This window comes from Streptomyces sp. NPDC059875 (genome assembly GCF_042731085.1).
Taxonomy (GTDB): Bacteria; Actinomycetota; Actinomycetes; order Streptomycetales; family Streptomycetaceae; genus Streptomyces.
In genome coordinates this window covers 1-55,094 of sequence record NZ_JBHWJZ010000023.1, presented here as the reverse complement: position 1 = coordinate 55,094, position 55,094 = coordinate 1, and the positions used below count along the sequence as shown (strand labels likewise).

The window sequence follows — 55,094 nt, the reverse complement described above, 5'->3', positions numbered from 1 at the left end:
CCTGTACGGAAAGGGCCCGCCGGTCACCCGGCGGGCCCTGTTACGGGGAGGTCAGCGGCGGGGCTGGCGGCGCCACGGGCCCGTGATCGCGAGCATGATGCCCGGGTCCTGGATGTTGGCGTAGAGCGTGTCGCCGTCGGGTGAGAAGACGACGCCCGTGAACTCGCTGTCGTTCAGGTCGTTGCGGGCGATCGGGTAGGTGCGGCCGCGCTCGGTGGCGCCGAAGAGGTGCTGGATGCCCTCGCCGTCCTCGGCGATCACGAGGCCGCCGTAGGGGGAGACGGTGATGTTGTCCGGGCCGTCGTAGGCGCCGTCCTTGTCCGGGTCGGCGTTGACGCCGAGGAGGACCTGGAGGGTGAGGGTGCGGCGCTTGGGGTCGTAGAACCAGACCTGGCCGTCGTGCGGGGCGCCGGGGCTCTCCTCGCGGGCGTAGGAGGAGACGATGTAGGCGCCGCCGTCCGCCCACCACATGCCCTCCAGCTTGCGGGCGCGGGTGACCTCGTCCGGGCCGAACTGCTCGCGGACCTCGACCTCGCGGCCGTCGCGGTCGGGGACGTCCACCCAGTCGACGCCGTAGACCGTGCCGATCCGGGTGGCCCGGGAGAGGTCGTCGACGAACCGGCCGCCCGAGTCGATGCAGCGGGGCGCCTGGAGGACGCCGGCGTCGTCGGCGAGGGTGCGGAGCTTGCCGCGGCCGTGCTCGAAGCCCTTCGGCGGCACCCAACGGAAGAAGAGGCCGTTGGGCTCGGAGGCGTCCTCGGTGAGGTAGGCGTGACCGCGCTTGGGGTCGATCACGACCGCCTCGTGGTCGTAGCGGCCGAAGGCCTTGATGGGCTTGGGGTCGCGGTTGGCGCGGCGGTCGCGCGGGTCGACCTCGAAGACGTAGCCGTGGTCCTTGGTCATGCCGTTCTCGCCGGCGAGGTCGGAGTTCTCCTCGCAGGTGAGCCAGGTGCCCCAGGAGGTGCGGCCGCCGGCGCAGTTGGTGGAGGTGCCGGCGATGCCGACCCACTCGGCGACGGTGCCGTCGCGGTGCACCTCGACGACGGTGCAGCCGCCGGCCGCGGCGGGGTCGTAGACGAGGCCCTCGGTGAGCGGGACCGGGTGCTTCCACTTGGAGCGGGCGCCCTTGAGCTCGTGGTTGTTCACCAGGAGCGTGGTGCCGCGGGGGCCGGCGAAGGTTGCGGTGCCGTCGTGCTTCTGCGGGGTGAACTCGCCGGACTCCAGCGTGGTGACGCCGCTGTGGGTGATGACGCGGTACGAGAAGCCGGCCGGGAGCGCGAGGATCCCGGCGGGGTCCTCGACGAGGGGGCCGTAGCCGAGCTGGTGCCAGTGTCCGTGTCCGTGGCCCTCCCGGTCCTCGGAGGCCAGTGCCTCGGGTGCGGTGGCCAGCGCCCCGACGGCGCCGGTCAGGACGAGCCCGGCGCCGGTCGCGGCGGACTTCTTGGCGAACTCTCTGCGGTCGAGCGGCATGACGATTCGTCTCCCTGGGGTCACCCGGTGTCGGGGCACACGGTCCCGCCCACGTATAAACGGGAGTTGAACAGAGAGGCGGCCTTCCATGAACCTGCCCACCACCGGTCGGCGTGTCCTGGTCAGCGGGGCGTCCCGGGGCCTCGGTCGCGCCGTGGCCCAGGCGTTCGCCGCCAACGGCGACCGGGTCGCCGTCCACTACGGCTCCCGCGCCGACGAGGCCCGCGAGACCCTGGACTCCCTGGACGGCACCGGCCACGTCCTCACCGGCGGCGACCTCGCGGATCCGACGGGCGCGGCGGCGGTGGCGGACGCGGCGGCGGAGGCGCTCGGCGGGATCGACGTCCTGGTCAACAACGCGGCGGTCAACGAACGGCACCCGCTGCCGGAGACGCCGTACGAGGAGTGGGTGGCGATCTGGCAGCGGCACGTCGCCGTGAACCTCCTCGCCACGGCGAACCTCAGCCATCTGGCGGCCCGCCGCATGATCGACCAGGGCGGGGGCGGAAGGATCGTCAACATCGGCTCGCGGGGCGCGTTCCGGGGCGAGCCGGACCACCCGGCCTACGGTGCGACGAAGGCGGCCGTCCACGCGCTGGGCCAGTCCCTGGCGGTCTCCCTGGCGCCGTACGGCATCGGCGTGGCCTCCGTCGCCCCCGGCTTCTTCGCCACGGAGCGCGTGGCCCCCCGCCTCACGGGCCCGGAGGGCGACGCGATCCGCGCCCAGAGCCCGTTCCACCGCGTGGGGACCCCCGAGGAGATCGCGAAGGCGGTCCTCTGGCTCGCCTCCCCGGAGGCCGAATGGTCCTCGGGCACAATCCTCGACCTCAACGGCGCGTCGTACTTGCGTACGTGACACCTCGGGGGGCGAGCGCCCCGCCCGCCGCTGTCCACGGGCCGGCCACTGCCGTCCAGGGTCCAGCCACCGCCGTCCGGCGGCGGGGCTCCGGTGGCGTCGCGCCGGGGGCTGAGGCCACGGGCCGAGCCCTCCCTCAGCACCCGACAGCGACCGCAGCCGGGCGGCCGAGCCCGAGCCCGTCGGATCCTCGCGCCCCGAAGCAGGCGCGCCGACGCGGCCCGGGTGCACGCCCCCACACACCCGCGCCGCGAAGCGGGCGCGTCGGGGGCTCGGGGGCGGAGCCCCCGGTCCCGTCAGGGTTTCGGGAAGGGGTGGGGTGGGGGAATCACCCGGCGCGACGGACCCCGGGGCAGCGCCCCGACACTCACGCGCCCGCGCGCGACCTCGCCTTGAAGGCCGCCTTCCGGGCCTCCTTCGCCGCGCCCTTGTCGCGGTGGAGGCGGCCCATCGCCTCCAGGACCTCCGCCGTCGCCGGGTGCTCGACGCGCCACGCCGCGTCGAAGAAGCCGCTGTGCCGGCCCGTCAGGCCCTCGATCAGGTCCCGGAGCTCCTCCAGGTCGCCCTCCGCGTCCAGCTGCGCCGCGATCGTGTCGATCGCCAGCCAGAAGATCATCGACTCCGGCGGCGCCGGGATGTCCGCCGCGCCGCGCTCCGCCAGCCAGACCCGGGCGAGCCCGCCCAGTTCCGCGTCGTCCAGCACCTCGCGTACCGCAGGCTCCGCCGCCACGCCCACCAGCGAGAGCGCCTGCTGGCAGTGGAGGCGCCGCAGCGGCGAGCCGGCGTCGACGCCCCGCGCCGCGCCGAGCAGGTCGCGCGCGGCGGTCACCTCGTCCCGCCCGGCCAGCCAGCCCACGGTCTCGGCGCGCGCCGCGGCCTCGGGGTAGGACGCGAGCCCGTCGAGGAGCACCTCCGCGCCCTTGTCCGCCAGTTCACCGACCGCCGGCGCGTCCACGCCCGCCTCCAGCATCCGGGCCCGTACGCCGTAGAGCCCGAGCGGCGTCAGCTTGACCATCCCGTAGCGGGTGACGTCCTCGTCGTCGACCTCGTCGATCTGCGGGGCGGGCTCCTCGCCCTCCTCCGCCATCAGCGCCTCGTCGACGGGCTGGTACTCGACGAGCCCGATCGGTTCGAGCAGCCGGAACTGGTCGTCGAGGCGCATCATCGCCTCGGAGACCTGCTCCAGCACGTCGTCGGTCGGCTCCCCCATGTCGTCCGGGACGATCATCGACGCGGCGAGCGCCGGCAGCGGCACCGACCCCTCGCCCGGTCCGCCCTCGCCGACCGTCAGCAGGTACAGATTGCCGAGCACGCCCTCGAGGAACTCCGCCTCCTCCTCCGGGTTCCAGTCGAGGAGCTCGAAGTCGATCTCGCCGTCCTCGCCGATGACCTCGGCCAGGTCGTCGAGCACGGGCGCCGTGGCGTCGGCGAACACCACGTCGAGGCCGTCGAGCCAGATGCCGAGGATGTCGAGCGGCGCCCCGCCGGTGAGGACGGCGAGGTTCTCGCCCGTGGTGACCGTGCCCGAGGTGTCGTCGTCGCCGTCCTCGACGTCCACGAGTCCGGTGTCGACGGCCAGCCGCCACGCCTCGCTCGCGTACGCCGCGCCGTCCTCGTCGGCAGCGAGCCCCAACACCTCAGCCGCCGCGGGCAGTTGCTCGTCGACGAGCTCCCCGCCCGCACCGACCCGGGTCTCGGGGCCGGCCCAGCGGGCGAGTCGTGCCGCGCGGGCCAGGAGGGGGGCGGCCAGGGCGGCCCGCGCCAGCTCCGCGTCCGAGTGCAGCTGAACGGGGGGCAGGGTGGGGCGGTCCGGTGCCATCTGGGGTCTTCTCCTCGAAGGGCGCGTCGGGTCGAACGGCCTTCAGCGTAGACGCATTTCCCGGGTGGACCCCCGGTTCACGGAGCCGTCAGCCTTCGTACACCCGTCGACCCTTGACAAGTCCACCGCTCAGCCAAGAGATTGACGCGCGTAGATTCATCGACCGTTTCTCCAAGCGCTTCCGGAGTTCCCTGATGCCTTCCTCCATACCGAGATCTGCGGCCGTGGCCGCCGTCGTGTCGGCCGCCCTCGCGGCCGGACTCCTCGCGGGCTCGACCGCCTCGGCCGACACCTCGGCGGACACCGCCGCCGGCGTCCGTGTCCACGACATCCAGGGCACCACCCGTGTCTCGCCCCTCGTCGGGCAGCAGGTCACCGGCGTCACGGGCATCGTGACCGGTGTCCGGACGTACGGCTCGCGCGGATTCTGGATCCAGGACCCGCAGGCCGATGACAACCCGGCCACCAGCGAGGGTCTGTTCGTCTTCACGAGCTCCGTGCCGACCGTCGCCGTCGGCGACGCGGTCAGCGTGAACGGCACGGTCGGCGAGTACGTCCCCGGCGGCCTGAACTCCGGCAACCAGTCGCTGACGCAGATCTCCAAGCCGACCGTGACGGTGGTCTCGCAGGGCAACCCGGTCCCGGCCCCGGTGACCATCTCGGCCTGGTCCGTCCCCGACGCGTACGCCCCCGAGGGCGACCCGGCGGCCGCCGGGTCCATCAACGGGCTCACGCTGGACCCGGAGTCGTACGCCCTGGACTACTACGAGTCGCTGGAGGGCACCAACGTCCGCGTCGGCACCTCGCGCGTCGTGGGCGCCACCGACCCGTACAGCGAGCTGTGGGTCACGGTGAAGCCCTGGGAGAACCGCAACTGGCGCGGCGGCACGGTCTACGGCTCGTACACCTCGCAGAACACCGGCCGGCTCCAGATCCAGTCGCTGACCCCGATCGCCCAGCAGCCCTTCCCCAAGGCGAACGTCGGCGACGTGCTCTCCGGCACGACCGAGGGCCCGCTGGACTTCAACCAGTTCGGCGGCTACACGCTGACGGCGCGCACCCTGGGCACGGTCGTCGACCGCGGCCTGGAGCGGGAGACCACGGACAAGCAGCACAAGAACGAGCTGGCGGTCGCGACGTACAACGTCGAGAACCTCGACCCGTCCGACCCGCAGGAGAAGTTCGACGCGCTGGCCGCGGCCGTGGTGACGAACCTCGCCTCGCCCGACATCCTCGCCCTGGAGGAGATCCAGGACAACAACGGCGCCAAGAACGACGGCACGGTCGCGGCCGACCAGACGCTGAAGAAGTTCACCGACGCCATCGTGGCGGCGGGCGGCCCGGCGTACGAGTGGCGCTCGGTCGACCCGGTGAACAACAAGGACGGCGGCGAGCCCGGCGGCAACATCCGTCAGGTCTTCCTCTTCAACCCGGAGCGCGTCTCCTTCACCGACCGCGCGGGCGGCGACGCCGCCGCCGCGACGGGTGTGGTGCGCGGCGAGGACGGCGACCCGGCGCTGACGCTCTCCCCGGGCCGGATCGACCCGGCGAACACGGCGTGGGAGAACAGCCGCAAGCCTCTGGCGGGCGAGTTCACCTTCCGCGGCCGCACGGTCTTCGTGATCGCCAACCACTTCGGCTCCAAGGGCGGTGACGAGTCCCTGGTCTCGCACCACCAGCCGCCGAACCGTTCCTCCGAGGCCAAGCGCCTCCTCCAGGCGCAGGCCGTCAACGCCTTCGTCAAGGACGTCCTCGCGATCGAGAAGAACGCGGACGTCCTGGTCGTCGGTGACATCAACGACTTCGAGTTCTCGGAGACGACGACGGCACTGACGGACGGCGGGGCGCTGTACCCGGCCGTGAACTCGCTGCCGCGCAGCGAGCGCTACTCGTACGTCTTCCAGGGCAACAGCCAGGTTCTCGACCAGATCCTGACCAGCCCGGGGATCCGTCACTTCGAGTACGACAGCGTCCACATCAACGCGGAGTTCGCGGACCAGAACAGCGACCACGACCCGCAGGTGCTGCGCTTCCGCCCGTAGTGCCGCTCGCTACGCGCCCGCGCCGAGACTCAGCGCGGGCGTGTAGCGCCGCACACCGCTGCCGACCACGCCCGGGTACGTCCGCACCTTCGCCCACTGCGGGGTCGGCGAGCCGATCCCGTCCCCGGGCTGGGTGAGCGCCTCGATGTGGGCCTGCTCGCTCTCCCACTCCGCGTAGTTGAGGATCCTGGTCCCGTCGGTGGAGAGGTGGAAGTGGCCCGAGATCCCGCCGGGCGCGGGCGCCGGGTCCGTCTCCAACGCCTCGAAGACCCCGTCCACCCAGTCCCGCTGCCGGGCGGCGTCCGGCCCGTCGAACTCCACGTCGACGATGACGACACAGCCGGGAATCCTGGCGTCGGCCGGCTCGGTGGACCGGTACGGCGGGGCGTACCGGTGGAGCCCGACGCGCTCGATGCCGGGCACGGCCGCGTCGATCTCGGCGTTCCGGTCGTCGCGGAAGGTGCGGAAGAAGTCCTGGTACGCCTCCTCGCTCGTCCACTGCGAGTAGTGGAGCAGGGTGTCCCCGTCGGTGCCGATGTACACGGAGTACGAGAGCAGCCCGACGTCCGGCCAGTCCCGGCTCTCCCAGACCTTGGCGACGGCGTCGACGGCGGCCCGCTGCCGCTCGGGCGTCCCGACGCGCCATGTACTGGCGAGGACGAGTCCCACACCGGGGCGGCGCAGGTCGGGACGGGCATCGGGCCGGGCAACGGCGTTCATCAGGTGACCTCCTGTCGTCGGTGAACCCAGTCTTCGACCTCAACCTCGCTTGAGGTCAAGCCGTACGCCCGTGCGACACTTCGGCCGTGATCCTCCGCCCGGCCACCCATGCCGAACTCCCCGCCGTCCTCGCCCTCCTCTCCGACGAGGAGAAGGTCGTGGACCCCGTCTCGGTCGTCGTCACCCCGGCGTACGAGCGTGCCTTCGCGGAGATCGAGAGCGATCCGCGCAACGAGATGCTGGTGCTCGTGGACGGGGAGCTGGTCGTGGGCTGTCTGCAGGCGACGTACATCCCGGGTCTGGGCAAGGGCGGGGCCGAGCGGGCCCTGATCGAGGCGGTGCGGATCCGGGCGGACCGGCGAGGCGGCGGGCTCGGCCGGGAGCTGATGGCGCGGGCGGTGGAGCGGGCCCGCGAGCGCGGCTGCGCGCTCGTCCAGTTGACCAGCAACAAGCAGCGGACGGATGCCCACCGCTTCTACGCCTCCCTGGGCTTCGCGCGCAGCCACGACGGGTTCAAGCTCGCGCTCTGAGCGGCGGCTAGCCGAGGAGGTGGCCTCCGCCGTCGACGAGCAGCACCTCGCCGGTGATGTACGAGGCGTTGGTGAGATCGAAGACGGCCCGGGCGATGTCCTCCGGCCGCCCCACCCGCCGCAGCGGAACCGCGCCCGCCACATGGGCCTTGGCGTCGTCCGCGCCCTCCACGCCGTCGAACCAGGGGGTGTCGACGAAGCCGGGCGCGACGGCGTTGACCCGGACGTCCGGGCCGAGGGTCTTGGCGAGCAGCTTCGTCATGTGGTTGACGGCCGCCTTGGAGACGGCGTACGGGATGGAGCTGCCGCCGGGGCGGACGCCGGCCTGCGAGGAGATGTTCACGACGCAGCCGGCGCCTTTCGCGCGCAGGTGCGGGACGGCGGCGGTGATGGTCTGCCAGACCCCGATGACGTTGACGTCGTAGAGGTGCCGCCAGACGTCGGGCGAGGCCGCGTCGAGGTCGTCGTGCGGGATGAACCGGGTGGTGCCCGCGCAGTTGACGAGGATGTCGAGCCGGCCGTACGCCTCCACGGCGGAGGCGACGAGCCCGGCGGCCTGGGCCTCGTCGGAGACGTCGGCCTGTACATAGACGGCGTCCGGCAGTTCGGCGGCGAGGGCCTTGCCCGCCTCGACGGACCGCGCGGAGTTGACGACGACCCGGATCCCCGCGTCGGCGAGGCGGCGGGCGACGGCGGCACCGATGCCCGAGGACGAGCCTGTGACCAGGGCGACACGTTGTTCGCTCATGCTGTTCTCTCTCCATGTCCTCCTGTCGCGCAGGGAGATCATGCCAGAACGCGCTTCTCGGCGACTTCGTACGGGAATCGCTGCAGCCCGCCGACCTGGAGACGGTCGACGGGCTGCGGGCGGCGTACGAGGATCCGGTTCAGTCGAACACGTAGGTGGTGCCGAGCACCGCCGCGTGTTCGAGGACGTCCTCCAGCGGGTCGTCGATCTGACCGGTGTGGAGGCTGAGGCTCGGTCCGTTCGAGACATGAGGGCCGTTGTACGTCTGCGTGTGCGTCTCGTCGGCCGACGCCGCCCCGGCGGGCAGCAGTACGGCGGCTGCCACGGCCAGCGCCCCGACAACGGTGGGCCTCGTCCTCATGTCGACTCCTCGCCTTGTCTGTTCGTGTGACTCAACGTCGTACCGTTAACGCAGAGTCACACGAGCAGGTCACGCGCGGGATGCGCTCAGTTGTGGCTGTGGAGGATCTCGTTGAGTCCGCCCCACACCGCGTTGTTCGGGCGGGCCTCGACGGCGCCGGTCACCGAGTTGCGGCGGAAGAGGATGTTGTCGCCCCCGGAGAGGTCGCGGGCCTTGACGATCTCGCCGTCGGGCATCGTGACGCGCGTACCGGCGGTGACGTACAGACCGGCCTCGACGACGCACTCGTCGCCGAGCGCGATGCCGACGCCCGCCTCGGCGCCGATGAGGCAGCGCTCGCCGATGGAGATGATCACGTTGCCGCCACCGGAGAGGGTGCCCATGGTGGAGGCGCCGCCGCCGATGTCGGAGCCGTCGCCGACGACGACGCCGGCGGAGATGCGGCCCTCGACCATCGAGGTGCCGAGGGTGCCGGCGTTGAAGTTGACGAAGCCCTCGTGCATGACGGTCGTACCGGCGGCGAGGTGCGCGCCGAGCCGGACGCGGTCGGCGTCGGCGATCCGGACGCCGGCGGGGGCGACGTAGTCGGTCATCCGGGGGAACTTGTCGATCGAGGTCACCTGGAGGTGCAGGCCCTCGGCGCGCGCGTTGAGGCGGACCTTCTCGATGTCGTCGACGGCGACCGGGCCGAGCGAGGTCCAGGCGACGTTGGCGAGCAGGCCGAAGAGGCCGTCGAGGCTCTGGCCGTGCGGCTTGACCAGCCGGTGGCTGAGCAGGTGCAGGCGCAGGTACGCGTCGTGGGCGTCGAGCGGCTTGTCGTCGAGCGAGGAGATGACGGTGCGGACGGCGACCACCTCGACGCCACGGCGGGCGTCCACGCCGAGGGCCTTGGCGGCGCCCTCACCGAGGGCGTTGACGGCGGCGTCGGGGGTGAGCCGCTCGGTTCCGGCGGGCCCGGGCGTGTCGGTCAGCTCGGGGGCGGGGAACCAGGTGTCGAGAACGGTGCCGTCACCGGCGATGGTGGCGAGGCCGGCGGCGACGGCGCCGGTGGTGCGAGGAGCAGTGGTCATGCGGAAAACCTAACGTTCGGGGCCCCGCCCGGGCCAACCGGTCTCAGGTGTCGGTCGAGCCGCTTGGCGGAATCGACAAGGCCCGCACCGCGGCGCTCGTCGGATCGCCCGGCCCCGTCGGAGGCCACGCGCCGCCGGCTAGCCGGACCCCTCGGCGGGTTCGCCGAGTGCGGCGGACGGCCCCGGGCGTACAGCGAGCAGGCGCGCCAGCATCTCGCGCGCGTACTCCTCGTCGTACTCCGCGTCGGTCAGCAGCACCTGCAGACAGATCCCGTCCATGAGCGCGACCAGCGCGCGGGCGGTCACGGGGTCGGTGCGCCGGGACAGCACCTCGGTCACGGCGTCCGTCCATTCCGCGGCGACCGGCCGCAGCGGGGGGCGGCGCAGGGCGGCGAGGTAGAGCTCGTACTCCAGCTCCACCCCGGTCCGTTCCCCGCCGATCCACTCCCCCATGTGCCGGGCGAGTTCCGCCGCCAGGTCCGCCTCGGGGTCGGCGAGCGCGCCGCTCTCGCGCAGTTCCCGCCCGAACCCCTCATTGGCCTCGCGGAGCGCGGCGACGAGCAGTTCGTCGAGGGAGGCGAAGTGGTAGGTCGTGGAGCCGAGCGGCACGTCGGCCTCCGCGGCGACCGTACGGTGGCTCAGCCCGGCGATGCCCCGGGCGCCGACCACCCGCAGCGCGGCGTCAACGATCCGTTGCCGCCGCTCGGGGTCGTAGCGGCGGGCGCGGGCCATCAGTGCGCTCCGCCCATGTTGAGCACGAGGACGCCCGCGATGATCAGGAGCACCCCGGCGACCTTGGCGACGCTGAGGGTCTCGTTCATGAAGAAGATCCCGATGACGGCGACGGCGGCGGTGCCCACGCCGGACCAGATCGCGTACGCGGTGCCGACCTGGAGGGTCTTGAGCGCCTGGGCGAGCAGCGCGAAGGCGATCACATAGCCCGCACCCGTGACGACGGAAGGCCAGAGCCTCGAGAAGCCCTCGCTGTACTTCATGGAGACCGTGGCGATGATCTCCGCGGTGATGGCTCCCGCCAGCAGTCCGTATCCCATGCGTACGAGTGTACACAACGATATGTACGGGCGTACGCAACGCCGGACGCTACGGTGTGCGCATGACACATCCCTCGGGGCCCTACGGCTACGGCTACGCTCCCCCGCCCCCACCGCCGAAGCCCGGCGTGATACCTCTGGCGCCGCTGGGTCTCAGCCAGATCCTGTCCGGCGCCTTCGCCACCATCGGCCGCTACTGGAAGCAGCTGCTCGGCGTCGCCGCGGCCGCCTACGGCGCGGCGTTGCTGCTGGTCGCGGCGGCCTTCGGCATCGCGTACGCCGCGGTCGCCGACCATCTGCCCGGGGTCTTCGACCTGCCGAGGGGTCAGGACCCCAGCTGGGAGGACGGCCGGCCGCTGCTGATCGCCTTCGGCTGTGTGTGGCTGATCGCCATGGTCGGGATGCTGGTCGCGAGCGCCGTCGTGTACGCGGCGTGCCCCGCCGTCGTCCAGGAGGCGGTCCTCGGCCGTCGCACGACGTTCGGGGCGGTCTGGCGCCGCGCCTGGTCGCGGATGTCCTCGGTCCTGGGCACCGCCCTCCTGACGCTGCTGCTGACCGTGCCGGTCCCGCTCATCGTGTTCGTGGCCACGTTCGCCGGTCTGCTGGTGGCCCTCTCGGGGTCGGGCCCGGTGGCGCTGGTGGTCCTGTCGTTCGGGGGTGCCGTGCTGGCCACCCTGCTGACCGCCCCACTCGCCGCCTGGCTCTGGGTGAAGTTCAGCCTGGCTGCGCCGGCGGCGGTGTTCGAGGGTCAGGGGGCCGTGGCCTCGATGCGCCGCTCCAGCCGGCTGGTCCAGGGCTCGTGGTGGCGGATCTTCGGTGCACTGCTCGTCGCGGGCATCATGGCCGCGACGGCGAACTGGCTGGTCCAGCAGGTCCTCAGCCTGCTGCTCTCGTTCCCCGCCTCCTTCACGGACCCGTCCGGCGCGGACTCCGCGGGCGAGGCGCTGATCGCCTTCGTACCGCTCCTCGTCGTCGCCGTCATCGGCTCGATGGTGGCGCAGGCCGTCTGCTCGGTCTTCCCGCCCCTGGTCAGCGGTCTCGTCTACGTCGACCAGCGCATCCGCAAGGAGAACCTCGCCCCGGCCCTCGCCGAGGCGGCGGCCGTGGCGCCCCCGTTCAGTCGGTGAGGGACCGCTTCGGCCTCAGCACGCAGAACTCGTTGCCCTCGGGGTCGGCGAGGACGACCCAGGTCGCGTCCTCGCCCTGACCGACGTCCACCCGCCGGGCGCCGAGCCCGATGATCCGCTCGACCTCCGCGTCCCGATCGTCGGGCGTGAGGTCGATGTGGAGCCGGTTCTTGACGGTCTTCGACTCGGGCACCGGCAGGAAGCACATCCCGGGCAGGGCGTGCTCGTCGGCTCCGATGACGATCTCGTCCTCCGCCTCGAAGAGGATCTTCCAGTCCAGGACCGCCGCCCAGAACCGGGCCTGGGCAGGAAGGTCGTGGGAGTCGACGACGAGGTGGTACATGCGAACGGCCATGCCCTCCAGTCTGACTGGAGGGCATGGCCGTTCACCGGATTTCCGCGGAGAATCCTCAGACGTTGAAGCCGAGCGCGCGCAGCTGCTCGCGGCCGTCGTCCGTGATCTTGTCCGGACCCCACGGCGGCATCCAGACCCAGTTGATCTTCAGCTCGTTGGCGATGCCGTCGGTGGCGGCCTTCGCCTGGTCCTCGATCACATCGGTCAGCGGACAGGCCGCCGACGTCAGGGTCATGTCCAGCGTGACGACGTTGGAGTCGTCGATGTGGATGCCGTAGATCAGGCCGAGGTTGACGACATCGATGCCCAGCTCGGGGTCGACGACGTCGTACAGCGCCTCGCGGATCTCTTCTTCGGAGGCCGGCTTCATCGTGGCCTCGGCGTTCTCGGTCATGCCGACTTCCTCTCCGCATCACCCAGAGCCTGGGCCGTCGCGTCCTTCCACGCCATCCAGCTGAGCAGCGCGCACTTCACCCGGGCCGGGTACTTCGAGACACCGGCGAACGCGACCGCGTCCTCCAGGATCTCCTCCATCGCGTCGTCCGGCTCGATCTGGCCCTTGGACTGCATCAGCTCCAGGAACGTGCCCTGGATCTTCTGCGCCTCGGCCAGCTCCTTGCCGACGAGCAGCTCGTTCAGGACCGAGGCCGAAGCCTGGCTGATCGAGCAGCCCTGACCCTCGTACGAGACGTCCTCGATCCGCGAGCCGTCGTACTTCACGCGGAGCGTGATCTCGTCGCCGCACGTCGGGTTGACGTGGTGCACCTCGGCGTCGCCGTCCCGAAGACCGCGCCCGTGCGGGTGCTTGTAATGGTCCAGGATGACGTCCTGGTACATCGAATCCAGCTTCACGAGATCCCCTAGCCGAAGAAGTTCCGTACGTGCTCCAGACCCTCGACCAGGGCGTCGACCTCGGCCGGGGTGGAGTACAGATAGAACGACGCTCGCGTGGTCGCAGGAATTCCGTACCGCAGGCAGACCGGCCGCGCGCAGTGGTGGCCGACCCGGACCGCGATGCCCTGCTCGTCGAGGACCTGGCCCACGTCGTGCGGGTGGATGTCGCCGAGCACGAAGGAGATCGCCGCGCCGCGGTCCTCGGCAGTGGTGGGGCCGATGATCCGCAGGTCCGGCACCTCCTGGAGGCGGCGGACGGCGTACTCGGTGATCGCGTGCTCGTGGCGCGCGATGTTCTCCATGCCGATCGCCGACAGGTAGTCCACGGCCGCGCCGAGGCCGACGGCCTGGGCGATCGGGGGCGTACCCGCCTCGAACTTGTGCGGAGCCGGCGCGTACGTCGAGGAGTGCATCGAGACGGTCTCGATCATCTCGCCGCCGCCGAGGAACGGAGGCAGGTCCTCCAGGAGCTCCTGCCGTCCCCACAGCACGCCGATGCCGGTCGGACCGACCATCTTGTGGCCGGTGAAGGCCACGAAGTCGGCCTGCAGCGCCTGGACGTCGAGCACCATGTGCGGGGCCGCCTGCGAGGCGTCGATGCAGACCAGCGCACCGACCTCCTGCGCACGCCGGATGATCGTCTCGACCGGGTTGATCGTGCCCAGCAGGTTCGAGACCAGCGTGAACGAGACGATCTTGGTCTTCTCGGTGATGACCTCTTCGATGTTCGAGAGGTCGAGACGGCCGTCGTCGGTGAGGCCGAACCACTTCAGCTTCGCGCCCGTGCGCTGCGAGAGCAGCTGCCACGGCACGATGTTGGAGTGGTGCTCCATCTCCGTGATGGCGATCTCGGTCTCGTGGTCCACGCGGTAGGGCTCGTCGGCCCAGCCCAGCATGTTGGCCACGAGGTTGAGCGACTCCGAGGCGTTCTTGGTGAAGATCACCTCGTCGCGGCTCGGCGCGTTGATGAAGGCGGCGACCTTGTCGCGGGCGCCTTCGTACAGCGCCGTGGCCTCCTCGGCGACCGTGTACACACCGCGGTGCACGTTGGCGTTGTGCCGCTCGTAGTAGGCGTTCAGCGCGTCTAGGACCTGGCGCGGCTTCTGCGAGGTCGCAGCGCTGTCCAGGTAGACGATCTTCTTCCCGTCGTGGACCACACGATCCAGCAGGGGGAAGTCCTTGCGGATCGCCTCGGTGTCGAGGAGGCCAGGCAGCTGTGTCACGCCGTAGCGCCACCCTTCACGTAGGACTCGTAGCCCTCGGCCTCGAGCTTGTCGGCGAGCTCGGCGCCGCCGGACTCGGCGATGCGGCCGTTCGCGAACACGTGCACGAAGTCGGGCTTGATGTAGCGGAGGATCCGCGTGTAGTGCGTGATCAGCAGGGTGCCGACCTCGCCGGTCTCGCGGACGCGGTTGACGCCCTCGGAGACGATGCGGAGCGCGTCGACGTCGAGGCCGGAGTCGGTCTCGTCGAGGATCGCGATCTTCGGCTTGAGGAGCTCCAGCTGGAGGATCTCGTGGCGCTTCTTCTCACCGCCGGAGAAGCCCTCGTTGACGTTGCGCTCGGCGAAGGCCGGGTCCATCTGGAGCTTCTCCATGGCCTCCTTGACCTCCTTCACCCAGGTACGCAGCTTGGGGGCCTCGCCGCGGACGGCGGTGGCGGAGGTGCGCAGGAAGTTGGAGACCGAGACACCGGGGACCTCGACCGGGTACTGCATGGCCAGGAAGACGCCGGCGCGGGCGCGCTCGTCGACCGACATCTCCAGGACGTCCTCGCCGTCCAGGGTCACGCTGCCACCGGTGATCGTGTACTTCGGGTGGCCGGCGAGGGAGTACGCCAGGGTCGACTTGCCGGAGCCGTTGGGGCCCATGATGGCGTGGGTCTCGCCCTGCTTCACGGTCAGGTCGACGCCCTTGAGGATCTCACGGGGGCCGTTCTCGGCCTCGACGGAGACGTGCAGGTCGCGGATTTCAAGCGTTGCCATGGGTGACTCAGGACTCCTGGGTGACGGAGACGAGCACATCGTCCCCTTCGATCTTTACGGGGTATACGGGGACGGGGCGCGTCGCGGGAAGGCCGGACGGCTTGCCCGTGCGGAGGTCGAACGCGGAGCCGTGCAGCCAGCACTCGATCTGGCAGTCCTCCACTTCGCCCTCCGAGAGGGAGACGTTGGCGTGCGAGCAGATGTCGTTGATCGCGAACACCTCGCCCTCGGTGTGCACGACCGACACCGGCGTGCCGGCGACCTCGACCCGCTTCGGGGTGTCGGCCTCCAGCTCGCTCAGCGCGCAGACTCGGACGAAGTCGGCCATCAGACGGACGCCTCCAGCTCGGCCTCGATCTTGGCGATGAGGCGCTCCTCGACGTCCGGCAGACCGATCTGCTGGACGAGCTCGGCGAAGAAGCCGCGGACGACGAGACGGCGGGCCTCGGACTCCGGGATGCCGCGGGCCATCAGGTAGAAGAGCTGCTCGTCGTCGAAGCGCCCGGTGGCCGAGGCGTGACCGGCGCCGGCGATCTCGCCGGTCTCGATCTCCAGGTTCGGCACGGAGTCGACGCGGGCACCGTCCGTCAGGACCAGGTTCCGGTTGAGCTCGTACGTGTCGGTGCCCTCGGCGGCGGCCTGGATGAGGACGTCGCCGATCCAGACGGCGTGGGCGTCCTGCCCCTGGAGCGCGCCCTTGTAGGCCACGTTGGACTTGCAGTGCGGCGTGTTGTGGTCGACCAGGAGGCGGTGCTCCTGGTGCTGGCCCGCGTCGGTGAAGTACAGGCCGAAGAGCTCGGCCTCGCCACCGGTGGCCGCGTACTGCACGCGCGGGTGGATGCGGACGACGTCGCCGCCGAAGGTGACCACGACCGACTTGAAGGAGGCGTCGCGGCCGACCAGCGCGTTGTGCTGGGCGACGTGGACGGCCTTCTCGTCCCAGTCCTGGACGGAGACGACGGTGAGCTTGGCGCCGTCGCCGAGGAGGTAGTCGACGTTGGCGGCGAGCACCGCGTCGCCGGTGTGGTCGATGACCACGACGGCCTCGGCGAACGCGCCGAGCTCGATCACCTGGTGGCCGAAGGCGACGCCGCCCTGGCCGTGCACGGCGATCCGGATCGGCTCGCTGAGGACGGCCTCCTTGGCGACGGTGACGACCGAGGCCTTCTCGAAGGAGGAGTACGCCTGGGCGGCGACGCGGTCGACGGGCGTGCCGGCCCTGCCGAGCCGCTCGTCGTCACGGCCGACGGTCTCCACGGTGACGCCCTCGGGGGCCTCGATCTCGACCTTCACACCCTCGCCGTCCGCGACGGCGGTGCCGTCGTGCAGACCGCGCAGGCGCTCCAGCGGGGTGAACCGCCACTCCTCCTCGCGGCCGTGCGGGACGGGGAAGTCCGCGACGTCGAAGGACGGGGGCGCGCTCATGCGCGTGGCGACGGTGGACTCGGCGGCCACCGCGATCGAGCCGGCGGTGGTGGAGCCCGCCGGGATGTTCTGAGCCTCAGCCATGGCTGTCGTCTTGCTCTCTTCCTGCCTCGTCGTACGCGCCCGCCGCGGGTGGGCGGCCGGTCCGGCCGGGCGCCTTTCGGCGCCGGCCGGGACCCTGCCGCCGTGCGGCGGGCTCGCGGGGCTCAGCGACTGAGCCCGGGTCGTTTGCCTGGTCCGCGGGGCGCCCTAGCCCACGGCCCCCTCCATCTGCAGCTCGATCAGCCGGTTCAGCTCGAGCGCGTACTCCATCGGGAGCTCCTTGGCGATCGGCTCGACGAAGCCGCGCACGATCATCGCCATCGCCTCGAACTCGGTCATGCCGCGGCTCATCAGGTAGAAGAGCTGGTCCTCGGAGACCTTGGAGACGGTGGCCTCGTGACCCATGGAGACGTCGTCCTCGCGGACGTCCACGTAGGGGTACGTGTCCGAGCGGGAGATCGTGTCGACGAGCAGCGCGTCGCAGAGCACGTTCGACTTGGCGCCCGGGGCACCCTCGCCGATCTCGATGAGACCGCGGTAGGAGGTGCGGCCGCCGCCTCGCGCCACCGACTTGGAGACGATGTTGGAGGAGGTGTTCGGGGCCATGTGGACCATCTTGGCGCCGGCGTCCTGGTGCTGGCCCTCGCCCGCGAAGGCGATCGACAGGGTCTCGCCCTTGGCGTGCTCGCCCATCAGGTAGACGGCCGGGTACTTCATGGTGACCTTGGAGCCGATGTTGCCGTCGACCCACTCCATGGTCGCGCCCTCGTAGGCCACGGCGCGCTTGGTGACCAGGTTGTAGACGTTGTTCGACCAGTTCTGGATCGTCGTGTAGCGGCAGCGGCCGCCCTTCTTCACGATGATCTCGACGACCGCGGAGTGCAGGGAGTCGGAGGAGTAGATCGGGGCGGTGCAGCCCTCGACGTAGTGGACGTAGGCGTCCTCGTCGACGATGATCAGCGTCCGCTCGAACTGACCCATGTTCTCCGTGTTGATACGGAAGTAGGCCTGCAGCGGGATCTCGACGTGCACGCCCTTCGGCACGTAGATGAACGATCCGCCGGACCACACGGCCGTGTTCAGCGAGGCGAACTTGTTGTCGCCGACCGGGATGACCGTGCCGAAGTACTCGCGGAAGAGCTCCTCGTGCTCCTTCAGCGCGGTGTCGGTGTCGACGAAGATGACGCCCTGCTCCTCCAGGTCCTCACGGATCTGGTGGTAGACGACCTCGGACTCGTACTGGGCCGCGACACCGGCGACGAGGCGCTGCTTCTCCGCCTCCGGGATGCCGAGCTTGTCGTACGTGTTCTTGATGTCCTCCGGCAGGTCCTCCCAGGACTCGGCCTGCTTCTCGGTGGACCGCACGAAGTACTTGATGTTGTCGAAGTCGATGCCCGACAGGTCGGAGCCCCAGCTGGGCATGGGCTTCTTGTCGAAGAGGCGCAGACCCTTCAGCCGGAGCTTCAGCATCCACTCGGGCTCGTTCTTCTTCTCCGAGATGTCGCGGACGACAGCCTCGGAAAGGCCTCGCTTGGCGGTGGCACCGGCCGCGTCGGAGTCGGCCCAGCCGTACTCGTACCGACCCAGGCCCTCGAGCTCGGGGTGGCTGATCTCGGTGGTCATGCGGGGTTCCTCCCGGCCGTGCTTGCGGATGCTTCTGATGGGGTGGTCTGTGGGGCACCGTGCGGGATGAACGTGGTGCAGACGCCGTCACCATGCGCGATGGTGGCCAGACGCTGGACGTGCGTTCCCAAGAGGCGGGAGAAGATCTCCGTCTCCGCCTCGCACAGCTGGGGGTACTGCTCGGCGACGTGGGCGACCGGGCAGTGGTGTTGGCAGAGCTGCTCGCCGACCGGCGCGTTCCGCGCAGTGGCAGCGTACCCGTCCTTGCTCAGCGCCTTGGCGAGAGCCTCGGTGCGCTGGTCGGGGTCCGCCGACTCGACGGCTTCCCGGTACGCCTCGGCCTGGTGCTCGAGACGGTCGCGGGCGAAGGCGGCGACGGCCGCCTCTCCGGCAGCCCCTCCGCCGGCGGTCTGCTCGATCCAGCGCAGTGCGTCCACGGCCAGCGAGTCGTACGACTGGTCGAAGGCGTCCCGGCCGCAGTCGGTCAGCGCGAAGACCTTGGCGGGGCGCCCGCGGGTGCGGGCCCCGTACACGCGCTTCTCGCGGGCTTCGACGACGTTCTCGGCGACGAGCGAGTCGAGATGGCGACGGACGGCCGCCTGGGTGAGGCGGAGCCGCTGCGCGAGATCGGCGACCGTCGACGGCCCGTGATCCAGGATGGACCGCGCGACCCGGTTGCGCGTGGATCGCTCACCGGTCGCGAGTTCCTCCACCGGAGCCGCGTCGACGTTTTTCACAACGCCATTGTTGCGTAATTCCTTCGGGAGTGACAAGCGCCGCCCGAATCGGTGACGGTGCCGTGCATCACTCAGGTAAGGCTTACCTGACCTGCGGAAATGATCATTCGTAGGACGAATATGCGCTGGATCCGGGCCCCGCGCCGGATCCACCCCGGAACCCTCTCTAGACTTCCCGGCATGCGAAACGAGTCCGTCGACAGTGCCGCCGTCCGGGTACGTGGCCTGGTCAAGCGGTACGGGAGCAAGACCGCCGTCGACGGCCTCGACCTCGACGTCCGGGCGGGCACCGTGACCGCCGTCCTCGGCCCCAACGGGGCCGGGAAGACCACCACGATCGAGACCTGCGAGGGTTACCGGAAGGCCGACGCCGGCACCGTCCGCGTCCTCGGTCTCGACCCGGTCGCCGACGCGGCCCGGCTGCGTCCCCGGATCGGCGTGATGCTCCAGTCCGGCGGCGTCTACTCCGGCGCCCGGGCCGACGAGATGCTCCGCCACATGGCGAAGCTGCACGCCCACCCGCTGGACGTGGACGCCCTGATCGAGCGCCTCGGGCTCGGCTCCTGCGGCCGGACCACCTACCGCCGGCTCTCCGGAGGCCAGCAGCAGCGCCTCGCGCTCGCCATGGCCGTCGTCGGCCGCCCCGAGCTGGTCTTCCTCGACGAGCCGACCGCCGGGCTCGACCCGCAGGCCCGCCACGCCACCTGGGACCTCGTCCGCGAGCTGCGCGCAGACGGCGCCACCGTCGTCCTCACCACGCACTTCATGAACGAGGCCGAGGAACTGGCGGACGACGTCGCCATCATCGACGGCGGCCGGGTCGCCGCCCAGGGCAGCCCCGAGCAGCTGTGCCGCGGCGGCGCCGAGAACACCCTGCGCTTCACCGGCCGCCCCGGGCTCGACCTCGGCTCGCTGCTCAAGGCCCTGCCCGACGGCACGGCGGCGGCGGAGCTGACCCCGGGCGCGTACCGGATCAGCGGCGAGGTGGACCCGCAGCTGCTCGCCACCGTCACCAGCTGGTGCGCCCAGCACGGCGTCATGCCGGACGGCATCTCGGTGGAGCGCCACACCCTCGAAGACGTTTTTCTGGAGCTGACGGGCAAGGAGCTGCGGTCATGATGCACGTCGACACCAAGATTTGCCGGGGGTCCGGGGGTTGTCCCCCGGGAGGACACAGCCTGGAGCTCACGGGCAAGGAGCTGCGGTCATGAGCAGCGATACGAACACGGGCACGTACGCACCGAAGCCGGGGGCCGCCCCCGTCGGCCGGATGATCGCGGCGCAGACGGCACTGGAGACGAAGATGCTGCTGCGCAACGGCGAGCAGCTGCTCCTCACGGTGATCATCCCGTCCCTGCTGCTCGTGCTGTTCTCCACCGTCGACATCGTCGACACGGGCGCGGACAAGGCCGTCGACTTCCTCGCCCCCGGCGTGCTCGCGCTCGCCGTGATGTCGACCGCCTTCACCGGCCAGGCCATCGCCACCGGCTTCGAGCGGCGCTACGGGGTGCTCAAGCGGCTCGGCGCCTCACCGCTCCCCCGCTGGGCGCTGATGACCGCCAAGACGCTGTCCGTCCTGGTCACCGAGGTCCTCCAGGTCGCGCTCCTGACCGCGATCGCGCTGGGGCTCGGCTGGTCCCCGCAGGGCGACCCCTTCTCGGTCCTGCTGCTGCTCGTCCTCGGCACGGCCGCCTTCTCGGGACTCGGTCTCCTGATGGCCGGCACGCTGCGGGCGGAGGCGACGCTGGCCGCCGCCAACCTGGTCTTCCTGCTGCTCCTGGTGGGCGGCGGGGTGATCGTGCCCCTGGACAAGTTCCCGGACGCCGCCCGCTCGGTCCTGGAGTTGCTGCCGATCTCGGCGCTCTCGGACGGGCTGCGGGACGTGCTCCAGGGCGGCGCCGCGCTGCCGTGGGGCGCCGCCGCGATCCTCGCGGTATGGGCGGTCCTCGGGCTCGGCGCGGCGGCGAAGTTCTTCCGCTGGGAGTAGCGGAGGGGTGACGTTCCGGGGTGACTTCACCCGTAACGCACCCCTCGTACCCCTCTCAATTTTCCGGGGGGAGACGGCTCCCCCCGACCCCCTCGTGAAAACACGCACAAGCCCCGTCCTACGATAGGGCGCGTGCTGACCCCCCTCGCCTACATCGCCAAGCGCTGGACCCCGTCCCCCGAGACGCTCCGGCGCGCCGCGCTCTCCGCCGTCGTGATGAGCGTCCTCATCATCGTCACGGGAGGCGCGGTCCGGCTGACCGGCTCCGGTCTCGGCTGCGACACCTGGCCCAAGTGCACGGACGACAGCCTCATCGTGACGCCCGAGCAGGGCTACCGCGGTGTGATCGAGTTCGGCAACCGGATGCTCACGTACGTCCTGTCGGCCGCGGTCGGCTGGGCGATCATCGCCGCGCGCTCCACCAAGCCGTGGCGGCGCGGTCTGACCCGGCTCGGCTGGGCGCAGTTCTGGATCGTCGCGAGCAACGCGGTCCTCGGCGGCATCACCGTGTGGATGGGCCTCAACCCCTGGACCGTCGCCGGCCACTTCATCGCCGCGAACACCCTCCTGACCGTCGCCGTGATCACCTGGCAGCGGACCCGCGAGGGCGACACGACCCCCCGGCGCCGGGTACCGAGCCCGGTGCGCAAGCTCTCCTGGGCGATCATCGCGGCGTCGGCCCTGGTGATCGTCCTCGGCACCGGCGTCACCGGCTCGGGCAAGCACGCGGGCGACAGCAGCGACGTCCCGCGGATGCCGTGGGACTGGACAGCCGCCGCCCACCTCCACGCCATTGCCGCCTGGGTCGTCTGCGCGCTCGCGCTCGCCATGTGGCTGGTGCTGCGGGTGGTGGACGCCCCCGACGACACCCGGGCGCGCGCCCGCGACCTGCTGCTCGTGCTGCTCGCGCAGGGCGGGATCGGCTACCTCCAGTACTTCACCGGGGTCCCCGAGCTCCTGGTCGGCGCCCACATGCTCGGCTCCTCACTGATGTGGATCGCCGTGCTGCGGCTCGCCCTGAGCCTGCGCGAGCGCCCGGTGGCGGCGCCCGAGATCCCGGCGCAGTCCGACTCGGCGCTGGCCACGGCGTGAGGCGGCGCGGACCGAGTCCGCGCGATTTCCGAAATCGGGCACGCGCTCAGATGAGCTTTCAGCCGAGCTTGTAGACCCGCCGCGCATTGCCCGCCGCGATCATCGTCGCGACGCGCTGCGCGTCGGTGAGGGACCAGGCGCCGTCGCCCACCCATTCGCCAAGGACGCGGCCCAGCGCGCCGCGGAACACGCTCGCCGCGACGACGTGCAGCTCGGGCAGGGCGTGGGCGCCGCTCGAGAAGAGCAGCTTGCCGAAGGGGGCCAGCTCCAGGAGTTCGGCGAGGACGGCCGCGGCGCGCGCCCCGGTCCTGCCGAGGACGGAGCCCAGGTCGGCGTACACGTGCGGGAAGACACCGGTCAGCTGGGCCGTCTGGCGGTGGTACGGGTATCCGTGCAGCAGCACGAGGTCGGTGCCGAGGCCGCTCGTGGACGCCGCGAAGTCGGCGAGCCCGGCCGGGTCCTCGCTCCCCACATGCAGCTGGAGGGGCCGCCCGGAGGCGACGGCGATCCACAGCAGATGGCGCAGCAGGACGGGGTCGGTGAGCCGGCCGCCGACCGCGCGCCCGGCCAGCCAGCGGCCCGCGGCCCCGCGGACCTCTCCGGGTCCCGGAGGTTCGGGGGCGTACGCGAGACCCCGGGAGCCCGCCACGGAGGTGAAGGCGACGGCGGTCGCGGCGGCGCCGTGCACGGCCTCCGCGAGGTTGGCCAGCAGCCCCTCGACCGTCCCCGAGGTGTCCGCGACCTGCTCGGCGAGCGGCTCCAGACGGATGATCTCGTGGGCGTCGGCGGCGCCGGCCGCGGCGATCTCGGCGGGGCCGGTCAGGTCGCCGGGAAGTCCCGTGTCCACCAGAAAGGTGGAGATGCCGGAGGCGCGCAGCAGCCTGCGGCCGGACTCCAGGACGCCCAGCTCCCGGCGGCGGGCGAGATAGCGGGCCGGCGGGCAGTGCGGTTCCAGGCCCAGCAGCGGCGGGCACCAGCGGCGTACCGCGAAACCGGTCTGGGTGTCGAAGAAGGTCGTGCCGGGCGCGGGCGGACCGCCAGTCCTGCCGAGATGTGTCTCGAAGGTGCCGAGGCCGAGCTCCTTGCGGAGCACGCCGTGGCAGTACTGGTCCACCAGGCTCGGGGTCTCGATCATTCGGGGGGCTCCCTGCGTGGACGTGCTTCCACACGTCCTAACGGGTGAGCCCCACCCGAGGTTGTTGCCTGGGCCGTTACCCGAGGGGTGTCGCCTAGCTGTTCGACGGGCCGCCGAGCTGGATGCCGGCCATGCGGGTCCACTCGTACGGGCCGGTGACGACCTTGGCGGCGAACTCGCCGTCGAACTCGTCGTGGAGGGTCAGCCCGGCCTTCTCCGCGGCCAGCTGGGCGACGGAGTGCGAGGGGGCCACCAGGTCGCCCCAGCCGCCGTCCTCGCCGACGAGGACGATGCGGGTGCCCATCTCGCCGATGTAGGCGAGCTGCCCCTCGGCGCCGCCGTGCTTCTTGGAGAACGCCTGGATCTGCTTGGCGAGCTTGGCCGCCTTGCGCTCCGCCTTGGTGTCCGCCTGCTTGGTGTCTGCCATGACCACGATGCTACCGAGCGGTAGATCCACAGGCGACGGCCGGGGCGTGTGGGCTGTCCCACGCGCACCGGCCGTTGGTTCAGGACCTGGGGGTCGAGGCGTCGCTACCGCAGGAAGGGGTCGACGGCGACCGCCACGAAGAGCAGCGAGACATAGGTGATCGACCAGTGGAAGAGGCGCATCTCCTTGAGCTTCGCGCCGGTCGCGCCGTTCTTCGCGCGGTTCAGCAGCGCGTGCGCCTCCCAGAGCCACCAGCCGCCGGTGAGCAGCGCGACGGCCGTGTAGAACCAGCCGGTGTAGCCCAGCGGCGTCAGCAGCAGCGAGACGGCGACCATCACCCAGCTGTACGCGACGATCTGCTTGGCGACGACCTTGTTCGAGGCGAGGACCGGGAGCATGGGCACGCCCGCGCGCGCGTAGTCCTCCTTCACCTTCATCGACAGCGGCCAGTAGTGCGGCGGCGTCCAGAAGAAGATGACGAGGAAGAGGATGATCGCGGCCCACGACATCGAGTTGGTGACGGCCGACCAGCCGATGAGCACCGGCAGACAGCCGGCGATGCCGCCCCAGACGATGTTCTGGGAGGTGCGCCGCTTGAGGATCATCGTGTAGATCACGACGTAGAAGAGGAGCGCGCCGAGCGAGAGGGCGGCGGAGAGCCAGTTGACCAGGAGGCCGAACCAGACCGTGGAAACCACGGCGAGGGTGAGACCGAAGACGAGGCCCTCACGCGGTGTGAGGACTCCGGTGACCAGCGGGCGCTGCGAGGTGCGGTCCATCAGGGCGTCGATGTCGCGGTCGATGTACATGTTCAGCGCGTTCGCGCCGCCCGCCGACAGGTAGCCGCCGAAGCAGGTGGCGAGTACCAGCCACAGGTTCGGCACACCCTGCTCGGCGAGGAACATCACCGGGACGGTGGTGATGAGCAGAAGCTCGATGATCCGCGGCTTCGTCAGCGCCACGAATGCCTTGACGCGGGCCCCGAACGGCCGATGGCCCCCCGGGCTGGGAGTCAAGACGACCCCTGCGGGTCGGGACTCGACGGCCGTCACGCACACCCCTGACAGAGAATTTCCCAGCAAGCTCCCCGGTGAAGACGGGGTAAAGACTTGCGCGTACCACGCCACTGTAGACGTTGCCCATACGCCGATCTTCGCGGGGGTGGGGTCGTGTTGAGGGGGCTTGTCCCAAGGCGTGGACGGCACTCGGGAGGCGAACTGACAGAGTGACCGGCACTCTTGCCGTAACTGCTCATTTGAGGGGCATGCACTCGAAAAGATGGACGTGTTGTCGGGGGTAGGCTCGACACCGCCGGTACACCCTCAGTCACCGGCTACCAGTACATGTGGAGAGGAGCCCTGACTCAGGGTGAGCACTAAGCCGACCACCACAGACCTCGAGTGGACCGAATCGGATCAGCGGGCCGTGGACACCGCCCGCATCCTGGCCGCGGACGCCGTACAGAAGGTCGGCAACGGCCATCCTGGTACGGCCATGAGCCTGGCGCCCGCCGCGTACACCCTCTTCCAGAAGGTGATGCGGCACGACCCGGCCGACCCCGAGTGGGTCGGGCGCGACCGTTTCGTGCTCTCCGCCGGCCACTCGTCCCTCACGCTCTACACCCAGCTGTACCTGGGTGGCTTCGGGCTCGAGCTGGACGACCTGAAGGCGTTCCGCACCTGGGGCTCGAAGACCCCGGGTCACCCGGAGTACGGACACACCGCCGGCGTGGAGACGACGACCGGCCCGCTGGGCCAGGGTGTCGCCAACGCGGTGGGCATGGCGATGGCCGCCCGCTACGAGCGCGGTCTGTTCGACCCGGAGGCGGCCCCCGGCACCTCCCCGTTCGACCACAACATCTACGTGATCGCCGGTGACGGCTGCCTCCAGGAGGGCATCTCCGCCGAGGCGTCCTCGCTGGCCGGTCACCAGAAGCTCGGCAACCTGATCCTGCTGTGGGACGACAACCACATCTCGATCGAGGGCGACACCGAGACCGCCGTGTCCGAGGACACGATGAAGCGGTACGAGGCGTACGGCTGGCACGTCCAGCGCGTCGAGCCGCAGGCCAACGGCGACCTGGACCCGGCCGCCCTGTTCGCGGCGATCAAGGCCGCCGAGGCCGAGACCGAGCGTCCGTCGTTCATCGCGATGCGCTCGATCATCGCCTGGCCGGCCCCGAACGCCCAGAACACCGAGGCCGCGCACGGCTCGGCGCTGGGCGACGAGGAGATCGCGGCCACCAAGCGCGTCCTCGGCTTCGACCCGGAGCAGGCCTTCGAGGTCAGCGACGAGGTCATCGGCCACACCCGCGCCCTGGGCGACCGTGGCCGTGAGGCCCGCGCCGCGTGGGAGAAGTCCCTCGCCGAGTGGCGTACGGCCAACCCGGAGCGGGCCGCGGAGTTCGACCGCATCCAGGCGAACGAGCTGCCCGAGGGCTGGGAGTCGAAGCTCCCGGTGTTCGAGGCGGGCAAGGGCATCGCCACCCGCGCCGCGTCCGGCAAGGTCCTGCAGTCGCTCGGCGCGGTCATCCCCGAGCTGTGGGGCGGCTCGGCCGACCTCGCCGGCTCGAACAACACGACGATCGACAAGACCTCGTCGTTCCTGCCCGAGGGCAACCCGCTCCCGGAGGCCGACAAGTACGGCCGCACGATCCACTTCGGCATCCGCGAGCACTCCATGGCCGCGGAGATGAACGGCATCGCGCTGCACGGCAACACCCGTATCTACGGCGGCACCTTCCTGGTGTTCTCCGACTACATGCGCAACGCGGTCCGTCTGTCGGCCCTGATGCACCTGCCGGTGACGTACGTCTGGACCCACGACTCGATCGGTCTGGGCGAGGACGGTCCGACCCACCAGCCGGTGGAGCACCTGGCGTCGCTGCGCGCGATCCCCGGTCTGAACGTCGTCCGCCCGGCGGACGCCAACGAGACCTCCATCGCCTGGCGCGAGATCGTCAGGCGGCACACCCGCGAGTTCGGGAAGGGCGCCCCGCACGGTCTTGCCCTGACCCGTCAGGGTGTCCCGACGTACGACTGGAACGAGGACGCCGCCAGGGGTGGCTACGTTCTGGCCGACGCCGAGGGCGGCGACGCGCAGGTCGTGCTGATCGGCACGGGCTCCGAGGTGCACCTGGCCGTCGAGGCCCGCGAGCAGCTCCAGGCCGCCGGCGTCCCGACCCGTGTGGTCTCGATGCCGTCCGTCGAGTGGTTCGAGGAGCAGGACCAGGCGTACAAGGACTCCGTCCTGCCGCCGTCGGTGAAGGCGCGGGTCGCCGTCGAGGCCGGTATCGGTCTCACCTGGCACAAGTACGTCGGCGACGCCGGCCGGATCGTCTCGCTGGAGCACTTCGGTGCCTCGGCCGACGCGAAGGTCCTCTTCCGCGAGTTCGGCTTCACGCCGGAGGCCATCGCCGCCGCGGCCCGGGAATCTCTCGCCGCCGCCGCGCGCTGACGCCCATAGACACGACTTTTGGAGAACCTCTCATGACAGACGCTCTCAAGCGCCTCTCCGACGAAGGCGTCGCGATCTGGCTGGACGACCTCTCGCGTCAGCGGATCACGTCCGGCAACCTGGCCGAGCTGATCGACCAGCAGCACGTGGTCGGTGTCACCACCAACCCGTCCATCTTCCAGAAGGCGATCTCGGAGGGCCACGGTTACGACCAGCAGCTCGCCGACCTCGCCGCCCGCAAGGTCACCGTGGACGAGGCCATCCGCATGATCACGACGGCGGACGTGAGGGACGCCGCCGACATCCTGCGCCCGGTCTTCGACGCGACCGACGGCCAGGACGGCCGGGTCTCCATCGAGGTGGACCCCCGTCTGGCCCACAACACGGCGGCCACGATCGCCGAGGCCAAGCAGCTGGCCTGGCTGGTGGACCGTCCCAACACGCTCATCAAGATCCCGGCCACCAAGGCGGGTCTGCCGGCGATCACCGAGGTCATCGGCCTCGGCATCAGCGTCAACGTGACGCTGATCTTCTCGCTGGAGCGCTACCGCGCGGTCATGGACGCCTACCTGGCCGGTCTGGAGAAGGCCCGCGAGCGCGGCCTGGACATCTCCCTGATCCACTCCGTGGCCTCCTTCTTCGTCTCCCGCGTGGACTCGGAGATCGACAAGCGCCTGACCGCCATCGGCACGGACGAGGCCAAGGCCCTCAAGGGCAAGGCCGCCCTCGCCAACGCCCGCCTGGCGTACGAGGCGTACGAGGAGGTCTTCTCCTCCGACCGCTGGGCCGCCCTCGACAAGGCGCAGGCCAACAAGCAGCGTCCGCTGTGGGCCTCGACCGGCGTGAAGGACCCGGCGTACAAGGACACCCTGTACGTCGTCGACCTGGTCGCGCCCGGCACGGTCAACACCATGCCGGAGGCGACTCTGGAGGCCACCGCCGACCACGGCGAGGTCACCGGTGACACCGTGCGCGGTACGTACGAGCAGTCCCGCGCCGAACTGGACGCCGTCGAGAAGCTCGGCATCTCGTACGACGACGTGGTGCAGCTGCTCGAGGACGAGGGCGTCGAGAAGTTCGAGGCGTCCTGGAACGACCTGCTCAAGTCGACCGAGGCGGAGCTTGAGCGCCTCGCACCTTCGGAGGCGTAAGCACTTTGAGCGCAGTCCACGGAGCCAACCCGCTCCGTGACGCCGCAGACCGACGGCTCCCGCGTATCGCGGGGCCGTCGGGTCTGGTGATCTTCGGCGTCACGGGCGATTTGTCCCGTAAGAAGCTGATGCCTGCCGTCTACGACCTGGCCAACCGCGGCCTGCTGCCGCCGGGCTTCTCGCTCATCGGCTTCGCCCGCCGCGAGTGGCAGGACGAGGACTTCGCGCAGGAGGTCTACGAGGCCGTCAAGCAACACGCGCGCACACCGTTCCGCGAGGAGGTGTGGCAGCAGCTGATCCAGGGGATGCGCTTCGTCCAGGGCGACTTCGACGACGACGACGCCTTCGAGAAGCTGAAGTCCACCGTCGAGGAGCTGGACAAGGCGCAGGGCACCGGCGGCAACTTCGCCTTCTACCTGTCCGTGCCGCCGAAGTTCTTCCCGCTCGTCGTCCAGCAGCTGAAGAAGCACGGCCTGGCCGACCAGAAGAACGGCTCCTGGCGCCGGGCGGTCATCGAGAAGCCCTTCGGCCACGACCTGGTCTCCGCCAAGGAGCTCAACGAGGTCGTCCACGAGGTCTTCCCGCCCGAGGCGGTCTTCCGGATCGACCACTACCTGGGCAAGGAGACCGTCCAGAACATTCTGGCGCTCCGCTTCGCCAACACCCTCTTCGAGCCGATCTGGAACCGGTCGTACGTCGACCACGTGCAGATCACCATGGCCGAGGACATCGGCATCGGCGGCCGCGCCGGCTACTACGACGGCATCGGCGCCGCCCGTGACGTCATCCAGAACCACCTCCTCCAGCTGCTCGCGCTGACCGCGATGGAGGAGCCCGCCTCCTTCGACGCGGACGCGCTCGCGGCCGAGAAGACCAAGGTGCTCGGCGCGGTGAAGCTGCCGAAGGACCTGGGTGCCTCGACCGTGCGCGGCCAGTACGCGCCGGGATGGCAGGGCGGCGCGAAGGCCGTCGGCTATCTCCAGGAGGACGGGATCGACCCCAAGTCGAAGACCGACACCTTCGCGGCCATCAAGCTGGAGATCGACAACCGCCGCTGGGCGGGCGTCCCCTTCTATCTCCGTACCGGCAAGCGGCTCGGCCGCCGCGTCACCGAGATCGCGGTGGTCTTCCAGCGCGCCCCGCACTCCCCCTTCGACAAGACGGCGACGGAGGAGCTGGGCCAGAACGCCCTGGTCATCCGCGTCCAGCCGGACGAGGGCGTGACCATGCGGTTCGGCTCCAAGGTGCCGGGCACCTCGATGGAGGTCCGGGACGTGTCGATGGACTTCGCCTACGGCGAGTCCTTCACGGAGTCCAGCCCCGAGGCGTACGAGCGGCTCATCCTCGACGTCCTCCTCGGCGACTCGAACCTCTTCCCGCGCGTCGAGGAGGTCGAGCTGTCCTGGAAGATCCTCGACCCGATCGAGCAGTACTGGGACAAGCACGGCAAGCCCGCGCAGTACCAGTCCGGGACCTGGGGTCCGGTCGAGGCGGACGAAATGCTCGCACGAGACGGACGGAGCTGGCGCCGGCCATGAAGACCGACCTGACGGACACCACGTCCAGCAAGATCAACAAGGCGCTGGTGCTCGGGCGGCGGGCCATCGGCACGCCCGCCGTCGGCATGGTGCTCACCCTCGTCATCGTCACCGACGAGGAGAACGCCTACGACGCGCTCAAGGCGGCCAACGACGCGTCCCGCGAACACCCCTCGCGGACGCTGGTGGTCATCAAGCGGGTCTCACGCTCGCCGCGTGACCGCGCGAAGGCACGGCTCGACGCCGAGGTCCGCCTCGGCGCCGACGCCAGCACCGGGGAGACGGTCGTCCTCCGGCTGTACGGCGAGGTCGTCGACCACGCCCAGTCGGTGGTCCTTCCGCTGCTCCTGCCGGACGCTCCCGTCGTCGTCTGGTGGCCGGTCAACGCCCCGGCCGACCCGGCGAACGACCCGCTGGGCGCGCTCGCCCAGCGCCGGGTGACCGACACGTACGCCGCCGAGCAGCCGATCCACGAGCTGACCGGGCGCGCGGACAACTACACCCCGGGCGACACGGATCTGGCCTGGACCCGGATCACCCCGTGGCGTTCGATGCTCGCCGCCGCGCTCGACCAGGTCGAGTGCGAGGTCACCTCCGCCGAGGTGGAGGGCGAGGAGTTCAACCCGAGCGTGGAACTGCTGGCCATGTGGCTGGCGGACCGGCTGAAGATTCCGGTCCGGCGCGCCACGTCGGCGGGCCCCGGGCTCACGTCCGTACGGATGGAGTCCACCTGCGGGCCGATCGTGCTCGACCGGCCCGACGGTTCGCTGGCGACGCTCTCCATCCAGGGGCAGCCGGACCGTGCCGTGGCGCTCAAGCGCCGCGAGACGTCCGAGCTGATCGCGGAGGAGCTGCGCCGGCTCGACCCGGACGACACCTACGCCTCGGCGCTGCGGTTCGGGCTGGACCGGCTCGACGAGGAGGCGGCGGTGACGGCCCCTTCGGACCCGGCCCCGGCTGCCACCGAGGCCAAGGCGGCGCCCGCGGCCGCTTCGGCTTCGACCTCGGCTTCGGCTTCGGCGAAGAAGGCCCCGGCCAAGAAGGCGGCGGCCAAGTGAGCGCTCCGCAGCTCGTCGTCCACCGCGACAAGGAGCTGATGGCCCAGGCCGCGGCGGCCCGGCTGATCACGCGCATCGTGGACGCCCAGGCCGCCCGCGGCTCGGCGTCCGTGGTCCTCACGGGCGGCCGCAACGGCAACGGGCTGCTCGCGGCGCTCAGTTCGGCCCCCGCGCGGGACGCGATCGACTGGTCGCGGCTCGATCTGTGGTGGGGCGACGAGCGGTTCCTGCCCGACGGCGACCCGGAGCGCAACGTCACCCAGGCCCGCGAGGCGCTGCTCGACAGCGTCCCGCTGGACCCGGCACGGGTGCACGCCATGCCGGCCTCGGACGGTCCGTACGGCGGTGACGTCGAAGCCGCGGCCGCCGCCTACGCGGCCGAACTGGCCGCGGCCGCCGGTCCGGAGGACCATGCCTCGGTGCCGAGCTTCGACGTACTGATGCTGGGCGTCGGGCCCGACACCCACGTGGCCTCGCTGTTCCCGGAGCTTCCGGCGGTCCGCGAGACCGAGCGCACGGTGGTGGGCGTGCACGGCGCGCCCAAGCCGCCGCCGACCCGGGTCACGCTGACGCTGCCGGCGATCCGTGCCGCGCGCGAGGTCTGGCTGCTCGCGGCCGGCGAGGACAAGGCGAAGGCCGCGGCCATCGCCCTGTCGGGCGCGGGCGAGGTCCAGGCCCCGGCCGCGGGCGCCTACGGGCGCTCCCGCACCCTGTGGCTGCTCGACGCGGCGGCCGCCTCGGAGCTGCCTCGCAGCCTGTATCCGCCGGCTTCGGCCTGACGGGCGGTCACCCCGGCCCGGTTCACCTTACGGTGGACCGGGCCTGCCGCGTTTCCCCTACGGGTTCCAGGAAGGGGGCGAGCAGGTCGGGCACGGCTTCGGCGGCGAAGGCCAGGCCCTCGCTCTCCCCGGCGTCGTGGATGTCGTACGCGCCCGCGCCCGCCGCGGTCGTCGCGGTCAGGGTCAGCACGCCGGCTCGGCGCTGGAAGTACGACTGCTTGACGGTCCATCCGATGACCCCGCCCCGCTGGAGGGCGACGGTGCTCCGGCGGACGGTGCCGGAGCGGGCCACCAGATAGCCGCCGGAGATGCCGTGCCCGAGATTGCGGTAGGCGTCGAGCGCGAGCAGCACGGCGAGCGGGGTCAGCACGAGGGCGCAGGCGGCCGCTATGTACAGCAGGACCGGGGTGAGTACGGCTCCGAGGACGGCGAGGACCAGCACCGGGGCGAACGCGCCCGCGAGTGCCCAGCGCACGCGGCGGGCCCGGGCGGCGCGGGGGTGAACGGTGAGCGGGGCGCTCGTGGGCGCCTCGGCCTCGCGCAGGACCTGGGCGGCGACGCGGTCGGCGACCGGGCGCGGCGCGGGCGGCAGCAGCGTCTTGTGGTCGGTGTGCTCGCCCTCGTCCTGCTCGACGAGCCCCGTCGCCACGGCGTCGACGCGGGCGGCTCGGCACATCCGCACGCCCAGCGGCTCGACCAGTTCGACGCCGCGCAATCGGCGTTCCTCGATCGAGATCGAGCGGGCGGTGAGGAGTCCGCGGCGGACCCGCAGGGTGCCGCCGGGCTCGCGCTCCAGGCGGTAGTTCCCCCACATCTCGACCCAGAGACCCAGGGCGCCGACGGTGCCGACGAGGACGGCGAGCAGGACGAGGACGAGGATCATCGACGCGATCGAGGTGTCCTGGAAGCGGTCCCCTATCCAGTCGATGACCTCGTCCTGGGCTCCGAACCACTCGCTTACCTGCATCACGGCGCCCGCCGCCGCGCCGCCGAGGAGCGGGGCGACGAAGGAGACCGGGGCGTAGCGGATCCAGCGCGGGTCGAGCGCGGCCAGGGCACCGTCGTGGGTCGTGTCCCCGGCCGTGGCGGCGGTGTGGGCGAGCAGTTCGCGGCGGAGCCGTTCGCCCTCGGCCCGGCTGACCGGGTCGAGTTCGAGGGTGGACTCGCCGCCGCCGTTGTTCTCTCCGGTGCCGATGCGGACCTTGACCAGGCCGAGGACGCGCAGCAGCGGGTTGGCCGTCAGATCGACGGTGCGGATGCGTTCACGGGCGAGCGAGCGGCGCTTGACCAGGAGCAGTCCGGTGTGGAGTTCGGCGCGCTCGGCACCGATGCGGTAGCGGGTGCGGCGCCAGCGGACGTGGTCGGCGGCCGAGCCAGCGGCGATGAGGAGGGCGGCCCCGGCGAGGATCCAGCCGAGGGCCTGCCAGGCGGAGAGGGCGTTGGTCAGTCCGAGGAAGGTGGGCAGTGCGGCGCCGCCGGCGACACCCGCGAGGACCGCGGCGGTGACCAGGACCGTACGGCGGTCGAGGCGCCGCCACTCCTCGGTCATGTCGCGTCCCCGGAGGTGGCCTGGGTGATGGCGGTCAGCCGCTCGGCGAGGTCGGCGGCGATTTCGTGGTCGAGCCCCTCGATCCGGATCGCGCCCTTGGACGAGGCGGTGGTGACGGTCACGGTGGCCAGCTTGAAGGCCTGCTCGAGCGGGCCGCGTACGGTGTCGACGGTCTGGATCCGGGACATCGGCGCGATGCGCCACTCCTGCCAGAAGGCCCCGGTGCGGACGTAGACGGCGTCCTCGGTGACCTCCCAGCGGTGCACCGTGAACCACCAGTGGGGGAAGAACGCGGTGCAGGCCATGCCCAGGGCCGCCAGGATCGCCGCGGGCAACAGCAGCCAGAACCGGGCGGGCTCGATCAGGAGACCGAGCACCACCAGGACGACCACCGGCACGGCGGTCGTCAGCAGCCACTGCGTGCGCCACCAGCCGACGGCCCGTTCGTTCAGCGTGTTGCTCGGCGGCCTCAGCCCGACCTCGCCCGTCACCGCGCCCTCCCCCGTCATTTCGTCCTTCTACCTTCCGCGCAGCGAGCGGTAGGTGGCGACGAGCCCGGCGGTCGAGCCGTCGAGCTCGTCACCGCCCTCGCCCCGCGTCAGCACCGGCTCGATCTTCTTGGCGAGGACCTTGCCGAGCTCGACGCCCCACTGGTCGAAGGAGTCGATGTTCCAGATCGCGCCCTGGACGAACACCTTGTGCTCGTAGAGCGCGATGAGCTGTCCGAGGACGGAGGGCGTGAGCTCCTTGGCCAGGATCGTGGTCGTGGGGTGGTTGCCCTGGAAGGTCTTGTGCGGGACGAGCTCCTCGGCCACGCCCTCGGCCCGTACCTCTTCGGGCGTCTTGCCGAAGGCCAGCGCCTGGGTCTGGGCGAAGAAGTTGGCCATCAGCAGGTCGTGCTGGGCGACGAGACCCGGGAGCAGATCGGCGACGGGCTCGGCGAAGCCGATGAAGTCGGCGGGGATGACCTTGGTGCCCTGGTGGATCAACTGGTAGTACGCGTGCTGCCCGTTGGTGCCGGGCGTGCCCCAGACGACCGGTCCGGTCTGCCAGTCGACGGGGTTGCCGTCCCGGTCGACGGACTTGCCGTTGGACTCCATGTCGAGCTGCTGGAGGTAGGCGGTGAACTTCGACAGGTAGTGCGAGTACGGCAGGACGGCGTGCGACTGGGCGTCGAAGAACGCGCCGTACCAGACACCGAGGAGACCGAGCAGCAGCGGCGCGTTCTCCTCGGCCGGGGCGGTGCGGAAGTGCTCGTCGACGAGGTGGAAGCCGTCGAGCATCTCGCGGAAGCGGTCCGGGCCGATGGCGATCATCAGGGAGAGGCCGATGGCGGAGTCGTAGGAGTAGCGTCCGCCGACCCAGTCCCAGAACTCGAACATGTTGGCCGTGTCGATGCCGAAGTCCTCGACCTTCTCGGCGTTGGTCGACAGGGCCACGAAGTGCCGGGCGACGGCCTCCTGGTCGGCCCGCAGGCCGGTGAGGAGCCAGTCGCGGGCGGAGGTGGCGTTGGTGATCGTCTCGATGGTGGTGAAGGTCTTCGAGGCGACGATGAAGAGCGTCTCGGCCGGGTCGAGGTCGCGGACGGCCTCGTGGAGGTCGGCGCCGTCGACGTTGGAGACGAAACGGAACGTCAGATCCCGCTGGGTGTAGGAGCGCAGGACCTCGTAGGCCATGGCGGGTCCGAGGTCGGAGCCGCCGATGCCGATGTTGACGATGTTCTTGATCGGCTTGCCGGTGTGGCCGGTCCACTCGCCGGCGCGGACCTTGTCCGCGAAGGCGGCCATCTTGTCGAGCACGGCGTGGACGCCCGGGACGACGTTCTCGCCGTCGACCTCGACGACGGCCTCGCGCGGGGCGCGCAGTGCGGTGTGCAGGACCGCGCGGTCCTCGGTGGTGTTGATCTTCTCGCCGCGGAACATGGCGTCGCGCAGCTCGGCCACACCGGTCGCCGCGGCCAGCTCGCGCAGCAGCGCCAGCGTCTCGTCGGTCACCAGGTGCTTGGAGTAGTCCAGATACAGGTCGCCGACCCGCAGCGCGTACGCGGTGCCACGCCCCGGATCGGCGGCGAACAGCTCGCGCAGGTGCGTGTCGCCCACCTGCTCACGGTGCTTCCCGAGGGCGGCCCACTCCGGCATCCGGTTGAGCCTCGTACGCCCATCCCGTCGCCCACCGCCACCCTTCTGCGGAGCGCTTCGCGCACTGCCTTGATTTGCATTCATCTCGGACATCGCCTACTTCTTCTCTTCCTGCCTGCTTGCCCCGCTGCCACTCCAACCTAATTGATCAGCGGGGCCAAGGACGCAACGGCGAGCGCGAACAGCGCCGCCGCCAGCAGGGCGGGTGTGTTCAGTCCCCAGGCGGCGGCCACCGCGCCGCCGAGCAGCGCGCCCAGCGGGGCGCCGCCGACGGCGAGGGTGCGGAAGGCGGCACTGATGCGGCCGAGCATCCCCTCGGGGCTGCGCTCCTGCATCAGCGTCACCTGGTTCACGTTCCACACCGTTCCCATGAGGCCGAACACCGCCATGGCCCCGATCGTTACCCCGAGCCCGTGGACGGCTCCCATCACGGCCAGGCAACCCGTCTGAACGGTCCCGGCGAGAAGAATCCCGCGTATCCGACCGGTCCTTCGCGAGATCCGTACGGCGAGGAGACCACCCGCGACGCTGCCCGCCGCGTACGCGGTGACGGCGGCGGCGTATCCCCCGTCGCCGGCGTCGAGCCAGCCGGTGACGTGGAGGACGAGGGTGGCGATCAGCGCCCCCATACCGATGTTGCACAGGGTCGTGGCGGTGCAGAGCCACCGCAGGAACCGGTCCTGCCACAGGGCGGCTAGCCCTTCGGCCATGTCGCCGCGGAGGGTGGCACCGGCCTTGCGGGGCGGCCGCTCGGGCGCGTCGATCCGCAGCGAGGCGACGAGCAGCGCGGCCAGGACGTAGCTGGCCGCGTCGGCGGCGTACGGGACGGCGGCTCCGGCGAGGAGCAGGGCGGGGACGAGGGGTGCGGCCAGAAGGCCGCCTGCGAGCTGCTGACCGGTCATCAGCCGGGCGTTGGCCCCGGCAAGGGTGTCGGCGGGGACCAGGGAGGGCAGCAGGGCGGTGGCCGCGTTGTCGAAGAGGGTCTGCAGGGTGGTGAGGGCGAAGGCGAGGACGAGCAGCAGGGCGAGCGAGGCGTGGCCGAGCGCGACGGCGAAGGCGAAGGCGGCCATCAGCCCGCCGCGCACCAGGTCGACGGCCCACATGGCGCGCCGCTGGTCGACCCGGTCGGCGACCGCGCCGCCGAGCAGCCCGAACAACAGCCACGGCAGATAGCCGCAGGCGGTCACGGAGGCGATGAGCAACGGGTCGTCGGTGAGGGAGGCGGCGAGCAGGGGCATGGCGGCCGCGCGCAGGGAGTCACCGAACTTGGACACGACGGCCGCCGTCCACAGCCGGCCGTACCCGCCCCGCCAGGCGGGCGCCGACCGGGTGCCCACCGTCTCCTGCGCCGTAGTCATGAACCCCTCCCCCTGACCGCGATCTTTCCCGTACGACGTTAGGGGGCGCCACTGACAGTCAGTGCCCACCGCGGTGCAACCGCCCTTCGTAGCGGGCCTCCAGGACCGCATTGCGCTCGTGGCAGCCGAGCACGTTGCCCGGACCCCCCGTCCCCTCACCGGTACGTCCCAGGCCACCGTGACCCGCTTCTGCCGGGCCCTCGGCCTCGACTCGTACCAGCAGCTGCTGCTGGCCCTCGCCCAGGAGCAAGGCGAGAACACACGGTCGCCCAAGCCGATGCCCAGGCCCTGCGCCGGACCGCCGAGCACCTGGACCTCGACGCGCTCGAGCGAGCCGCGCAGACCCTCGCCAAGGCCCGCCGCATCGACGTGTACGGCGTCGGCGCCTCCGGCGTGGTGGCCCTGGAGACCGAGGCGCGGCTCTTCAGCATCGGCTGCGACGCCCGCGGCTGGACCGAGGTGCACGCCGCGGAGACCTCGGCGGCCCTCCTGACGCCCGCCGACGCGGTCGTGGCGCTCTCGCACTCCGGGGCGACCCGCGAGGTCCTCGGCCCCCTGCGACTGGCGACCGAGCGGGGCGCGCGTACGGTCGCGGTGACGGGCGATCCCCACTCCCCCGTCGCCCGCGCCGCCACGATCCGGCTTGACCTCGACCTCGGCGGAGACCAGCTTCCGGCGCGGCGGTTTCGGGACCCGGCACTCGGTGCTGCTGATCCTTGACTGCCTCTACGCGCGCGTGGCGCAGCTGACGTACGCGCGGGCCACCGCGGCGATGGCCCTCACCGCCCATACCGCCGACAACCACCGCTGACGCTCCGGCCGGTCGATACGCGAACGGGCCCTGCCCGCGAATCGTTTCGCGGGCAGGGCCCGTTCGTCACACCGTCACACCACGCTCAGATCTCGCCGCGCAGTTTGGCGAGCGCCTCGGCGAGGATCGCCTCGCCGTCCGCGTCGCTGCGCCGCTCGCGTACGTACGCGAGGTGCGTCTTGTACGGCTCGGTGCGCGGCGGGTCCGGCGGGTTGTCCCGGTCCTGACCGGCCGGGAAGCCGCAGCGCGGGCAGTCCCACGTCTCCGGAACCTGTGCGTCACTGGCGAAGCTCGGCTGCGTCTCGTGCCCGTTCGAGCACCAGAAGGAGATGCGGAGGCGCGGTGCCGACTCGCCCCGCTCGGCCTCCCCCATCGGCCCCGCTCCGACCCGGCTTCCCCGGATCGCGTTGCCACTTGCCACGGTCGTAACTCCCTGCGTGATGGTGCTCGAAGATGCCCCAGTCTACGTAAGGCCCAACGCGCGTCCAGTGATTGGAGTTACACGTCCAACTTCATCAGAAGCGCAAGTACGACAATGCACGCGAACCACAGCAGGCCGACCACGACGGTGATGCGGTCCAGGTTGCGCTCGGCAACCGAGGAGCCACCGACGGACGACTGCATACCGCCACCGAACATGTCGGAGAGGCCGCCGCCCTTCCCCTTGTGCATCAGCACCAGCAGCATCAGCAGCGCGCTGAAGACGATCAGGGCGATCGAGAACCCCATAACCACGGCTGGACCAACTTCCTCGGACTGAAACGGACGGGGGTCGGGCAGGTCCTGCCCGACCCCCGCAAGGGTACGACGGATCGTCGCTACCGCCTACTCGCTGCTCACATCACTGGTCGCGGAAGCGGACGATCTTGACGAACTCGTCGGAGTCCAGCGCCGCGCCGCCGATCAGGGCACCGTCGACATCGGGCTGCGCCATGATCGCGGCCACGTTGCCGGCCTTGACCGAGCCGCCGTACTGGATGCGGACCTTGTCGGCCAGCTCCTGGGAGTAGAGCTCCGCGAGACGGCCGCGGATGGCCCCGCAGACCTCCTGCGCGTCCTCGGGCGTGGCGACCTCGCCGGTGCCGATGGCCCACACCGGCTCGTAGGCGATCACGATGGACTCGGCCTGCTCGGCCGGGAGGTCCTTCAGTCCACCGTCGAGCTGCGCGAGGGTGTACGCGACCTGGTTGCCCGCCTTGCGGATGTCCAGGCCCTCGCCGACGCAGAGGATCGGGGTCAGACCGTGCTTGTACGCGGCCTTCACCTTGGCGTTGCAGATCTCGTCCGTCTCGGCGTGGTACTGCCGGCGCTCGGAGTGGCCCACGGCGACGTAGGTGCACTTCAGCTTGGCCAGCATCGCGCCCGAGATCTCGCCGGTGTAGGCACCGGAGTCCTGCGCCGAGACGTCCTGGGCGCCGTACTTGATCTTGAGCTTGTCGCCGTCGACCAGGGTCTGGACGGACCGCAGGTCCGTGAAGGGCGGCAGGACCGCTACCTCGACGGCGTCGTAGTCCTTGTCGGTCAGCGCGAAGGCGAGCTTCTGGACGTGGGCGATGGCCTCGAGGTGGTTGAGGTTCATCTTCCAGTTGCCCGCCATCAGCGGGGTGCGGGTGCTGCTCACAGGTGTTCAGTCCTCCAGTGCGGCGAGGCCGGGGAGCGTCTTGCCCTCGAGGTACTCGAGGGAGGCGCCGCCGCCGGTCGAAATGTGGCCGAAGGCATTCTCGTCGAAGCCCAGCGTGCGCACGGCCGCGGCCGAGTCGCCACCGCCGACGACGGTGAAGGCGCTGCTGTCGAGGAGGGCCTGCGCGATGGCGCGGGTGCCGCCGGCGTAGTCGGGGTGCTCGAAGACGCCCACCGGGCCGTTCCAGAAGACGGTCTCGGCGTCGGCGATCTTCGAGGCGTACAGCTCGCGGGTCCTCGGACCGATGTCGAGGCCCTCCTTGTCGGAGGGGATCGCGTCGGCGTCGACCGTGACGAACTCGGCGGGCGTCTTGCCCTTGAGGTCCGGGAACTCGGCCGAGGCGAGGATGTCGACGGGGAGCACGAGCTCGACGCCGGTCTCCTCGGCGCGCTTCATGTACTCGGTCACCTTCGGGATCTGGTCCTCCTGGAGGAGGGAGATGCCGACCTCGTAGCCCTTGGCCTTGAGGAAGGTGTAGGCCATGCCGCCGCCGATGAGAAGGCGGTCGGCCTTGCCGAGCAGCTCGTCGATGACGGCGAGCTTGTCGGAGACCTTGGCGCCGCCGAGCACGACCACGTAGGGGCGCTTGACGTCGGCGGTCAGCTTCCGCAGGACGCTGACCTCCTTGGCGATGAGGTAGCCGGCGGCGTGCGGCAGCCGGGCCGGGAGGTCGAAGACCGAGGCGTGCTTGCGGTGCACGGCACCGAAGCCGTCGCTGACGTACACGTCGGCGAGCTCGGCGAGGCGGTCGGCGAAGGCGCCGCGCTCGGCGTCGTCCTTGGAGGTCTCGCCGGCGTTGAAGCGCAGGTTCTCGATGACGGCCACCTGGCCGTCGGCGAGGCCCGCGACGGTCGCCTTCGCGGACTCGCCGACCGTGTCGGTCGCGAACGCCACGTCGGTTCCGAGGAGTTCACCCAGGCGCGCGGCAGCCGGCGCGAGGGAGAACGCCGCGTCCGGGGCACCCTTGGGGCGGCCCAGGTGCGAGGCGACCACGACCCGGGCGCCGGCCAGGGCGAGCGCCTTGACCGTGGGGAGGACGGCGCGGATGCGGCCGTCGTCGGTGATGGTGGTGCCGTCCAGCGGCACGTTGAGGTCGGCGCGGACGAATACGCGCTTGCCGGCGACGCCTTCGGCGAGAAGCTCGTCGATGGTCTTCATCTTCTACTGACTCCTTGGTACGCGGTGAAGCACACGAGACAGGGCTCGTACAGCGCATCATCGCGCTGTCCGAGCCCTGTGCTCACATCGAGGTGCCGGTTCCGGAGGCTTTAGAGCTGGTTGCCGACGAAGACGGTGAGGTCGACGAGGCGGTTGGAGTAGCCCCACTCGTTGTCGTACCAGCCGAGGATCTTCACCGACTTGCCCTCCTGGACCATGGTCAGGGAGGAGTCGAAGGTGCACGACGCCGGGTCGCTGACGATGTCCGAGGAGACGATCGGGTCCTCGGTGTAGTAGAGGATGCCCTTCAGGTCGCCGTCGTCGGCGGCCTTCTTGAACGCGGCGTTGACCTCGTCCTTGGTGACCTCGCGCTGGAGCTCCACGACCAGGTCGGTGGCCGAGCCGGTCGGGACCGGGACGCGCATGGCGATGCCGTCCAGCTTGCCCTTGAGCTGCGGGAGGACCAGGGCGGTGGCCTTGGCGGCACCGGTCGTGGTCGGGATGATGTTCTCCGCGGCGGCGCGGGCGCGGCGCAGGTCGGAGTGCGGGAAGTCCAGGATGCGCTGGTCGTTGGTGTACGCGTGGACCGTCGTCATCAGGCCCTTGACGATGCCGAAGTTCTCGTCGAGAACCTTGGCCATCGGCGCCACACAGTTGGTGGTGCAGGAGGCGTTCGAGATGACGTGGTGGTTCGCCGGCTCGTACTTGTCCTGGTTGACACCCATGACGATGGTGATGTCCTCGTCCTTGGCCGGAGCCGAGATGAGGACCTTCTTCGCGCCACCGGCGATGTGCTTCTCGGCGTCGGCCTTCTTGGTGAAGATGCCGGTCGACTCGATGACGATGTCGACGCCCAGCTCACCCCAGGGGATGTCGGCCGGGTTGCGCTCGGAGAGCACCTTGATGGTGTGGCCGTCGACGGTGATGGTGTCGGCGGTGTGGGTGACCTCGGCCTTGAGGCGTCCCAGGATCGTGTCGTACTTCAGCAGGTGAGCAGTGGTCGCGGTGTCACCCAGGTCGTTGACAGCCACGATCTCGATGTCGGCACCCTGCTCAAGGAGCGCGCGGAAGTAGTTGCGACCGATGCGGCCAAAGCCGTTGATGCCTACGCGGATCGTCACGAACCGATCTCCTCGTTAGGTACGCCGGGTTTCGACGCCGGCGAGATTCTTTTAGGGATGTCCCCGACCGCTTACGACCCTACCTCTCCCATCGGCTCAGAGTGACATCCTGTGCGGCCGTAAACCCCGGGAACGCACCGTGGCCCGTTACTACCGACGGGTTCAGGCCACGGTGCGGCTTTCGTCCGGATCACTGACTGTGATCAAAGGTGCGGGCGTCCGCTCAGCCGTGCACCACGCCGAGCGCCTTGCGGATCAGTGTGGCGCGCTCGCCCGGATTCCGGACGTGCTCCAGGCCGAAACCGAGGAGCACGGTGTCCCGGGTGGCGACCGCGGCCTGGGAGTGGAAGAGCCCGGCGGAGCGGCTCCAGTCGGTGTCGTTCCCCGGGCTGCCGGCCGGCGGCCCGGGTACGGACCAGGCGCCGAGGGCGGTCTCGAAGCCCTCGCTCTGGCCCGGCGTGCCGCCGACAACGAGCGCGGTGTCGTCGACGAAGGCGCCCATCTCGCCGGTCCCGGGGTCCGAGATGTACGAGATCGACAGCTCGACCTGCTTGCCCGCGTAGGCGCTCAGGTCGACCGACGCCTGCTGCCAGCCGTTGGAGGGGCCGGTGAAGGCGTTCCAGGAGCCGGTGGTACCGGTGGTGGCGCAGCCGTCCTCGCCGACGGTCAGGTAGTGGGCGAGGAAGGGATGGCCCCGGACGTAGTAGCCCTCGCCGCAGTCGGCCGGGGCGGCGGTGGAGGTGCCGCCGTTGGCGTCGGGCAGCGTGGTCCAGTCGTCCTGCCCGACGGTGTGGGCCTCGACGACGAGGTTGTCGTAGCCGGGCTCGGTGTCGTAGCTGACCTGGAACCGCAGGCTGGGCGAGGCGGCCGCGTCGACGCCGGTGAGGTCCACGGTGCGGCTGAGCCGGGTCCAGGTGTTGTCGGAGTGGCGGGCGGCCCCGAAGTACGCGCCCTCGTAGGGCTCGAAGGGGGTGCGGACGCCCGGGTAGTCGCCGGCGGACGCGCTGCTGCCGAACTGCGGAAACTGCTCCGGCTTCAGGGTGTCCGAGGTGACGGTGTACGCGCCGGCGTTGTCGAGCGGGTTGTCCGCCGCGCCGCCGAGGCCCGCTGTGAGACCCCCGAACCGGCCGGAGCCGGCGAAGGCGGGCGGGTTCTTCAGCCCGGCGCGGTGGTAGGCGCCGAGGAAGTACTGGGCGAAGTCGTTCGACGTCGCCCGGCCGATGTCGACGAGGCCGCCGGCCTTCTCACCGGCGTTGATCAGCTTGCCGCCCTCGTTGACGTAGTCCCGCACGGCCAGCGTGACCGGCCCGGAGGGCTGCTCTGCGCCGGTGTACCAGACGACCGTACGGAAGTGACTCAGCACGCCGAGCGCGTCCGGGACCCCCTGAGTGGCGACGTCCCAGACGGCCGCCTTGCGGCCGCTGTCGGCGAGCGCCTTCACATAGGCGGCGGTGTGCTGCGCGGCGGCGGTGCCGCCCTCCTCGGCGAGGACGAGCACATCACCACGGGGCCGGTCGGCCACGGTGTACGTGAAGGGGGTCGACGAGGTCGCCCTGCCCTCACGGGTGCGGGCGGTGAACCAGACCTCGACGGTGTCGCCCGGTTCGGCGTCCTCGACCTCGGCCCGGTACTGGTCGAAGTAGAGGTTGTCCTCGCCGCCGTAGGTCTCGCCGCCGTCCCAGGCGTCGAGGCGCTCGGTGTGCGTCCGGCCGCCGTTGACCCGGTACTTGAGCTCCTTGGAGCGCAGCGACTTCCGTGCCGTGACGGAGACCTCCTGGTCGCCGCCGCGGGCGTAGGAGGTGGCGAAGGTGTGCGGGGTGAAGTCGGGGGCGTCGTGGCCGGTGACGGAGACGGGCCGGTCCGGGTGGGCGGCGGTCTCGGCGACGGCGAGCGCGAACGGGACGTTCTTGGCGAACTCCGCCTGGATCAGCTTCTCGTCGTCCGGGAAGGTGAAGACGGAGGCGCAGTCGGCGGGCAGCCAGGCGTCGTTCGGGTCGACCCGGGATGCGGTGGCGCAGGTCGACATCTCCGGGGTGAACATCTGCATCCCGTTGACGTTGGCCGCGTGTCCGTCGGCCTCGCCGTTGGTCGTGTAGAGCTCGGAGGAGACCTGCGGCCGGTAGCCGGGGACGGCGGACTTCTCCGGGGTGCCGGCGAGCGACTCGAGCGCCACGTCGTCGGGGGTGTCGGTGGCGACCTGCCAGCCGACGCCGTAGAGCAGCAGCTGGGCGGCGGAGTGGTAGTTGATGCCGTACTGGAAGCCGATGCGCTTCTGGAAGGCGTCGAGGGCCTTGGTCTCGGGCTCGGACATCGGGCCCGTGCCGCGGTACGTCTCGTCGGCCGGGTCGGGCGACGAACCCTCGTTGTCGTAGCCCCACTTGTAGGCGAAGTTGCGGTTGAGGTCGACGCCGTCGCCGGGCTCGATCCGCCCGTCGCCGTTGTTGTCGCGGAGGTTCTTGCGCCACTGCCGGTTCTCGGGGTCGGCGTGGGTGAAGTCGTAGCCGTCCGGGTTGGCGGAGAGCACGAACCACAGCTCGGTGGAGTCGACGATCTTCGTGACCCGCTCGTCCTTGCCGTAGCCGTCGAGGTAGTGGTGCATCAGCCGGCGGGTCATCTCGGGGGTGATCCACTCGCGGGCGTGCTGGTTGGACATGTACAGCGTGGCGGGCCGGGTGCCGTCCTTGGCCTTCTTGGCGCCCTTGGTGACCTTGAGGGCGAGGATGTCCTGGCCCTTCACCGTCCTGCCGATGGAGACGACCTTCGTGAGGTCCGGGTGGGCCTGGGAGGTGGCAAGGATCTCCTGCTTGAGCCCGTTCTCGCCGCCGTACGGCCGGAAGACGCCGTCCCCGGCTCCGGCGACCCGCTTCTCGGCCGGGTCGGAGAGGGTGTGCTCGGCGAGTTCGACGCCCTTGGCGCGGAGCTGTCCGGCCTGCTTGTCGGTGAGGTAGAGCTCGAGGGTGGCGGAGCCCTTGTCGGGCACCTGTTCGGTCAGTTCGTGGCCGTCGGTGCCGGCTTCGAGGAGAAGCGGCACCTGTTCCTTGCTGACCTTCGCGCGCCATACGGAGAGGGCGTCGCCGCCGTCCCCGCCGTTCGGTTCCGCTCCGGCGACGGGTGCCGCCGCCAGTCCGGCGATCAGCAGTGAAGCCGCGGCGAGGATCGATCTCGCTCTGCGTCTCATAAGCCCCCCTTGCTGTTGTCTGCCACGAAAGTGAACAGACGCCAGGCTCATGATCATTCATGATCATGTCAAGGGTGCCATGCGCGCCGAACGGGTGCTGCCGATGCCTCAGAAAGGCACCGGCAGCGGTGAGTTGGGGTGGGAGCGGATCGGGTCAGCCGACGAGACTGTCGTCCAGCTCCTCCGTGAGACCCGACTCCGTTCCGGGAATGCCCAGGTCCTGCGCCCGCTTGTCGGCCATGGCCAGCAGACGGCGGATCCGGCCCGCGACCGCGTCCTTGGTCAGCGGCGGGTCGGCAAGCGCGCCCAGCTCCTCCAGAGAGGCCTGCTTGTGCTCCATCCGCAGCCGGCCGGCGGCGGCGAGGTGCTCGGGCACCTCCTCGCCGAGGATCTCCAGGGCACGCTGAACCCGGGCGCCGGCGGCCACGGCCGCGCGCGCGGAGCGGCGCAGGTTGGCGTCGTCGAAGTTCGCCAGCCGGTTCGCGGTCGCGCGGACCTCGCGGCGCATCCGCCGCTCCTCCCAGGCAAGCACCGACTCGTGGGCGCCGAGCCGGGTCAGCAGGGCGCCGATGGCGTCCCCGTCCCGGACGACCACCCGGTCCACGCCCCGTACCTCACGGGCCTTCGCGGCGATGCTCAGCCGGCGCGCCGCACCGACCAGGGCGAGCGCGGCCTCCGGACCGGGGCAGGTCACCTCCAGGGAGGAGGAGCGCCCGGGCTCCGTCAGCGAGCCGTGCGCCAGGAACGCACCCCGCCAGGCGGCCTCGGCGTCGCAGGTCGCGCCCGAGACGACCTGCGGGGGCAGCCCGCGGATCGGACGGCCGCGGCCGTCGACCAGGCCGGTCTGCCGGGCCAGCTGGTCGCCGCCCGCCACCACCCGTACGACGAAGCGGGAGCCGCGCCGCAGACCGCCGGGGGCCATCACGATCAGTTCCGAGCTGTGCCCGAAGATCTCCAGGATGTCCCGCTTGAGTCGACGCGCCGCCATCGCGGTGTCCAGCTCCGCCTCGATCACGATCCGCCCGCTCACCAGGTGCAGGCCGCCGGCGAACCGCAGGATCGACGAGACCTCTGCCTTCCTGCAGCAGGTCCGGGTGACGGGAAGCCGGGAGATCTCGTCCTTCACCGCTGCCGTCATCGCCATGGGCCGATCCTTCCATGCATCCGAAAAATACGGTCGTACGCGGCGGCCAACAGCTCCGGATCATGCTTCGGGAGACCGTCGGCACGGGCCACCGGCGCCAGCTCGACCGCGGCGCCGAGCCGCTTGGCGGCGTCGGCGAGGGACTCGCGATCGGGCACGGCGGCCTCGTCGGCCAGCACCACGTCCAGGGCGAGTTTAGGGGCGTGTCGTCCCAAAACCTCCAAATGACGCTGCGGAGAGAACCCTTCGGTTTCTCCCGGCTGCGGCGCGAGGTTGAGGGAGAGGACCTTGCGGGCCTTGGTCTCGGTGAGCGCGTCGAGCAGCTCGGGGACCAGCAGATGCGGGATCACCGAGGAGAACCAGGAGCCGGGACCCAGCACCACCCAGTCCGCGTCGCGGACCGCGGCGACGGCCTCGGGCACGGCGGGCGGGTCGTGCGGGACGAGGTGCACCGACTGCACGTCGCCGGGCGTGAGCGCCACCGTGGCCTGGCCACGGACCGTGTCCACGTCGTCCGGGCGTGCCGGATCGTGCCCCCTGACCAGGGCCTGGAGCTCCAGCGGCACGGCGGACATCGGCAGCACCCGGCCGTGCGCGCCGAGCAGCTTGCCGACCAGGTCCAGGGCGAGGACATGGTCGCCCAGCTGCTCCCAGAGGGCGACGATCAGCAGATTGCCGACCGCGTGCTCGTGCAGGTCGCCCTTGGACTGGAAACGGTGCTGGATGACCCGGGACCAGGTCTGGCCCCAGTCGTCGTCCCCGCACAGCGCGGCGAGCGCCTTGCGCAGGTCGCCGGGGGGCAGCACGCCCAGCTCCTCCCGGAGCCGGCCGCTGGAGCCGCCGTCGTCGGCGACGGTGACCACGGCGGTCAGGTCGCCCGTGATCCGGCGCAGGGCGGCGAGGGAGGCCGACAGTCCCATGCCCCCGCCCAGCGCGACGACCTTGGGCTGGGCGCCACGCCTGCGGAGCGTGCGCACCGAGAGCGTGGACGTACGCCGACGGTACGGCTTCACTCGCGCCCCATGTCCCGGTGGACGACGACGGTCTCGACCCCTTCCGCGGCGAGACGGGCGGCGAGCTTCTCGGACGTGGCGACCGAGCGGTGCTTGCCGCCCGTGCAGCCGACGGCGATGGTCACGTACCGCTTGCCCTCGCGGCGGTAGCCCGCGGCGATCAGCTGGAGCAGCTCGGTGTAGCGGTCGAGGAACTCCTTGGCCCCGGGCTGGTTGAAGACGTACGCCGAGACCTCCTCGTTCAGCCCGGTGAAGGGCCGCAGCTCGGGGACCCAGTGCGGGTTCGGCAGGAAGCGCATGTCGACGACGAGGTCGGCGTCGACGGGCAGCCCGTACTTGAATCCGAACGACATGACGGTGGCCCGCAGCTCCGGCTCCTCGTCGCCGGCGAACTGGGCGTCCATCTTGGCGCGCAGCTCGTGGACGTTGAGGCTGGAGGTGTCGATCACCAGGTCGGCGTCGCCGCGCAGCTCGCGCAGCAGGTCCCGCTCGGCGGCGATGCCGTCGGTGATGCGGCCGTCGCCCTGGAGCGGGTGCGGCCTGCGGACCGACTCGAACCGCCTGACCAGGGCCTCGTCGGAGGACTCCAGGAAGACGATCCGCCGGGTGACCTGCTGGGCGTCGAGGGCGGCGAGGGACTCCCGCAGGGCGTCGAAGAACTGCCGGCCGCGGACGTCCACGACGACGGCGATCCGGGCCACGTTGCCCTGGGAGCGGGCGCCGAGCTCCACCATGGTGGGGATCAGCGCGGGCGGCAGATTGTCGACGACGAACCAGCCGAGGTCCTCGAGGCACTTCGCCGCGGTGGACCGGCCGGCGCCGGACATGCCGGAGATGATCACCAGCTCGGGGATGGCCGCCGCGTCGGCGGTCTCGCCGGCCTCCTTCGTGCCCGTACTCACGTGTCCTGCTCCGTCTTCTCTGTCGTGCGGTTCGTGCGGTTCGTGCTCATCGTGGCGGTCGTGCGCGGTCATGCGGTGGTGCCCCCGTCGTCTTCCATGATCTCTCCTGTTGCCGTATTCACGGCAGGTGCGGCCGGGGCCGCCTGCGCGAGGGCCACCGCCACGGCCTCGGCCGTCTTGCGGCCCATGCCGGGGACCTCGCAGATCTGCTCGATTGTCGCCTGTCGCAGCCGCTTCACCGAGCCGAAATGCTTGATCAAAGCCTGCTTCCGGGTGTCGCCGAGGCCGGGGATCGCATCCAGGGGGCTGGTCCTGACGCGCTTGTTCCGCTTCGAGCGCTGGTAGCGGATGGCGAAGTCGTGAGCCGTGTCACGCACCCGCTGAAGGAGGTACAGACCCTCGCTGGAGCGGGGCAGCACGACGGGATCGTCGTCACCGGGCAGCCAGACCTCCTCCAGGCGCTTGGCGAGGCCGCAGACGGCGATGTCGTCGATGCCGAGCTCGTCGAGGGCCCGCCGGGCGGCGGCGACCTGGGGCTGCCCGCCGTCGACGACGACGAGCTGGGGCGGGTAGGCGAAGCGCTTGGGACGACCGTCGTCGACGGGCACCTCGCCGGAGCCGGCCGGTCCGGAGCCGGAGCCGTTGGCCCGGCGGGTCCGGACGGGGGCACCGTCGAGGCCGGCGCTGTCGGCGGTGCCGGAGCCGGCGGCCGTGCCGGGGCTGACGGCTGCGCCGAGGCCGGCGACTGCGCCGGGGCCGCCCGTGCCCGGGCCGTCCTGCAGAGCGCCCACGGCGTCCGCCGCGTCCACCGCGTCGCCCTCGGCGTCCACGGCCACGCCCTCCTGGTCCCACTCCCCCGTCTTCTCCTTCTCGGCGAGGTAGCGCTTGAAGCGGCGGCTGATCACCTCGTGCATCGAGCGGACGTCGTCCTGGCCCTCGAAGCCCTTGATCTGGAAGCGGCGGTACTCGCTCTTGCGCGGCAGCCCGTCCTCGAAGACGACCATGGACGCCACGACGTCCTCGCCCTGGAGGTGCGAGATGTCGAAGCACTCGATCCGCAGCGGCGCGGAGTCCAGTTCCAGGGCCTCGGCGATCTCCTCGAGCGCCCGGGAGCGGGTCGTCAGGTCGCTGGCGCGCTTGGTCTTGTGCAGGACGAGCGCCTGCTGCGCGTTGCGCGCGACCGTCTCCATCAGGTCCTTCTTGTCGCCGCGCTGCGGGACGCGGAGGGAGACCTGGGAGCCACGGCGGCCGCTCAGCCACTGGGTGACGGCGTCGGCTTCCTCGGGCAGGGCGGGGACGAGGACCTCCTTGGGGACCGCGTCGCCGCTCTCCTCGCCGTAGAGCTGCTGGAGGGCGTGCTCGACGAGACCGGCCGTCGAGACGGCCTCGACCTTGTCCGTGACCCAGCCGCGCTGGCCGCGCACCCGCCCGCCGCGGACGTGGAAGATCTGGACGGCGGCCTCCAGCTCGTCCTCGGCGAGCGCGATCAGATCGGCGTCGGTGGCGTCGGCGAGGACGACGGCGTTCTTCTCCATCGCGCGCCGCAGCGCCTCTATGTCGTCCCGGAGCCGGGCCGCCTTCTCGTACTCCATCTCCTCGGCCGCCGCCATCATCTGCTTCTCCAGGCGGCGGATGTACGTGCCGGTGCGGCCGGCCATGAAGTCGCAGAACTCCTCGGCCAGTTCGCTGTGCTCGCCGGGGGTGACCCGGCCCACGCAGGGGGCGGAGCACTTGCCGATGTAGCCGAGGAGGCAGGGGCGTCCGGCGGAGGCGGCGTTGCGGAAGACGCCTGCGGAGCACGTACGGACGGGGAAGACGCGGAGCATCAGGTCGACGGTCTCGCGGATGGCCCACGCGTGGGCGTACGGCCCGAAGTAGCGCACGCCCTTCTTCTTGTGGCCGCGCATGACCTGGACGCGCGGGAACTCCTCGTTCAGCGTCACCGCGAGGTAGGGGTAGCTCTTGTCGTCCCGGTACTTGACGTTGAACCGGGGGTCGAACTCCTTGATCCAGGAGTACTCCAGCTGGAGCGCCTCGACCTCGGTCGAGACGACGGTCCACTCCACGGAGGCGGCCGTGGTGACCATGGTGGCCGTGCGCGGGTGCAGGCTCGCCAGCGGCTGGAAGTAGTTGGCCAGCCGTTGACGCAGGGACTTCGCCTTCCCGACGTAGATCACCCGGCGGTGCTCGTCGCGGAATTTGTAGACCCCCGGCGAGTCGGGGATCTGTCCCGGCTTGGGGCGGTAGCTGGAGGGGTCGGCCATGCTCCCCACCCTACTTGCGGCGACCGACACTCAGACCGTGTGCGCTCGTTGGCCGGGCATGGCGAATGAGGCGACAGGACGGCTGGCGGGCCGGGTGTGCGTGATCACGGGCGCGGCGAGCGGGATCGGGCGGGCGACGGCGCTGCGCTTCGCGCGGGAGGGGGCCCGGGTGGTGGCCGCCGACGTGGACGCGGAGCGGCTCGCGACGCTCGACGAGGGCATGGTGACGGTCGTCGGCGACGTCTCGCGGGACGAGGACGCCCGGCGGATGATCGCGACGGCGGTGGAGCGGTTCGGCCGGCTCGACGTCCTGGTGGCGAACGCAGGGGTGATCCCCCTCTCCGACGTCGTGGAGGCGACCGGGGAGGACTGGGACCGGATCATGGCCGTGGACGGCAAGGGCATGTTCCTGACCTGCAAGTACGCGATCGAGACGATGGCCGGGCAGGGCGGTGGCGGGGCGATCGTCTGCACCTCGTCGATCTCGGGGGTGGCGGGCCAGGCCCGCCAGGCGGTCTACGGCCCGGCCAAGTTCGTGGCCTCGGGCCTGACCAAGCACCTGGCGGTCGAGTGGGCGGACCGCGGAATCCGGGTCAACGCGGTGGCCCCGGGCACGATCGAAACGGAACGGGTCGCCGCCGCCCGCGTGGAACCGGGCGGCGCGGAATACCTGGCGGACATCGTACGAGCGCACCCCATGGCCCGCTTCGGCGAACCGGAGGAGGTGGCCGCGGCGATCCTCTTCCTGGCCTCGGACGAGGCGTCCTTCATCACGGGGGTGGTGCTGCCGGTGGACGGGGGCTATCTGGCGCGCTGAGGCCGGGGGCCCTGGGCGGCCCGCCGGACCGAGGCCCGGCGGGCCGCCCTGTGGGTCTGGAACCGCAGGGTGCCCCGGCTGGCGCTGCGACGCGAGCCCGCGGGCAGGGCGGCCGGGTGCAGCCCCGTCCCCGACCCCGTGCCCCGTCGCACCGGCGCAGCGCCGCCGCTCGGGAGGGGCCGAAGCCCCCGTCCCGTCAGGGTTTCGGGGAGGGGCGGGGTGGGGGACACCGCCCCTCCCCGGCGGCGGGGCGGCAGGCTCTGCGGGTCGGCGTTCAGGCCACGGGTGGGCGGCTCGCCGGGCGGCGGTGTCGCCGGGCGGCCGTGCCGAGGAGGCCCAGGGCGATCGCGGCGCCCGCCGCAGCCGTCGTCGAGGCCGCCGTGACCAGGGGTTCCTCGTGGGGCGTGGGCGGGGTGGCGTAGCCGCCGGCCGAGCCCTTCTTCGCGTAGGCCGAGTCGGGGAGCTTGTCCGCGTACGCCTTCACGACCCGGTCCCGGTACGCGGCCAGGGTCGTGCCGTTCCGCCCGACCGCCCGTACCGCGTCCTCGTCCAGCGGGAGCACCTTCGCGCCCTTCTGGACGTACCACGCGTCGATCTGCGGCTCGCGGAACACGACCCCGCCCGGCAGCGCCCGCGCGCCCTGCGCCGTGTAGCGGATCTCGTCGTCGCCGGTGGCGATGTTCACCACCTGCCAGCCGCCGGCCTGCCGCACCGTCCACAGCGAGGCCGTCTGCCCGTCCGAGGCGACCGCCTTGCTCGCGTGGAACTCGACCCGGGCCACGGGAGCGCCGGGCTTCCCCGCGACGAAGTCGGGGGACAGGATCCGTACGGGGACGGACCCGCCCTCGATCCGGGGCGCGGCCGCCGAGCGCGCGACGGCGCCGTCGCGGGCGAAGAACCGGGAGAGCGTGTCCAGCGTCGCGGGCGCGGACGCCGCCTTCTCCGGGGTGGGCGCCGTCGGCGGCGCGTCGGCCGCGGCGGCCGGCACCGCGCCGAGGGCGACGAGGCCGGCGGCGGACAGGAACCCGGCGCCGATGGCGCGTACACGTGCGTTCATCGTCGTCACGCCCCTATCCGGTAGAGCGAATGCGTCCAGGAGAAGGAGTTGTTGTCCACGTACCAGGCGTGCGACGCCCAGTTGTAGCGGTCGCTGGACGGCCAGGGGTCGCCCCAGTAGACCCAGCTGTTCGCGTCGTCGTACCCGTAGATCACATGCATGTGCCCACCCCCGCTCGACCACTGGATCCGCGTCTCGATCGGGCGGTCGGCGTTGATCTCGGTCTGCACGGTCGAGTAGCGCAGCCAGCCGGTCACGTACGAGCCGGGGTTGACGCCCGCCCAGCGCAGACCGGTCTGCACATTGCCGAGGGTGGCCTGGTTGTTGGGGCAGTCGTAGCCCTGCTGGCGGTTGAAGGCGGCGTTGCAGAACTGGTTCTGGCTGTAGTTCCTGCCGAACCAGGTCGCGATGGTGTTGCCGGCGGCGGCCCAGCACCAGTTGGTCTTCTGCTGCGCCTGCATGGTGATGTTCAGCCGCTTGTTCGCGAGGGCCGCTTGGGTGGAGACGTCCTCGCTCGTCGGCGCGGCGGTCGCCGACGACATGGGAAGCAGGAAGAGGGCGGCAGCGGCGAGTGCCGCCAGGGACAGCTTTCTACTGCGCATCGCGTTCCTCCCGAGGTGGGGGGTGGGGATGTGGGGAGTCGGAGGAGCGCGTCCGGACGCTGTTCAGGAGCATCGAGCGTTGTCCGGAACGGGTCAACACGCTTCAATGCGGGGTGACGGCGGGCTGTGAACGCTGTGACCCGGGTGTGAACACGCGCCCGCCCGTCACCTGCGGGACCGCCGTGGGCGGTGCGGTGCCCCGTCTGTTGAGTCGTGAACGTTCACTGAGGAGTCCCGTGGGGCACACCGAGGCCGATCTGGCGCAGTTGCTGCACACCGGACCGTTCCATCTGGCGCTGCGCACGGCGTTCGCGGTGCGCGGTCTGCCGCTCCAGCGGGTGCAGCATCACCTCGCCCACCGGGGCATCAAGGTCGGGGTGACCAGCCTCAGCTACTGGCAGCAGGGCGCCCGCCGCCCGCAGCGGCCCGAGTCGATGAAGGCCGTGCGCGCCCTGGAGGAGGTTCTCCAGCTGCCGGGGAACTCGCTGATCCGGCTGCTGGCCGAGGACACGACGGCGCGCGGTGACGTGGAGCGGCCCGCGGCGCGTTCGTACCGCTCGCTGGTGGAGGCGTCCGGGGCCGTGGAGGAGCTGCTCGCCGCGCTGGAGTCGCCGGTGGACGGCGGGCTGCACACGGTCGGCCACCACGAGCGGGTACGCATCGGGGCGCGGCGCGAGCTGGTGGGGCGGGACTCCCAGCACGTGGTGCGGGCGCACCGGGACGGGATCGACCGCTATCTCGCCATCCACCACGGCGATCCGGGCTGCGATCCCTCGCGGGTGGTCGTGCGGGCGACGGAGAACTGCCGGACGGGGCGGGTCCGGTGGCACGCGGAGACGGGGGTGCTGGTCGCGGAGCTGCTCTTCGACGCGCGGCTGCGGGCCGGGGAGACGTACCTCTTCGGCTACGGCTTCGAGGACGGGACGGGCGGTCCGAGCGGGGAGTACGTCCGCGGGTTCAGCTTCGCGGGCGGGCAGTACGTGCTCCAGGTGCGGTTCGACGAGACCGCCCTTCCGGTGCGGTGCCGGCGCTTCGCGCAGGTCTCGGCCGGGGCCCCGCGCGGCGGCCGCTCGGATCTGACGCTGAGCGGGCAGCACCGCACGGTGCACCTGGTGGAGCAGGGGGTACGGCCGGGGATCCTGGGCATCGACTGGGACTGGGCGTAGGCACGGTTGACGGTTCCGGGCCTTGGCCCCGGAGCCGTACGCGTGCGGGCTTACGCCACCGGGCCTTACGCCTCCGGGCCTTACGCCTCCGGGCCCGCGACCAGCTGTCCGCCCTCGACGCGGACCGGGACCTCGGGAAGCGGGACGGTCGCCGGGCCCTGGAGGGCCTTGCCGGTGGTCACGTCGAAGCGGCTGCCGTGGCACGGGCAGTTGCCCTCGTTGTTCTCGATCTTGTCGAGGACGCAGCCGGCGTGGGTGCACTGGGCGCTGAACGCCTTGTACTGGCCCTTGGCCGGGCAGCTCACCAGCACCCGCTGCTCGCGGTAGAGCTTGGCGCCGCCGACCGGTACGTCCTCGGGCGCGCCGAGCGTGACCGGTGCGGTCGGGGTCGGCACCTGGGCGTGCCCGAGCTTGGACTCCGTGGAGCAGGCGGCGACACCCAGCCCGGCGGCCCCGGCGAGCGCGGCGCCTTTCAGAACGGTGCGGCGGGTGGACTGGCCGGACATGAGCGCTCCACGGTGGGATCGGGGCAAGAGGTGACCGAACCGACGATACCGGCGGGCCTGTGGGGGCCGTCGCGGGGGCTACGGCGGGGCTGTCGTGGTCCGTGGGGCATGGGTTACGTTCACGGGCGTGATCGTCGTCGCCGGTGAGTCCCTGATCGATCTGGTCCCCGAGGGGGCCGGCGCCACTGCCCTGTCCCCGCTGACACCCAAGCCGGGTGGGGGTCCGTACAACACGGCCGTGGCGCTCGGCCGGCTGGGGGCGGAGGTGGCGTTCTGCTCGCGCGTCTCCACGGACGCCTTCGGGGTGGCCCTGCTGGACGGTCTGCGGGCGGCGGGGGTCTCGGACCGGCTCGTCCAGCGCGGCCCGGAGCCGACGACGCTGGCGGTCGCGTCGGTGGGCGCGGACGGCTCGGCGGAGTACGGCTTCTATGTCGAGGGCACGGCCGACCGGCTCTTCGCCCTGCCGGAGCGGCTTCCGGCGGGGGTGCGGGCGGTGGCGTTCGGCACCTGTTCGCTGGCCCTGGAGCCGGGGGCGAGCGCGTACGAGGCGCTGCTGCGGCGGGAGGCGGAGCGCGGCGCCCTCACGCTGCTCGACCCCAACATCCGCCCGGGCCTGATCCCGGACGGGGCCGCCTTTCGCGAGCGCTTCGCGGGCTGGCTGCCGTACGTCTCGGTCCTGAAGCTCTCGGAGGAGGACGCCGTCTGGTTGGGCGGTTCCCCGGCCGAGTGGCTGAAGCGGGGACCGTCGGCGGTGGTCCTGACCCGTGGCGCCGCGGGGCTGACGGTCTTCACCTCGTCGTTCGAGGTGGCGGTGGAGGCGGCCCGTGTAGAGGTCGCGGACACGATCGGCGCGGGCGACACGGTGAACGCGGCGCTGCTGCACGGCCTGGGTGATCGCCCGGTGGACTCCCTGGACGCCGGCGCCTGGTCCGCCCTCCTGTCGTACGCGGCGAGGGCCGCGGCCCTGACCTGCACACGCCCGGGTGCGGAACCTCCGTACGCGAGCGAGCTGACGGACTGACCGCGGGTACGGGGTGGGGGGGGGGCCCCCCCCCCCCCCCCCCGCCCCCCCGGGGGGGGGCCCCCCCCCCCCCCCGGGGGGGGGGGGGGCGGCCGCGGGGGCGGGGTAGTAGGGGGGGCCCGAAGGTGAG

At 71.2% G+C, this 55,094-nt stretch carries 53 protein-coding genes and 1 pseudogene; 17 read left to right on the top strand and 37 right to left on the bottom strand.

Features of this window, described 5'->3' with window-relative positions:
• Positions 1-51: 51 nt before the first annotated feature.
• Entirely contained in the window at positions 52-1,470 is a 1,419-nt protein-coding gene (locus ACFV9D_RS25950) for an alkaline phosphatase PhoX (RefSeq protein WP_385150818.1), read from the bottom strand.
• A gap of 88 nt (positions 1,471-1,558) precedes the next feature.
• Between ACFV9D_RS25950 and ACFV9D_RS25945 the strand changes: the two genes are divergently transcribed.
• Positions 1,559-2,326: an SDR family NAD(P)-dependent oxidoreductase gene (locus tag ACFV9D_RS25945; RefSeq protein WP_385150815.1), complete on the top strand. Its 768-nt coding sequence runs from the start codon at positions 1,559-1,561 to the stop codon at positions 2,324-2,326.
• 367 nt (positions 2,327-2,693) lie between these two features.
• Here ACFV9D_RS25945 and ACFV9D_RS25940 read toward each other — a convergent pair whose 3' ends face one another.
• Positions 2,694-4,145 carry a hypothetical protein gene (locus tag ACFV9D_RS25940; protein WP_385150812.1) on the bottom strand — a complete coding sequence of 484 codons (1,452 nt, stop codon included), beginning with the start codon at positions 4,143-4,145 and terminating at the stop codon, positions 2,694-2,696.
• Positions 4,146-4,339: 194 nt separating this feature from the next.
• Between ACFV9D_RS25940 and ACFV9D_RS25935 the strand changes: the two genes are divergently transcribed.
• Complete coding sequence (locus ACFV9D_RS25935; RefSeq protein WP_385150809.1) at positions 4,340-6,187, top strand: endonuclease/exonuclease/phosphatase family protein; 1,848 nt, start codon at positions 4,340-4,342, stop codon at positions 6,185-6,187.
• Between the two features lie 9 nt (positions 6,188-6,196).
• Here ACFV9D_RS25935 and ACFV9D_RS25930 read toward each other — a convergent pair whose 3' ends face one another.
• A complete protein-coding gene (locus tag ACFV9D_RS25930) occupies positions 6,197-6,907 on the bottom strand; it encodes an antibiotic biosynthesis monooxygenase (protein ID WP_385150806.1) in 711 nt (236 codons plus the stop codon).
• Positions 6,908-6,993: 86 nt separating this feature from the next.
• Here ACFV9D_RS25930 and ACFV9D_RS25925 point away from each other — a divergent pair, with 86 nt between their 5' ends.
• Positions 6,994-7,437 (top strand): GNAT family N-acetyltransferase, encoded by a 444-nt coding sequence (locus tag ACFV9D_RS25925; RefSeq protein ID WP_385150804.1) that lies wholly within the window; start codon positions 6,994-6,996, stop codon positions 7,435-7,437.
• A 7-nt stretch (positions 7,438-7,444) separates the two neighbouring features.
• On the opposite strand, the gene ACFV9D_RS25920 is transcribed toward ACFV9D_RS25925, so the two are convergent.
• Positions 7,445-8,185, bottom strand: coding sequence for an SDR family NAD(P)-dependent oxidoreductase (locus ACFV9D_RS25920; protein WP_385150801.1), 741 nt, complete (start codon positions 8,183-8,185; stop codon positions 7,445-7,447).
• Between the two features lie 14 nt (positions 8,186-8,199).
• Between ACFV9D_RS25920 and ACFV9D_RS25915 the strand changes: the two genes are divergently transcribed.
• Positions 8,200-8,340, top strand: coding sequence for a hypothetical protein (locus tag ACFV9D_RS25915; protein ID WP_385150799.1), 141 nt, complete (start codon positions 8,200-8,202; stop codon positions 8,338-8,340).
• On the opposite strand, the gene ACFV9D_RS25910 is transcribed toward ACFV9D_RS25915, so the two are convergent.
• The 4 genes from ACFV9D_RS25910 to ACFV9D_RS25895 form a co-directional block, all read right to left on the bottom strand.
• The gene (locus ACFV9D_RS25910; protein WP_385150796.1) at positions 8,325-8,546 is read right to left on the bottom strand and encodes a hypothetical protein; all 222 of its coding nucleotides are present in this window, start codon (positions 8,544-8,546) and stop codon (positions 8,325-8,327) included. The genes ACFV9D_RS25915 and ACFV9D_RS25910 overlap by 16 nt on opposite strands.
• Positions 8,547-8,632: 86 nt before the next feature.
• A complete protein-coding gene (dapD, locus tag ACFV9D_RS25905) occupies positions 8,633-9,616 on the bottom strand; it encodes a 2,3,4,5-tetrahydropyridine-2,6-dicarboxylate N-succinyltransferase (RefSeq protein ID WP_385150793.1) in 984 nt (327 codons plus the stop codon).
• Between the two features lie 138 nt (positions 9,617-9,754).
• Positions 9,755-10,348 (bottom strand): TetR/AcrR family transcriptional regulator, encoded by a 594-nt coding sequence (locus tag ACFV9D_RS25900; protein WP_385150790.1) that lies wholly within the window; start codon positions 10,346-10,348, stop codon positions 9,755-9,757.
• Complete coding sequence (locus tag ACFV9D_RS25895) at positions 10,348-10,668, bottom strand: DMT family transporter (protein ID WP_385150787.1); 321 nt, start codon at positions 10,666-10,668, stop codon at positions 10,348-10,350. The genes ACFV9D_RS25900 and ACFV9D_RS25895 overlap by 1 nt, the downstream gene beginning before the upstream one ends.
• Before the next feature lie 62 nt (positions 10,669-10,730).
• Here ACFV9D_RS25895 and ACFV9D_RS25890 point away from each other — a divergent pair, with 62 nt between their 5' ends.
• Positions 10,731-11,795 (top strand): oxidoreductase, encoded by a 1,065-nt coding sequence (locus ACFV9D_RS25890; RefSeq protein ID WP_385150784.1) that lies wholly within the window; start codon positions 10,731-10,733, stop codon positions 11,793-11,795.
• Here the strand turns inward: ACFV9D_RS25890 and ACFV9D_RS25885 are convergent.
• The 9 genes from ACFV9D_RS25885 to ACFV9D_RS25845 form a co-directional block, all read right to left on the bottom strand.
• Entirely contained in the window at positions 11,785-12,150 is a 366-nt protein-coding gene (locus ACFV9D_RS25885) for a VOC family protein (RefSeq protein ID WP_385150781.1), read from the bottom strand. The genes ACFV9D_RS25890 and ACFV9D_RS25885 overlap by 11 nt on opposite strands.
• Positions 12,151-12,205: 55 nt before the next feature.
• Positions 12,206-12,544 (bottom strand): metal-sulfur cluster assembly factor, encoded by a 339-nt coding sequence (locus ACFV9D_RS25880; protein ID WP_361669070.1) that lies wholly within the window; start codon positions 12,542-12,544, stop codon positions 12,206-12,208.
• On the bottom strand, positions 12,541-13,002 hold the full coding sequence (gene sufU / locus ACFV9D_RS25875) for a Fe-S cluster assembly sulfur transfer protein SufU (RefSeq protein WP_017238621.1): 462 nt from the start codon (positions 13,000-13,002) through the stop codon (positions 12,541-12,543). Before sufU ends, ACFV9D_RS25880 begins: the two co-directional genes overlap by 4 nt.
• An 8-nt stretch (positions 13,003-13,010) precedes the next feature.
• Positions 13,011-14,267, bottom strand: a complete 1,257-nt coding sequence (locus ACFV9D_RS25870) for a cysteine desulfurase (protein WP_385150778.1) — start codon at positions 14,265-14,267, stop codon at positions 13,011-13,013.
• Positions 14,264-15,028 (bottom strand): Fe-S cluster assembly ATPase SufC, encoded by a 765-nt coding sequence (sufC, locus tag ACFV9D_RS25865; RefSeq protein ID WP_385150775.1) that lies wholly within the window; start codon positions 15,026-15,028, stop codon positions 14,264-14,266. Before sufC ends, ACFV9D_RS25870 begins: the two co-directional genes overlap by 4 nt.
• 7 nt (positions 15,029-15,035) lie before the next feature.
• Positions 15,036-15,356: a bifunctional 3-phenylpropionate/cinnamic acid dioxygenase ferredoxin subunit gene (locus ACFV9D_RS25860; RefSeq protein WP_385150772.1), complete on the bottom strand. Its 321-nt coding sequence runs from the start codon at positions 15,354-15,356 to the stop codon at positions 15,036-15,038.
• Positions 15,356-16,537 carry a Fe-S cluster assembly protein SufD gene (sufD, locus tag ACFV9D_RS25855; RefSeq protein WP_385150769.1) on the bottom strand — a complete coding sequence of 394 codons (1,182 nt, stop codon included), beginning with the start codon at positions 16,535-16,537 and terminating at the stop codon, positions 15,356-15,358. Before sufD ends, ACFV9D_RS25860 begins: the two co-directional genes overlap by 1 nt.
• Before the next feature lie 165 nt (positions 16,538-16,702).
• A complete protein-coding gene (sufB, locus tag ACFV9D_RS25850; protein WP_385150766.1) occupies positions 16,703-18,118 on the bottom strand; it encodes a Fe-S cluster assembly protein SufB in 1,416 nt (471 codons plus the stop codon).
• Positions 18,115-18,855, bottom strand: coding sequence for a helix-turn-helix transcriptional regulator (locus tag ACFV9D_RS25845; protein ID WP_385150763.1), 741 nt, complete (start codon positions 18,853-18,855; stop codon positions 18,115-18,117). Before ACFV9D_RS25845 ends, sufB begins: the two co-directional genes overlap by 4 nt.
• Before the next feature lie 180 nt (positions 18,856-19,035).
• Between ACFV9D_RS25845 and ACFV9D_RS25840 the strand changes: the two genes are divergently transcribed.
• The 3 genes from ACFV9D_RS25840 (at position 19,036) to ACFV9D_RS25830 (ending at position 21,934) form a co-directional block, all read left to right on the top strand.
• Positions 19,036-19,974 carry an ABC transporter ATP-binding protein gene (locus tag ACFV9D_RS25840; protein WP_385150760.1) on the top strand — a complete coding sequence of 313 codons (939 nt, stop codon included), beginning with the start codon at positions 19,036-19,038 and terminating at the stop codon, positions 19,972-19,974.
• A gap of 88 nt (positions 19,975-20,062) precedes the next feature.
• On the top strand, positions 20,063-20,842 hold the full coding sequence (locus ACFV9D_RS25835; RefSeq protein ID WP_385150757.1) for an ABC transporter permease: 780 nt from the start codon (positions 20,063-20,065) through the stop codon (positions 20,840-20,842).
• Between the two features lie 123 nt (positions 20,843-20,965).
• Positions 20,966-21,934: a heme A synthase gene (locus tag ACFV9D_RS25830; RefSeq protein WP_385151062.1), complete on the top strand. Its 969-nt coding sequence runs from the start codon at positions 20,966-20,968 to the stop codon at positions 21,932-21,934.
• 58 nt (positions 21,935-21,992) lie between these two features.
• On the opposite strand, the gene ACFV9D_RS25825 is transcribed toward ACFV9D_RS25830, so the two are convergent.
• From ACFV9D_RS25825 to ACFV9D_RS25815, 3 genes are all read right to left on the bottom strand, one after another.
• Entirely contained in the window at positions 21,993-23,069 is a 1,077-nt protein-coding gene (locus ACFV9D_RS25825; protein WP_385150754.1) for an amidohydrolase family protein, read from the bottom strand.
• Positions 23,070-23,163: 94 nt separating this feature from the next.
• Positions 23,164-23,496, bottom strand: a complete 333-nt coding sequence (locus ACFV9D_RS25820) for a hypothetical protein (RefSeq protein ID WP_385150751.1) — start codon at positions 23,494-23,496, stop codon at positions 23,164-23,166.
• Between the two features lie 104 nt (positions 23,497-23,600).
• On the bottom strand, positions 23,601-24,548 hold the full coding sequence (locus ACFV9D_RS25815) for a heme o synthase (protein WP_385150748.1): 948 nt from the start codon (positions 24,546-24,548) through the stop codon (positions 23,601-23,603).
• 316 nt (positions 24,549-24,864) lie between these two features.
• Between ACFV9D_RS25815 and tkt the strand changes: the two genes are divergently transcribed.
• From tkt to pgl, 5 genes are read left to right on the top strand one after another with little or no spacing between them, the layout of a single operon-like run.
• Complete coding sequence (tkt, locus tag ACFV9D_RS25810) at positions 24,865-26,952, top strand: transketolase (RefSeq protein ID WP_385150745.1); 2,088 nt, start codon at positions 24,865-24,867, stop codon at positions 26,950-26,952.
• A gap of 32 nt (positions 26,953-26,984) precedes the next feature.
• The gene (tal, locus tag ACFV9D_RS25805; protein ID WP_385150742.1) at positions 26,985-28,103 is read left to right on the top strand and encodes a transaldolase; all 1,119 of its coding nucleotides are present in this window, start codon (positions 26,985-26,987) and stop codon (positions 28,101-28,103) included.
• A 5-nt stretch (positions 28,104-28,108) separates the two neighbouring features.
• On the top strand, positions 28,109-29,641 hold the full coding sequence (gene zwf / locus ACFV9D_RS25800; protein WP_385150739.1) for a glucose-6-phosphate dehydrogenase: 1,533 nt from the start codon (positions 28,109-28,111) through the stop codon (positions 29,639-29,641).
• Positions 29,638-30,699: a glucose-6-phosphate dehydrogenase assembly protein OpcA gene (gene opcA / locus ACFV9D_RS25795; protein WP_385150736.1), complete on the top strand. Its 1,062-nt coding sequence runs from the start codon at positions 29,638-29,640 to the stop codon at positions 30,697-30,699. Before zwf ends, opcA begins: the two co-directional genes overlap by 4 nt.
• On the top strand, positions 30,696-31,478 hold the full coding sequence (gene pgl, locus ACFV9D_RS25790) for a 6-phosphogluconolactonase (RefSeq protein ID WP_385150733.1): 783 nt from the start codon (positions 30,696-30,698) through the stop codon (positions 31,476-31,478). The genes opcA and pgl overlap by 4 nt, the downstream gene beginning before the upstream one ends.
• Before the next feature lie 22 nt (positions 31,479-31,500).
• Here pgl and ACFV9D_RS25785 read toward each other — a convergent pair whose 3' ends face one another.
• From ACFV9D_RS25785 to ACFV9D_RS25770, 4 genes are read right to left on the bottom strand one after another with little or no spacing between them, the layout of a single operon-like run.
• Positions 31,501-33,027: a PH domain-containing protein gene (locus tag ACFV9D_RS25785; protein WP_385150730.1), complete on the bottom strand. Its 1,527-nt coding sequence runs from the start codon at positions 33,025-33,027 to the stop codon at positions 31,501-31,503.
• Positions 33,024-33,536: a PH domain-containing protein gene (locus tag ACFV9D_RS25780; protein ID WP_385150727.1), complete on the bottom strand. Its 513-nt coding sequence runs from the start codon at positions 33,534-33,536 to the stop codon at positions 33,024-33,026. The genes ACFV9D_RS25785 and ACFV9D_RS25780 overlap by 4 nt, the downstream gene beginning before the upstream one ends.
• Positions 33,537-33,545: 9 nt before the next feature.
• Positions 33,546-35,249: a glucose-6-phosphate isomerase gene (gene pgi, locus ACFV9D_RS25775; protein ID WP_385151059.1), complete on the bottom strand. Its 1,704-nt coding sequence runs from the start codon at positions 35,247-35,249 to the stop codon at positions 33,546-33,548.
• Between the two features lie 56 nt (positions 35,250-35,305).
• Positions 35,306-36,523, bottom strand: coding sequence for an MFS transporter (locus ACFV9D_RS25770; RefSeq protein ID WP_385150723.1), 1,218 nt, complete (start codon positions 36,521-36,523; stop codon positions 35,306-35,308).
• A 157-nt stretch (positions 36,524-36,680) separates the two neighbouring features.
• On the opposite strand from ACFV9D_RS25770, the pseudogene ACFV9D_RS25765 reads away from it, so the two are divergent.
• A pseudogene (locus ACFV9D_RS25765) lies at positions 36,681-37,334 on the top strand (MurR/RpiR family transcriptional regulator); the annotation flags it as partial.
• Between the two features lie 85 nt (positions 37,335-37,419).
• On the opposite strand, the gene ACFV9D_RS25760 reads toward ACFV9D_RS25765, so the two are convergent.
• The 10 genes from ACFV9D_RS25760 to uvrC all read right to left on the bottom strand — a co-directional run bounded on the left by ACFV9D_RS25760 (position 37,420) and on the right by uvrC (position 49,795).
• Positions 37,420-37,755 (bottom strand): RNA polymerase-binding protein RbpA, encoded by a 336-nt coding sequence (locus ACFV9D_RS25760; protein ID WP_003976875.1) that lies wholly within the window; start codon positions 37,753-37,755, stop codon positions 37,420-37,422.
• Positions 37,756-37,832: 77 nt separating this feature from the next.
• Complete coding sequence (gene secG / locus ACFV9D_RS25755) at positions 37,833-38,063, bottom strand: preprotein translocase subunit SecG (protein ID WP_137990086.1); 231 nt, start codon at positions 38,061-38,063, stop codon at positions 37,833-37,835.
• Positions 38,064-38,175: 112 nt separating this feature from the next.
• Complete coding sequence (gene tpiA, locus ACFV9D_RS25750) at positions 38,176-38,931, bottom strand: triose-phosphate isomerase (RefSeq protein ID WP_385151056.1); 756 nt, start codon at positions 38,929-38,931, stop codon at positions 38,176-38,178.
• 30 nt (positions 38,932-38,961) lie between these two features.
• On the bottom strand, positions 38,962-40,173 hold the full coding sequence (locus ACFV9D_RS25745) for a phosphoglycerate kinase (protein ID WP_385150720.1): 1,212 nt from the start codon (positions 40,171-40,173) through the stop codon (positions 38,962-38,964).
• Between the two features lie 110 nt (positions 40,174-40,283).
• A complete protein-coding gene (gene gap / locus ACFV9D_RS25740) occupies positions 40,284-41,294 on the bottom strand; it encodes a type I glyceraldehyde-3-phosphate dehydrogenase (protein WP_385150717.1) in 1,011 nt (336 codons plus the stop codon).
• 223 nt (positions 41,295-41,517) lie between these two features.
• Positions 41,518-44,472, bottom strand: a complete 2,955-nt coding sequence (locus tag ACFV9D_RS25735) for a M14 family zinc carboxypeptidase (protein ID WP_385150714.1) — start codon at positions 44,470-44,472, stop codon at positions 41,518-41,520.
• A 154-nt stretch (positions 44,473-44,626) separates the two neighbouring features.
• A complete protein-coding gene (gene whiA, locus ACFV9D_RS25730) occupies positions 44,627-45,616 on the bottom strand; it encodes a DNA-binding protein WhiA (RefSeq protein WP_329121920.1) in 990 nt (329 codons plus the stop codon).
• Complete coding sequence (gene yvcK / locus ACFV9D_RS25725) at positions 45,607-46,629, bottom strand: uridine diphosphate-N-acetylglucosamine-binding protein YvcK (protein ID WP_385150711.1); 1,023 nt, start codon at positions 46,627-46,629, stop codon at positions 45,607-45,609. Before yvcK ends, whiA begins: the two co-directional genes overlap by 10 nt.
• Positions 46,626-47,603: an RNase adapter RapZ gene (gene rapZ / locus ACFV9D_RS25720; protein WP_385150708.1), complete on the bottom strand. Its 978-nt coding sequence runs from the start codon at positions 47,601-47,603 to the stop codon at positions 46,626-46,628. The genes yvcK and rapZ overlap by 4 nt, the downstream gene beginning before the upstream one ends.
• Positions 47,600-49,795 (bottom strand): excinuclease ABC subunit UvrC, encoded by a 2,196-nt coding sequence (uvrC, locus tag ACFV9D_RS25715; RefSeq protein WP_385150705.1) that lies wholly within the window; start codon positions 49,793-49,795, stop codon positions 47,600-47,602. Before uvrC ends, rapZ begins: the two co-directional genes overlap by 4 nt.
• A gap of 58 nt (positions 49,796-49,853) precedes the next feature.
• Here uvrC and ACFV9D_RS25710 point away from each other — a divergent pair, with 58 nt between their 5' ends.
• The gene (locus ACFV9D_RS25710) at positions 49,854-50,612 is read left to right on the top strand and encodes an SDR family NAD(P)-dependent oxidoreductase (RefSeq protein WP_385150702.1); all 759 of its coding nucleotides are present in this window, start codon (positions 49,854-49,856) and stop codon (positions 50,610-50,612) included.
• A gap of 274 nt (positions 50,613-50,886) precedes the next feature.
• On the opposite strand, the gene ACFV9D_RS25705 is transcribed toward ACFV9D_RS25710, so the two are convergent.
• Together ACFV9D_RS25705 and ACFV9D_RS25700 are read right to left on the bottom strand one after the other, a co-directional pair.
• Positions 50,887-51,669: a hypothetical protein gene (locus ACFV9D_RS25705; RefSeq protein WP_385150699.1), complete on the bottom strand. Its 783-nt coding sequence runs from the start codon at positions 51,667-51,669 to the stop codon at positions 50,887-50,889.
• Between the two features lie 5 nt (positions 51,670-51,674).
• The gene (locus ACFV9D_RS25700; RefSeq protein WP_385150696.1) at positions 51,675-52,271 is read right to left on the bottom strand and encodes a papain-like cysteine protease family protein; all 597 of its coding nucleotides are present in this window, start codon (positions 52,269-52,271) and stop codon (positions 51,675-51,677) included.
• 236 nt (positions 52,272-52,507) lie between these two features.
• On the opposite strand from ACFV9D_RS25700, the gene ACFV9D_RS25695 reads away from it, so the two are divergent.
• Positions 52,508-53,437 carry a hypothetical protein gene (locus tag ACFV9D_RS25695; protein WP_385150693.1) on the top strand — a complete coding sequence of 310 codons (930 nt, stop codon included), beginning with the start codon at positions 52,508-52,510 and terminating at the stop codon, positions 53,435-53,437.
• Positions 53,438-53,517: 80 nt separating this feature from the next.
• Here ACFV9D_RS25695 and ACFV9D_RS25690 read toward each other — a convergent pair whose 3' ends face one another.
• Positions 53,518-53,943, bottom strand: a complete 426-nt coding sequence (locus ACFV9D_RS25690) for a Rieske (2Fe-2S) protein (protein WP_385150690.1) — start codon at positions 53,941-53,943, stop codon at positions 53,518-53,520.
• Between the two features lie 127 nt (positions 53,944-54,070).
• Here ACFV9D_RS25690 and ACFV9D_RS25685 point away from each other — a divergent pair, with 127 nt between their 5' ends.
• Entirely contained in the window at positions 54,071-54,964 is an 894-nt protein-coding gene (locus tag ACFV9D_RS25685) for a carbohydrate kinase (protein WP_385150687.1), read from the top strand.
• The last annotated feature ends 130 nt before the right edge of the window (positions 54,965-55,094 follow it).

Coding starts and splice junctions, on each gene's coding strand:
- ACFV9D_RS25900 (WP_385150790.1), bottom strand. CDS start 10,348: ATGGCCCGCGCCCGCCGCTACGACCCCGAGCGGCGGCAACGGATCGTT.
- ACFV9D_RS25770 (WP_385150723.1), bottom strand. CDS start 36,523: ATGACTACGGCGCAGGAGACGGTGGGCACCCGGTCGGCGCCCGCCTGG.
- sufC (WP_385150775.1), bottom strand. CDS start 15,028: ATGGCAACGCTTGAAATCCGCGACCTGCACGTCTCCGTCGAGGCCGAG.
- ACFV9D_RS25840 (WP_385150760.1), top strand. CDS start 19,036: ATGCGAAACGAGTCCGTCGACAGTGCCGCCGTCCGGGTACGTGGCCTG.
- sufB (WP_385150766.1), bottom strand. CDS start 18,118: ATGACCACCGAGATCAGCCACCCCGAGCTCGAGGGCCTGGGTCGGTAC.
- tal (WP_385150742.1), top strand. CDS start 26,985: ATGACAGACGCTCTCAAGCGCCTCTCCGACGAAGGCGTCGCGATCTGG.
- ACFV9D_RS25780 (WP_385150727.1), bottom strand. CDS start 33,536: ATGACGGGGGAGGGCGCGGTGACGGGCGAGGTCGGGCTGAGGCCGCCG.
- tpiA (WP_385151056.1), bottom strand. CDS start 38,931: ATGGCGGGCAACTGGAAGATGAACCTCAACCACCTCGAGGCCATCGCC.
- ACFV9D_RS25895 (WP_385150787.1), bottom strand. CDS start 10,668: ATGGGATACGGACTGCTGGCGGGAGCCATCACCGCGGAGATCATCGCC.
- dapD (WP_385150793.1), bottom strand. CDS start 9,616: ATGACCACTGCTCCTCGCACCACCGGCGCCGTCGCCGCCGGCCTCGCC.
- ACFV9D_RS25745 (WP_385150720.1), bottom strand. CDS start 40,173: ATGAAGACCATCGACGAGCTTCTCGCCGAAGGCGTCGCCGGCAAGCGC.
- ACFV9D_RS25785 (WP_385150730.1), bottom strand. CDS start 33,027: ATGACCGAGGAGTGGCGGCGCCTCGACCGCCGTACGGTCCTGGTCACC.
- ACFV9D_RS25935 (WP_385150809.1), top strand. CDS start 4,340: ATGCCTTCCTCCATACCGAGATCTGCGGCCGTGGCCGCCGTCGTGTCG.
- secG (WP_137990086.1), bottom strand. CDS start 38,063: ATGGGGTTCTCGATCGCCCTGATCGTCTTCAGCGCGCTGCTGATGCTG.
- ACFV9D_RS25825 (WP_385150754.1), bottom strand. CDS start 23,069: ATGATCGAGACCCCGAGCCTGGTGGACCAGTACTGCCACGGCGTGCTC.
- ACFV9D_RS25910 (WP_385150796.1), bottom strand. CDS start 8,546: ATGAGGACGAGGCCCACCGTTGTCGGGGCGCTGGCCGTGGCAGCCGCC.
- ACFV9D_RS25700 (WP_385150696.1), bottom strand. CDS start 52,271: ATGCGCAGTAGAAAGCTGTCCCTGGCGGCACTCGCCGCTGCCGCCCTC.
- ACFV9D_RS25950 (WP_385150818.1), bottom strand. CDS start 1,470: ATGCCGCTCGACCGCAGAGAGTTCGCCAAGAAGTCCGCCGCGACCGGC.
- rapZ (WP_385150708.1), bottom strand. CDS start 47,603: ATGACCGCGCACGACCGCCACGATGAGCACGAACCGCACGAACCGCAC.
- ACFV9D_RS25820 (WP_385150751.1), bottom strand. CDS start 23,496: ATGGCAGACACCAAGCAGGCGGACACCAAGGCGGAGCGCAAGGCGGCC.
- ACFV9D_RS25945 (WP_385150815.1), top strand. CDS start 1,559: ATGAACCTGCCCACCACCGGTCGGCGTGTCCTGGTCAGCGGGGCGTCC.
- ACFV9D_RS25735 (WP_385150714.1), bottom strand. CDS start 44,472: ATGAGACGCAGAGCGAGATCGATCCTCGCCGCGGCTTCACTGCTGATC.
- ACFV9D_RS25690 (WP_385150690.1), bottom strand. CDS start 53,943: ATGTCCGGCCAGTCCACCCGCCGCACCGTTCTGAAAGGCGCCGCGCTC.
- ACFV9D_RS25835 (WP_385150757.1), top strand. CDS start 20,063: ATGAGCAGCGATACGAACACGGGCACGTACGCACCGAAGCCGGGGGCC.
- opcA (WP_385150736.1), top strand. CDS start 29,638: ATGAAGACCGACCTGACGGACACCACGTCCAGCAAGATCAACAAGGCG.
- ACFV9D_RS25860 (WP_385150772.1), bottom strand. CDS start 15,356: ATGGCCGACTTCGTCCGAGTCTGCGCGCTGAGCGAGCTGGAGGCCGAC.
- ACFV9D_RS25915 (WP_385150799.1), top strand. CDS start 8,200: ATGTCCTCCTGTCGCGCAGGGAGATCATGCCAGAACGCGCTTCTCGGC.
- ACFV9D_RS25890 (WP_385150784.1), top strand. CDS start 10,731: ATGACACATCCCTCGGGGCCCTACGGCTACGGCTACGCTCCCCCGCCC.
- ACFV9D_RS25710 (WP_385150702.1), top strand. CDS start 49,854: ATGGCGAATGAGGCGACAGGACGGCTGGCGGGCCGGGTGTGCGTGATC.
- ACFV9D_RS25940 (WP_385150812.1), bottom strand. CDS start 4,145: ATGGCACCGGACCGCCCCACCCTGCCCCCCGTTCAGCTGCACTCGGAC.
- ACFV9D_RS25705 (WP_385150699.1), bottom strand. CDS start 51,669: ATGAACGCACGTGTACGCGCCATCGGCGCCGGGTTCCTGTCCGCCGCC.
- sufD (WP_385150769.1), bottom strand. CDS start 16,537: ATGGCTGAGGCTCAGAACATCCCGGCGGGCTCCACCACCGCCGGCTCG.
- whiA (WP_329121920.1), bottom strand. CDS start 45,616: ATGGCGATGACGGCAGCGGTGAAGGACGAGATCTCCCGGCTTCCCGTC.
- ACFV9D_RS25920 (WP_385150801.1), bottom strand. CDS start 8,185: ATGAGCGAACAACGTGTCGCCCTGGTCACAGGCTCGTCCTCGGGCATC.
- ACFV9D_RS25930 (WP_385150806.1), bottom strand. CDS start 6,907: ATGAACGCCGTTGCCCGGCCCGATGCCCGTCCCGACCTGCGCCGCCCC.
- ACFV9D_RS25880 (WP_361669070.1), bottom strand. CDS start 12,544: ATGACCGAGAACGCCGAGGCCACGATGAAGCCGGCCTCCGAAGAAGAG.
- ACFV9D_RS25885 (WP_385150781.1), bottom strand. CDS start 12,150: ATGGCCGTTCGCATGTACCACCTCGTCGTCGACTCCCACGACCTTCCT.
- pgi (WP_385151059.1), bottom strand. CDS start 35,249: ATGAATGCAAATCAAGGCAGTGCGCGAAGCGCTCCGCAGAAGGGTGGC.
- uvrC (WP_385150705.1), bottom strand. CDS start 49,795: ATGGCCGACCCCTCCAGCTACCGCCCCAAGCCGGGACAGATCCCCGAC.